Below are 53,541 nucleotides of genomic sequence, written 5' to 3'. Positions count from 1 at the left end.
GAACATGCCGGCATACAGCCGGTCCAGCGCATCGTCCAGCGGCGCCCGGCGCGCGATGGCGATCGCCAGCCCGATGGCGGCCGCGGGGGCGCCCAGGACGGCCAGGCCGGTGCGCAGGGGCCAGTGCGGAGCCGGCACCCTAGTACTCCATGCGCAGCGTCAGCGCCACGCTGCGGGGTTCGCCGTAGCGGTTGTTCCAACTGGTGCCGGACAGGCTCTGGTAGTAGCGCCGGTCGAACAGGTTGTTGACGTGCAGCGCCGCGCTCATGTGTTTGTTGATGCGGTAGCCGATCCGCAGGCTGGCCAGGGCATAGCCGCCCTGGCGCAGGGTCACGCCGCCGGACTGCACGGTGTAGGCGCTTTGCGCCTGGATGCCCACGCCCGCGCTGAGCCGGCCATCGTTTCCGGGCAGTACGGTATTCGTCCAGAGCCTGAAGATGTGCTTGGGCGTGAAGCGGGCGAAGGGCTGTCCCTGCGACTGAGCATCCTTCAGGTACTCCGTGGCGTTGTAGGTATAGCCCAGCGACAGGTCCAGCCCCGGCATGACCCGGCCGTTGACTTCCGCCTCGATCCCGCGGCTCTCGACTTCGCCGCCAGCGATGTAGTAGCAGACTGCGCCCGCGCAAGGATGCGCGGGGTCGGTCTGCGCGCGGTTGCGCTGCCGGATGTTGAAGAGGGCCAGGCTGGCATCCAGCCGCCCTTCCAGCAGGCCGCCCTTGATGCCGACTTCCCGGTTGCTTCCCTGGACCGGATCCAGCATGCCGCCCTCCCACGTGGTCTGTGTCTGGGGCTGGAAGACCTGTGCGTAGCTGGCGTAGAGCGCCCACTGCGGCGTGATGTCCAGGACCAGGCCGCCATAGGGCGTGAACTCGCTGCTGAGCCGGGAACTGGCGGAGGCGGTGTCCTGCTTCCATCGGCTCACCCGTCCCCCCAGGATCAGCTTGAGAGGATCGGCCAGCGAAAACCGGCCCATCGCATAGATGCCCGACTGGACCATGCGCGTCGGCCCGCGCGACGCGTAGGGACCGACCGCTGGTTCGGGCACGCTGCGCGGATCCCATTTCCATACGTCCACCGGCACGCCGATCGGCGCCAGGAAACTGGCGGAGAACTGCTCGGTGCTGGTGCGCAGGTGGTTGATCCCGACCAGCGCCTCGTGCCGCCGGCCGAACAGGGTGAAGGGGCCGTTCAGGTAACCGTCGGCGCTGGTCTGGCGGTTCTCGAATTCATAGGCGCCGCCGGTCAGGCGCGGACCGGTGCCCGTTGCGGGATCGACCGCGCCATTGGCGCCGGCATATTTCAGGTCGGCGTCGCCCGTCAGGTGGTTGACGTTGAGCCTGGCGGTCCAGCCGTTGTCGAACGCATGCTCCAGGCCGGCGAACAGCCGCGTGTTGTCCCAGTCGAAGCGGTCCCAGGCGACATCCAGGTAGGTCGAGCGCGGCAGGCCGATATCGCGGCCGTCGCGATAGAAGGGAACCCCGGCCATGTTGGTGATGGAACGGATGCGCTGGTGATGGACACCCACCGACAGCACGGTGGCGGGGCCCAGGTCGAGTTCAGCCGTGCCGTACAGATTGGTGGACTTCTGGCCTGCCACGTCGTAGAAGAAATCGCGGTCCTCATGGCTGGCCACCAGCCTTGCGCGCAGGCTGCCGCTTTCGTTCACCGGGCCGCCCACGTCCGCTTCGGCGCGGTAGCGGTTCCAGCTGCCGGCGGTCAGCGCGCCGCGCGCCTCGAACCGCCGCGGCGCCCGCCTGAGCACGAGGTTGACGGTGGCGGCCGGGTTGCCCGTGCCCTGGAGCAGGCCGTTGGCGCCGCGCAGGATTTCCACCCGTTCGTACATGCCCATGTCTTCCGGCGCACCGGCCGTCTGGCCCATGAGCACGGGCACGCCGTCCTGCTGGAAGGAGTCGATCTTGAAGCCACGGGCGTAGTAGCCCGTGGTGAGCTGCTGATAGGGCTGGACGGTGATCCCGGGCGCCTGCTGCAGCACTTCCTCCAGCGTCTGCAGGTTCTGCTGCTGCATGCGCTCGCGGTCGATGACGGTGATCGACTGCGGCGTTTCCTTGGCGGACTGCGACGTCTTGAGCAACGACGACGGCGTGTCCGCGCCGCCGGTGACGGTCACCGCGGGCAGCATGCTGGCCGGCGGCTCGGGGACGGCCTGGGCATGGACACCGGCGCCCAGCAGCATGATGGCCGAGGCCAGCGCGGTGCGGGCCGGGCCGGGTCGGAAGGCGCCAGGCCGGGAATGAAATGGCTTGCGGATATCCACGGAGACCCTCTCCCTTTCTTGAATTGAGAATCAATCTCAACAATTCTAGGGAGGGCGCCGGGGACGAATTGGCGGTTGCCGGTATCAATCTGGCGATCGGGCGTATCCGCGGGCTAGCGGCGCAGTCCGCGCGGCGCGATGCCGAAACGTTTCTGGAAAGCCTTGGAGAAATGCGAATCGCTGTAGCCGGCGGCAAACGCGGCCTGGGCCACGGTGCATCGGCCGGCGGCCAGCATGCGATAGGCGAGTTCGAGGCGCTGGTCGCGCACGAATTGATAGACGCTGCAGCCGAACACGGCCCGGAACCCCCGCGTCAGCGTCGTGACGTTCAGGCCGACCTGGCGACCCAGGGCCGCCAGGCCGGGCGGATCGGAAAGCTGTTCGAGCAGCCGCGCGCGGGCCTCGTGCAGCGCGTCGAGCTGGCGCGGCGACAGCATGAGCGCATCGGCCTGGGCCGGGCTGGCGGCGGGAGTCAGTTCCAGGCCGGCCAGCACGGTGGCGGTCAATTCCAGCGCCTTGCCGGCCAGGTAGAGATCACGCAGGTTCCCGCGCAGGGGGCAGGCCAGCAATTGCCGGCCCAGGGCCTGCAGGATCCGGTTGGCCTGCCGGTCGAGGAAAAACGGGGTGTCGGTGCCGTTGCGCTGGCGGGCATGCCGCCCGATGTCGAGGTCCAGGCCTTCCTGCAGCGCTTCCTCGGGCATGCGCACGGCCACGTAGCGCAGCGGTGAGGCGGCATGGAAGGCATGGCTGACCATGAACGGGCTGCGGCTCAGGCTGAGGTGGACCGCGGGGCCCTTGAGACCTATCTGGCGGTGTTTTTGCATCGAATAACGCAGTTCCCCGCCCAGCAGCAGGACCAGCTTCAAGCCGGCGTCGTTCTGCTCGGTAATGGCCTGGTCTTGATCCATGCGCAATATGCCACCGCTGATGGACAGCGAGGCGGTCATCGCGGGGACATGCCATTGTTCGGGCACGGGAGCAGGCATCATTTTTTTATGAATGAGAATCGTTAATGATTCTACATGTCCAGTTCCATGACCGTCATGTGTGCTGTCATGGTCATGTCATATTTGCTACGTAATCTGACGCCGTCGTGAGTTTTACCTCCCACAAAGCAGAGGACCTGCAAATGTTCAAACTCGTATTCAAGCAAGTGTCGGTGGGCGTCGTGCTGGGCGTTGCCGCGTTGTCCGCGCACGCTGCCGACATCACCGGTGCCGGCGCGTCGTTCCCCTATCCCATCTATGCCAAGTGGGCCTCGGACTACAAGGCTGCCACGGGCAACACGGTGAACTACCAGTCCATCGGTTCGGGCGGCGGCCAGAAGCAGATCATCGCCAAGACCGTGGATTTCGGCGCGTCGGATGATCCGATGAGCGGTGAAGACCTGGCCAAGAACGGCCTGGTCCAGTTCCCGGCCGTGATCGGCGGCATCGTCCCCGTGGTCAACCTGCAAGGCATCCAGCCCGGCCAACTGAAGTTCACCGGCGCGCTGCTGGCCGACATCTACCTGGGCAAGGTCAAGAAGTGGAACGACGAGGCCATCGCCAAGCTGAACCCCGGCGTGAACCTGCCTGCTGCCGACATCATCGTCGTCCACCGCTCGGACGGTTCGGGCACGACCTTCGGCTGGACCAACTACCTGTCCAAGGTTTCCGCCGACTGGAAGTCGTCCGTGGGTGAAGGCAAGGCCGTCAAGTGGCCCGCCGGCCAGGGCGGCAAGGGCAACGAAGGCGTCGCCAACTACGTCAAGCAGTTCCCCGGCGCCATCGGCTACGTCGAATACGCCTACGCCAAGCAGAACAAGCTGGCGCACGGCCAGGTCCAGAACAAGGACGGCAAGTTCGTCCAGCCGGAAGAGGCCGCCTTCGCCGCCGCCGCCGCGAATGCCGACTGGAAGAGCGCGCCGGGCATGGGCGTGATCCTGAACAACGAGCCGGGCGAGAAGAGCTGGCCCATCACCAGCGCCACCTTCATCCTGATGCACAAGGCTCAGGACAAGCCGACGCAAGGCGCCGAAGTCCTGAAGTTCTTCGACTGGGCCTTCAAGAACGGCAAGAAGTCCGCTTCGGAACTGGACTACGTGGCGCTGCCCGACGCGGTGACGACGCAGATCCGTTCGCTGTGGAAGTCCGACATCAAGGACGCCAGCGGCAAGTCGCTGTACTGATCCGCCGAGGTGCCATAGTGGCGTGAAACGGGGCCGGGCGGAGTCGTCCGCCCCGTTTTTCGCGTCTCCTGGCCCCCGGGGTCGACCTGTCTCCCTTTCCGGAAACTCCCATGAGCGCGGTCCTTGATAACATTTCGGGCGAGATTCGAGGAAATTCTTCCTCCGAGCCGACTACTACCGGGAATACGCCCCCGATGAAGAAAAACCGTAACGCGGCCATGGACGCGTTGTTCAAGAACCTGACCCGGTTCTTCGCCTTTGCCGTGCTGAGCCTGCTGGCCGCCATCCTGGTGTCGCTGGTCTTGGGCAGCCAGATCACGCTCGAGAAATACGGCGTCTCGTTCCTGTGGTCCTCCGAATGGGACCCGGTCAACAATGAATACGGCGCGCTGGTGCCCATCGTCGGCACGCTCATCACCTCGGCCATCGCGCTGCTGATCGCGGTGCCGGTGTCGTTCGGCATCGCGCTCTTCCTGACGGAGCTGTCGCCCACCTGGCTGCGCCGGCCGCTGGGCACCGCCGTCGAAATGCTGGCGGCGATTCCCTCCATCATCTACGGCATGTGGGGCCTGTTCATCTTCGCCCCGCTGTTCAAGCAGTACGTGCAGCCCTTCCTGATCGCCACGCTGGGCAACATTCCGGGGGCCGGCATCCTGTTCCAGGGGCCGGCCTTCGGCATAGGCGTCTTCACCGCCGGCATCATCCTGGCGGTGATGATCATTCCCTTCATCACCGCCGTGATGCGCGACGTGTTCGAACTCGTGCCGGCCATGCTGAAGGAGTCGGCCTACGGGCTGGGCGCGACCACCTGGGAAGTCGTTTCCCGCGTGGTGCTGCCGTTCACCAAGGTCGGCGTGGTCGGCGGCATCATGCTGGGGCTGGGCCGCGCGCTGGGCGAGACCATGGCCGTGACCTTCGTCATCGGCAACGCCTACCGGCTGTCCGGCTCGCTGTTCGCGCCGGGCAATTCGATCGCCTCGTCCCTGGCCAACGAATTCGCCGAAGCCTCCGACGACGTGCACCTGTCGGCGCTGATCGAGCTGGGCCTGATCCTCTTCCTCATCACCACCATCGTGCTCGCCTGCTCGAAGCTCCTGCTGCTGCGCCTGGCGAAGAGCGAAGGCGCCCGGTCCTAAGGAGCCGCGATGTCCGTCATCACCATGCAGAACTCCGTCTACCGCCGCCGCCGGCTGACCAACAAGGTCATGCTGACCCTGTCGGCGGTCGCCCTGGTGTTCGGTCTCTTCTGGCTGTTCTGGATCATCCTGACCTTGCTGTCCAAGGGCGCCGCGGCGATATCGCCCGCGCTGTTCACCGAGATCACGCCTCCTCCGGGGCAGAACGGCGGCCTGCTCAACGCGCTGCTGGGCAGCGTCATGATGGCCGGCATGGGCACGCTGATCGGCACGCCCATCGGCATCCTGGCCGGCACCTACCTGGCCGAGTACGGCCAGCGCGGCTGGCTGGCCCCGGCCACGCGCTTCATCAACGACGTGCTGCTGTCCGCGCCGTCGATCGTGATCGGCCTGTTCATCTATACCGTGTTCGTCGCGCGCATCCAGCACTTCTCGGGCTGGGCGGGCACGCTGGCCCTGGCCGTGATCGTGATCCCGGTCGTGGTCCGCACCACCGACGACATGCTCAAGCTGGTGCCCAACAGCCTGCGCGAGGCTTGCATCGCGCTGGGCTGCCCGCACTGGAAGATGATCACCATGGTGTGCTATCGCGCCGCGCGTTCGGGTATCGTCACCGGCATCCTGCTGGCCGTGGCCCGCATCGCCGGCGAGACCGCGCCGCTGCTGTTCACCGCGCTGAACAACCAGTTCCTGTCGTTCAACATGAACGCTCCCATGGCCAACCTGCCCGTCACGATCTTCCAGTTCGCGATGAGCCCCTTCGCCGACTGGCAGCGCCTGGCCTGGGCCGGCGCGACGCTGATCACGCTGCTGGTCCTGGCCATCAACATCATTGCTCGCATCATGTTCCGCAAACAGGCCGCCTGACGCCCGCGACAAACCGGACACGCCATGGAAAACATCGTCAACATTTCGAATCCCAAGCTGGAAGTCAAGAACCTGAACTTCTACTACGGGAAATTCCACGCCCTGCGCAACGTCAGCATGCAGATTCCCGAGAAGCAGGTCACGGCCTTCATCGGTCCGTCGGGCTGCGGCAAGTCGACGCTGCTGCGCACCTTCAACCGCATGTTCGAGCTCTATCCCGAGCAACGCGCGGAAGGCCAGATCAACATGGACGGCGAGAACCTGCTGACCTCGAAAATGGACATCTCGCTGATCCGCGCCAAGGTCGGCATGGTGTTCCAGAAGCCCACGCCGTTCCCGATGAGCATCTACGACAACATCGCCTTCGGCGTGCGCCTGTTCGAGAACCTGAGCAAGGGCGAGATGGACGAGCGGGTGGAATGGGCCCTGACCAAGGCCGCGCTGTGGGAAGAAGCCAAGAACAAGCTGCACCAGAGCGGCCACAGCCTGTCGGGCGGGCAGCAGCAGCGCCTGTGCATCGCGCGCGGCATCGCCATCAAGCCCGAGGTCCTGCTGCTGGACGAACCGTGCTCGGCCCTGGACCCGATCTCCACGGCCAAGATCGAGGAACTGATCGCCGAACTGAAGAACGACTACACGGTGGTCATCGTTACCCACAACATGCAGCAGGCGGCGCGCTGTTCCGACTACACCGCCTACATGTACCTGGGCGAGCTGGTCGAATTCGGCGTGACGGACCAGATCTTCATCAAGCCGACCAAGAAGGCGACGGAAGACTACATCACCGGCCGTTTCGGCTGAGCCTTCCGGCTCCGCGCGCCGGTATCCGCTCAAGGAACCGGTCGCGCCGCGCGGGCGGCCGGTGGCAGCCGCCTTCCCACCCGGGCGCCCCCCCGAGCGTCGCCGCGTTCAATAGATGAGCGGATTCAGGCTGATCCAGCCCCGCACGTCCACGATGCCCAGGCGAGCCTTGGCACCCGCGGGCAGCGGCTCGCGCGTTCCACGGGAGATCCGCTGGCCCGGGGTGATGGGCACGAACGGCACGTCGGCGGCGGCTGGCGGCGCGATCCAGTGGCCGAGGTCGTTCTCGTCCTGTGCCAGCCAGAGGGGTTGCGCGCGGGCATTCTCCGGCAGGCCTTGGGGGCGTGCCACCCCGGCGGAGTTGTTGTTCGCCAGTGCGCTCAGGAACCCGGTGATGCGCAGGACGCCTGGTTCGGCGGCGTCCGATACGATCAGGAGGCCCCGCTGCAGGTTGTCGTCATCATCGGCGTCGCTGGGCGGGGGAATGTGCAGCGTGACGGGAATCAGGAAGTTCTCGGGAGCGTCGACCGCAAAGCGCATGCCGTCGGGAAGCGCGGAAAAATAGATGGGCGTGCCGGCGTCGTCCAGGTTGAACCAGCCTTGCATGAAAGACGGGTCGACAAGCTTGTCGACGGTGCTGTCCGTCAGCGGCTTGATGGCGGTGATCCAGCCGGAAGCGTCCTGGACCGCGGCGAAATCGCGGGCCACGAGCGCCCGGTCCACGGCATTCAAGGGCGCGTCGACCGAGGTCGGGGCGGTCGGCGAGCCATCGTGCCAGTCGATGGCGCCGACGGTGGGCAGCGGCAGCTTGGTATTGTCGGTGCCGACGTCGGAATGCTGCCGGATGAAGCCGCGCTGCGCCTCGGGCAGGAAGGCCAGCGAGGCGTAGGTCTTCGTGTCGGCCGATGTCTCGGCGACGCGCTGCGGCAGGTAGAACGTCAGGCCGGCCAGGTTGGAGAAGGCCGCGGTGTGCTTCTGGTGGACCACGGCGCGCTCCAGGGCTTGCGTCAGTCTTTCCCGCTGTCCGTCGGCCAGCCTGATGCCGTTCCAGTCGAACATGCGCAGGTCGACCAGTTCCGCGGGGCCGGGGGACAGCAGGACCGAGCCGAAGATGAATGCCTTGGCGCGGGCCTCGGCGATGTCCAGCCAGGTCTGCACCGGGTCGGCGGCCAGTTGCCCGTTCAGCGTGGCGCCGATGTCGGCCAGCGCGGCGCCAACTTCGCCTATCCGGCTCAGGTCCACCAGCGACAGCGTGGCTTCGGCCGCGGGATCTTCCTTCAACTGCTTGGCGATGAAAGCGTCGACGATGGTGCGGCCGAAGGCTTCGGTGCTGTCCGTGGGGGACCGGGTCAGGTGCGACACCAGCGCGGCCCAGTCCTGGCCGGTGCCGGGCTCGAGCTCCTGCGACGCGATCATGTAGTCCGCATAGGGAGCCAGGGCCTGCCCGACTTCCACCGAGCCCATCAGGCAGGCATCGAAGCCTACCAGGGCGAGCTTGCGCCCGGAAGCCTGGGTGGCGGGGGCCAGCGCGCCGCGTATGTCGTCCAGCGACAGCGCGTTGTTGGTGAACGGGTCGGAACCTATGCCCCGGTTGGGGCCGCCGCCGTGGTCCCATAGCACGAGCATGGTTCGTTCGGCCGGGTAGGTCTTCATGCCCCAGGCGAGGAAGTCCCGCAAGGTCTGGGCGCTGCCCATGTCCACGGCGCCCAGGTCGTCCAGCAATTCGACCTGCTGGCCGCGTACGCGCTTGCGCTGTACGGTGCGCCAGCCATCCTTGTCGGCGGCGCCGGTGGTCAGCACGACGTTCACCCGGTCACTGGGCGCGACGCTCTGCATCTCGGCGATGTTGCCGGTGGCCGCGCCGTTTTCGCTTTCGAGGTTGGTGCCCATCATGTAGACGAGCAGGGTGATGTCCGCCTTGGCGGCCGGCTGGCTGCCGGACCCCCCGCAACTGACGACGAGCAAGGCCAGCGCCGCGACGGCGAATGCCGATCGCAGGCGAGCCGCGAAGATGCGGAAAGCCGGGAGATTGGGGGCGGGCATGCGACTGTCCTCTTGTTGATTATTTCGGAAGCATCTTGTAACACTTTCCGGTCCAGTCGGCGATACCGCCCCGCCGTCGCGATCAGCGTCGCGGACGCGGCGCCTGCGCCATCGACCCCCGCGCGTAGGCCACGAACGAAGCCAGGTAGTCGATGCCGGCGTCGGCCTCGCGCGTGCCCAGGAAGATCTGCTTGGCGATGCCGTCCTTGCCCAGCTTCACGCTCGCCACGGGCATGCGGTCGGCGTATTCCTCGGCCAGCCAGCGCGGCAAGGCCGCCACTCCGCGGTTGCTGGCCACCATCTGCAGCATGATGTCCGTCGTCTCGATGGTCTTGTGCCGGCGCGGCGCGACGCCGGCGGGGCGCAGGAACTGGTTGTAGATGTCGAGGCGGTCGGTCTCGACCGGGTAGGTGATCAGCGTCTCGTCCGCGAGCTGGTCGGGCTTGACGTAGCGCAGCGTGGCGAAGGGATGGTTCTCCGCCACGACCAGCACCTGCTCGTAATCGAACACCGGATCGAAGCGCAGGCCAGGGCGCCTGAGCGGGTCGGGCGTGACGAGGATGTCGATGTCGTAGCCGAACAGGGCGCCGATGCCGCCGAACTGGAAGCGTTGCTTGACGTCCACGTCCACGTCGGGCCAGCGCGCCAGATAGGGCGACACCACCTTGAGCAGCCACTGGTAGCACGGATGGCATTCCATGCCGATGCGCAGGGTGCCGCGCTCGCCCGCCGCGTACTGCTTCATGCGCGACTCGGCGTGCTCGAACTGCGGCAGCAGCCGCTCGGCCAGCGCGAGCAGATACTGGCCGGCCTGGGTCAGCCGCAGGCTGCGGCCTTCGCGGTCCCAGATCGGCGTGCCCAGTTGTTGCTCGATCTTCTTGACGGTGTGGCTGAGCGCGGATTGCGTCAGATGCAGCGTGCCGGCGGCGGCGGTCAGCGATCCCTGGCGGTCGACTTCCCGGATGATGACGAGGTGTATGCGTTCGAGCATGGGGGTACCCGGCAATTAATGAATAAATATAATGGATAGATGAAATAATGCCATTTTATTTCATCGATCGATGTCCCTATCATGACTGCCTTCCCGCGTCGTTTCGCGCACTCATTCATTGGATGGCAGTTCACATGGTCACCACTCACAACCTAGGTTTTCCGCGCATCGGCGCCAAGCGCGAACTCAAGTTCGGGCTCGAGCGCTACTGGAGGGGCGAGTCCTCGCGCGACGAGCTGAAGGCGCTCGGCGCGAGGCTGCGCCAGTTGAACTGGGCCAGCCAGAAGGGCCTGGACCTGGCGCCGGTAGGCGATTTCGCGTTCTACGACCAGGTGCTGGACATGAGCTTCACGCTGGGTAACCTGCCGGCGCGCGTGCAAGGCTTTCATGGCGATGCGCTGGACAATTACTTTCGCGTCGCGCGCGGCCGCTCGGCCGGGGCCGCGGAAGAACATGCCGCGTGCTGCGGCGGGGTTGCCGCCGGCGAAATGACGAAGTGGTTCGATACGAACTACCACTACATCGTCCCCGAGTTCACGGCCGACACGACGTTCAAGCTGGACGCCTCGCGCTACGTCGAACAACTGGCCGAGGCCCGCGCGCAAGGCGTCAAGGGTAAGCCGGTCGTCATCGGCCCGGTCACCTACCTGTGGCTGGGCAAGGCCAAGGACGACTCCGACAAGCTCGCGCTGTTGCCGCGCCTGTTGCCCGCGTACGTCGAACTGCTGGCCACGCTGGCCGCTCAGGGAGCCGAATGGGTGCAGATCGACGAGCCGGTGCTGGTCACCGAACTGGCTCCCGCCTGGCGCGAGGCCTTCCGCACCGCCTATGCCGCGTTCGCCGGCGGCCCGGTGAAGCTGCTGCTGGCCACGTATTTCGGCCAGCTCCAGGAGAACCTGCCGCTGGTGTGCGAACTGCCCGTGCAGGGCGTGCACCTGGACACGGTCAACGCGCGCGGGGAAGTCGAGCCGCTGATCGCCGGCCTGCCGGCCGATCGCGTGGTGTCGCTGGGCGTGATCAACGGCCGCAACATCTGGAAGACCGACCTGGATGGCGTGCTGGACTGGCTGGTGCCGGTGGCCGCGCAGCTGGGCGAGCGCCTGTGGATCGCGCCGTCCTGCTCGCTGCTGCACGTGCCGGTGGACCTGGACAGCGAACAGAAGCTGGATGCCGAGGTCAAGCAGTGGCTGGCTTTCGCGCTGCAGAAACTCGACGAACTCAACGTGCTGGCGATAGCGCTGCGCGAGGGGCGTGCCGCGGCGCAGGCGGCGTTATCCGCCAATCATGCCGCGATCGAGGCGCGGCGGGCATCGCCGCGCGTGAACAATCCGACCGTCAAGAAAGCCGTCGCGAGCCTGACGGCCGACATGGGACGGCGACAGCATGCCTACGCCGAACGGGCCGCGAAGCAGTCCGCCCTGCTGAAGCTGCCGGCCTTCCCGACCACCACCATCGGTTCATTCCCGCAGACCGCCGAGATCCGCCAGGCGCGCAGCCAGTACAAGGCCGGCGCGCTGGACGAGGCCGGCTACCTGGCCGCCATGCGGGCCGAGATCGGCCGCAGCGTGCGCGAGCAGGAAGCCCTGGGCCTGGACGTGCTGGTGCATGGCGAAGCCGAACGCAACGACATGGTCGAGTACTTCGGCGAACAGCTCGAAGGATATGTGTTCAGCCAGTTCGGCTGGGTGCAGTCCTACGGGTCCCGCTGCGTGAAGCCCCCCATCCTGTTCGGCGACATCAGCCGTCCCCGGGCGATGACCGTCGAATGGATCAGGTACGCGCAGTCGCTGACCGACAAGCCGATGAAGGGCATGCTGACCGGCCCGGTCACCATCCTGAACTGGTCCTTCGTGCGCGACGACCAGCCGCGCTCGGTGTCGTGCCGCCAGCTTGCGCTGGCCATCCGCGCCGAAGTGCAGGATCTGGAGCGTGCCGGCATCCGCGTGATCCAGGTCGACGAGGCCGCGCTGCGCGAGGGGCTGCCGCTGCGCCGCGCGCAATGGCGGGAATACCTGGACTGGGCGGTTGAATCGTTCCGCATCGCCGCCAACGGCGTGGGCGACGAGACCCAGATCCATACCCACATGTGCTATTCGGAGTTCAACGACATCATCCACGCCATCACCGACATGGACGCCGACGTGATCACCATCGAGACTTCGCGCTCGGACATGGAACTGCTGGATGCCTTCGACGACTTCAAGTACCCGAACGAGATCGGGCCCGGCGTCTACGACATCCATTCGCCCAACATCCCGACCGAGGCGCATATCGTGCAACTGATGCGCAAGGCGGCCGAGCGCGTGCCGGCCGAACGCCTGTGGGTCAACCCGGACTGCGGCCTGAAGACCCGCCAGTGGGCCGAGGTCATCCCCGCGCTGACCAACATGGTGGCCGCCGCCCGGACCCTGCGCCAGCAAGCGAGGTAAGAACATGAGCCTGCCCCTGAACCCCCCGTTCCGCGCCGACCACGTCGGCAGCTTTCTGCGCCCCGTTTACCTGATCCAGGCGCGCGACCGCCATGCCAAGGGCGAGATCACGGCCGAGGAACTGCGGCGCGTCGAAGACCGCGCCATCGCCGAAATCGTCAGGTTCCAGGAAGACGTCGGCCTGAAAAGCATCACCGACGGCGAGTTCCGCCGGACCTATTTCCACGTCGACTTCCTGCGCCGGCTGGGCGGCGTGTCCAGCGGCGAGCCGGTCGCGGTGCAGCGCGCCGACGGCAAGACCGAACTCGCGCCGCCCGTCATCAGCGTGGTCGACAAGGTGCGCCACGTGGCCGACATCCAGCGCGCCGACTTCGAATACCTGCAAGGCCAGTTGTCGCCCGGTAGCGTCGGCAAGGTGGCGATCCCATCGCCGACCATGCTGCACTTCCGCGGCGGCCGCGCCGGCATCAGCGCGAAGCACTATCCCGAACTCGATCCCGACTTCTACGACGACGTCGCCCGCGCCTACGGCGACGAACTGAAATCGCTCGCGGCCGCCGGATGCCGCTACGTGCAGCTCGACGACACCAACCTGGCCTATCTGTGCGACGCCCGCATGCGCGCCGCCGCCTCCGGCCGGGGCGACGATCCCGACGAACTGCCGCACCGCTACGCCCGGTTCATCAACAAGGTCGCGGCCTACAAGCCCGAAGGCATGGTCCTGGCCATCCACCTGTGCCGGGGCAATTTCAAGAGCACCTTCGCCGCCAGCGGCGGCTACGAGCCGGTGGCCGAGGCCCTGCTGGCCGAGATGAACGTCGACGCCTACTTCCTGGAATACGACGACGACCGCAGCGGCGACTTCCGGCCGTTGCGCTTCCTGCCCAAGGGCAAGATCGCCGTGCTTGGCCTGGTCAGCACGAAGTTCGGCGCACTGGAGTCCAAGGACGACTTGAAACGCCGCATCGACGAGGCCGCGCGCCATGCACCACTGGAACAGCTCGCGCTGTCGCCGCAGTGCGGCTTTGCCAGTACGGTGCACGGCAATGACATCGCCGTGGCGGCCCAGCGCGACAAGCTGAAGCTGGTGCTGGAGACGGCACGGGAGGTGTGGGGAGACCGTTGACGACTCAGTCTGCGAACCGGGCGTGCGCCTCTGGACTTCCTTTGCGGCGGTCCGCCAGCCAGCCCATGTTTTCGCGGCGATGTACCCATTGGTTTACCCACCAGCCGGACAAGACAAAGGCCTTAGACGGGTGAAAGCGTCTAAGGCCTTGATTTCATTGGTCGGGGCGGCGGGATTCGAACTCGCGACCCTCTGCTCCCAAAGCAGATGCGCTACCAGGCTGCGCTACGCCCCGACGGACCCGCATTGTACCCGATGCCAGGCCCCCTTACGGCCCGGCCGGCCATTTCTTGAACGCGGGCACCCAATGAATAGGTGGGCCAAAGGGATCGGCAGCAAGGCCCTCCACCCCGGAATGGCCGGTGCGCCGGGGTAATATCTTTCCATGCGGGCCGAGCCGCGTCCATCCGCCGGATGGGGCGCGGCGGCGGAATGGCCAAGGAGAGCTTCATGAACGAACAAGGGACCCTGGATCGCCTGGAACCGGGGATGGTGATTCCTTACGGCGGTAACCGGTATACCCGTGTGGATGCGGAGCTGGCGCGCGCCTTCCAGGCGGGTGACCGGCTGCTGGTGGTGCAGGAAAGCGGGGCGCTGCTGCGGATTCCCGGGCAGGTGGATGAGGTGGTCCGGGCACGGGTGGGCGAGGCGCGCGCGGCCTTCGAGGCGCTGGCGCAGGCACGGCCGGGCGCGGTGGACCGGTTCTACGAGACCTTCGCCGACGCGCTGGAGCGCGACGAGGTCTGGGCGCAGGTGGTGGCGGCCAACGAGGAGGACGTGCGGCGCGCGCAGCAGCGGGGCCGTTCGACGACGCGGTTGAAGGTGTCGGACAAGATGCGCGCCGCGATGATCGAGGGGCTGCGGGTCTGGCCGGGCCTGGCGGCGCAGGATGACCGGGTGCTGGGCCGGGTGGACCATGGCGACTGGCAGGTCGACGTGCTGCGGGTGCCGCTGGGCGTGGTGGCTTTCGTGTTCGAGGGCCGGCCGAACGTGCTGGTGGACGCCTGCGGGGTGTTGGCCAGCGGCAATACGGCGGTGCTGCGGATAGGCAGCGATGCGCTGGGCACGGCCAGCGCGCTCTTGCGCCATGCGCTGCGGCCGTCGCTGGAGGCGGCGGGGCTGCCGCAGGGGGCGGTCAGCCTGGTCGAGGTCGAGGACCGCGCGGCGGGCTGGGCGATGTTCAGCGACAACCGGCTGGCGCTGGCGGTGGCGCGGGGGTCGGGTACGGCGGTGATGCAGCTGAGCAGCGTGGCGCGGCAGGCGGGTGTGCCGGTCAGCGCGCATGGCACGGGCGGCGCCTGGCTGGTGGCGGATCCCAGCGCGGACGGCGAGCGTTTCGAGCGGGCGGTGCGGCATTCGCTGGACCGCAAGGTCTGCAATACGCTGAACGTGTGCTGCATCGTGCGCGAGCGGGTGGCGGACCTGATGCCGCGCTTCCTGCGCGCCATCGACGAGGCCGGGGCTGCCTTGAGCGGGGCACCGCGCCTGCATGTCACGCCTTCGGCGCAGCCTTTCGTGCCGGCGGAGCTGTTCGGGCGCCGCACCTTGGTGCGGCGTGCCGAGGGGGACGTGGACGAGCCCTATGCCAGCCCGTTGCCCGAGGCGCGGCTGGGGCAGGAGTGGGAATGGGAAGAGACGCCGGAACTGTCGCTGGTGGTGGTGGAGTCGGTGGACGAGGCGGTGGCGCTGTTCAATCGCTACAGCCCCCGTTTCGTGGCCAGCCTGATCGCCAGCGATCCGCAGGCGCACCAGCGTTTCCGGTTGCGTATCGATGCGCCGTTCGTGGGCGACGGTTTCACGCGATGGGTGGATGGCCAGTATGCGCTGGGCAAGCCGGAATTGGGGTTGTCCAACTGGGAGCATGGCCGCTTGCTGGGCCGCGGAGGCGTGCTGACGGGCGCCGATCTGGCCGCTGTGCGGCTGGTGGCCACCACGGCGCAGGAACAGCATCGCTAGATCGCCGTGTCCAAACGTTCCCTGGATATCGCCGCCATCGCGATGCTCGTGCTGCTTTGCGCGAGCTGGGGCGGGCAGCAGGTCGCGGTCAAGATCGCGCTGCCCGATTTCCCGCCTTTTCTGCAGATGGGCATACGCTCGGCCGGGGCCGGGCTGCTGGTGCTGTTCTATTGCCTGGCCACCGGGCGGGGCAGGCTGTTCGTGCGGGACGGCTCGCTGTGGCTGGGCCTGTTCTCGGGGCTGCTATTCTCCGGCGAGTTCGTGCTGATCTACCTGGGCCTGCAGTGGACCGACGCCAGCCGCACTTCGCTCTTTCTTTATACGGCGCCGTTTTTCGTGGCGCTGGGGGCGACCTGGCTGCTGCCGGCGGAGCGCCTGCGCTGGCCGCAGTGGGTGGGGCTGGGCCTGTCTTTCTGCGGGACCGCCATCGTGATGGGTGTCCCGCGCGGGGCCACGTCGCCGCATGCGTGGCTGGGCGATCTGATGATCATCGGGGCGGCGGTGTTCTGGGCGGCGACGACGCTAGGCATCAAGGCCACGCGCCTGGCCACGGCACCTCCCGAGAAGGTGCTGCTGTACCAGCTGGCGATGTCGGCCGTGATCGGACTGGGCGCCGGCATGGCCACCGGCGAATCGGTGCGCGGGGTCAGCCTGGCGCCCGTGCTGGCGCTGACCTACCAGACGGTGTGGATCGCCGCCACGACCTTCCTGCTCTGGCTGCGGCTGTTGACACTGTACCCGGCCAGCACGCTGCAGGCGGGCACGTCGATGTCGCCGCTGTTCGGCGTGGCCGCCGCGGCGCTGATCCTGCATGAACCGGTCGGGCCGATGTTCCTGCTGGCCGTGGCGCTGGTGGTGTCGGGGCTGGTGCTGGTGAACAGGCGCTAGCCGCCGGCGGCGCCCTGTGTGTTGACGTACAGCGCGTAGATGGACGTGCTGGCGGCCATGAACAGGCGGTTGCGGTGCCGGCCGCCGAAGCACAGGTTGGCGCAGCGCTCCGGCAGCGCGATGTGGCCGATGGCCTCGCCGTCCGGCGCGAACACGCGCACGCCGTCCAGTTCGTCGCTGCCCATGCCCCAGCCGCACCACAGGTTGCCGTCCACGTCCACGCGCAGGCCGTCCGGGGTGCCCGGTCCGGCATCGATGACGACGCGTCGGTTGGACAGTTTCTTGCCCGCCGCGACGTCGAAGGCCAGGATGCGGCGCGGCTTGGCGCGCGACTCCACCACGTACAGCACGGATTCGTCCGGCGAGAAGGCCAGGCCGTTGGGGCTGGCGATGTCGCCGGCGACGACCTCGGCCATGCCGGTGGCGGGATCGAGCCGGTAGAGGTTGGACGGCAGCTCCTGCCTGGCCGGAAGGCCCTGGTAGTAGCCGGCTATGCCGAAGGGCGGATCGGAGAACCAGACCGTGCCGTCGGACTTGACGACGACGTCGTTGGGCGAGTTCAGCGGCTTGCCGTCATGGCGGTCCATCAGCACGGTGACGGCGCCATCGTGCTCGGTGCGGGTCACCCGGCGGCCGCTGTGTTCGCAGGTGACGAGGCGCCCCTGCCGGTCGCGCGTCATGCCGTTGGCGTGACCGGACGGCGAACGGAAGACGCTGACCGCGCCGCTGATCTCGTCCCAGCGCATGACGCGGTCATTGGGGATGTCGCTCCAGAGCAGGTAGCGGCCGTCGCCGAACCAGACCGGCCCTTCGTTCCAGCGGCAGCCGGTGGCCAGGCGCTCGACCGCGGCCGACGGCAGCCGGTATTGCTCGAACCGGGCGTCGAACGCGCGGATGGCGGGGTCGGGATAGCGCTGCGATGCCTGCCACATGGTGCCTCCTGGAGCGGGGCGCTGGTGGGTGCGCCCGGAGCTTCGATTGTCGGCGATCGGCGCGCCTGCCGCCAGTCCGCGCGATGGCAGCTTCTGCGTCGTGGGCGAGTAGATTTTTCACTTCCACCAGGAATCGCGGCAGGGGAAAGCCCGTGCCGGCCGCCTGGCACGAAGCCTGCTCGACCCGTGCCATGGACTTCACCCATGCATCTTCCTCCGCCTTGACCGCGCTGGCCGGCGACGGGGCCGCCCCGGAACTGGTCTATGTGGACGACACCCGGCCCGGGTATGGCCGCAAGCTGTTCCGGGGCCGGTTCGTGTACGTGGACCAGCGGGGCGAGCGTATCCGCGACCCCAAGGAGATCGCCCGCATCAATGCCCTGGCCATCCCGCCGGCCTATGGTGAGGTGTGGATATGCCCCGACCCGGCAGGGCACATCCAGGCCACCGGCCGCGATGCGCGCGGACGCAAGCAGTATCGCTACCACCCGCAATGGCAGGCGGTGCGCGACGCCGACAAGTATGCGCAATTGTCGGAATTCGGCCGGGCCCTGCCGCGCATCCGGCGCCGGGTGCAGCGGGCGCTCGATGCGCCGGGGCTGGGGGAGGAAAAAGTGCTGGCCGCGGTGGTGCGCCTGCTGGAGGCGACGCTGGTGCGGGTGGGCAACCGCGCCTACGCCAGGCAGAACCGTTCGTTCGGCCTGACCACGCTGCGGCCGCGCCATGCGTCGCTGTCGGGCACGCGCCTGCGGCTGCGCTTCCGCGGCAAGAGCGGGATCGAACACGACGTCACCGTTGCCGATCGCCGGGTGGCGCGGGTGGTGCGCCGCTGCATGGAGATTCCCGGGCAGACGCTGTTCCACTACCTGGACGAGGCGGGGCAGCCGCGCGGCATCGATTCGTCGGCCGTGAACGCCTATCTGCGCGAGGCGGGGCAGGGGGATTTCACGGCCAAGCACTACCGGACCTGGGCCGGCTCGGTGCTGGCGCTGGAGTGGCTGCGGCGCATGCCGCGCGAGGAAGGCGCGGCCGCGCGCCAGGCCGTGGTCGAGGCGGTGAAGGCGGTGGCGCAGCGGCTGGCCAATACGCCGGCGGTGTGCCGGGCCTGCTACATCCATCCGGCCATCATCGATGCCTATCTGCGGGGGGAACTGCCGGCGACCTGGCCCGCTTCCGGTCCGCGCGGGCTGAGCGCGGCCGAGCGGCGGTTGCTGGCGTTCCTGGACGGCCTGGGCTGATCGCCCTACGAGCGCGCCGGCCGCGCCCGCCGCCGCTCCAGCCAGGCACCCAGTTCGCCCACGATGCCGCGCCGGAAGGCCAGCACGCAGACGACGAAGATCAGGCCCGTGACGATGGTGACGGCGTCGCCCAGGCTGCCGAACCACGCGATGCCGGTCGCATTCGCCAGCGCGTTGCCCCATTCGCCGATCTTGTTCTCGACCAGGACGATGATGAGCGCGCCCACCATGGGGCCGGTCAGGGTGCCCATGCCGCCCACCAGGGTCATGAGGATGACGAGGCCGGACATCTGCCAGACCACGTCGCTGAGCGTGGCCGAGATGAACACTACCGATTTCGTCGCCCCCGCCAGCCCGGTCAGCGCGGCGGACAGCACGAAGGCCAGCAGCTTGTAGCGGTTGACGTCGTAGCCCAGCGAAGTGGCGCGCGCCTCGTTCTCGCGTATGGCTTTCAGGACCTGCCCGAACGGCGACTGCACCGTGCGGTAGATCAGGAACACGCCGAACAGGAATATCGCCAGCACGACGTAGTACAGCGCCATGTCGTTGCCCAGGTCGATGTGGCCCAGCAGCGTGCCGCGCGGAATGGCCTGCAGGCCGTCCTCGCCGCCGGTAAAGGGTGCCTGCAGGTAGAAGAAGTAGAGCATCTGCGCGACGGCCAGCGTGATCATCGCGAAATAGATGCCGCTGCGCCGGATGGCGAGCCCGCCCATGACCAGCCCGATCGCCGCCGCGACGGCCACGCCGAACAGGATGCCCAGCTCGGTGGGCAGCCCCCAGGTCTTGAGCGCATAGCCGGTGGCGTAGGCCGCGCTGCCCAGGAAGGCGGCGTGCCCGAACGACAGCAGCCCGGTGTAGCCCAGCAGCAGGTTGAACGCGCAGGCGAACAGCGCATAGCACATCAGCTTCATCGCGAAGATGGGATAGACGCCGAGGTAGGGCAGTACGCCCAGCCCCAGCGCCAGGCAGCCGGCAAGGTGTCGGTTCATGTGGCCTTTCCAAACAGGCCGGCGGGCCGCGCGAGCAGCACCAGGGCCATCAGCACGAAGACGACGGTGTTCGATGCCTCGGGATAGAACACCTTGGTGAAGCCCTCGATCACGCCCAGGCCCAGGCCGGTCAGGATGGAGCCCATGATGGACCCCATGCCGCCGATGACCACCACGGCGAAGACGACGATGATCAGGTTCGACCCCATCAGCGGCGAGACCTGCTGCACGGGGGCCGCCAGCACCCCCGCGAAGGCCGCCAGCGCCACGCCGAAGGCGTAGGTCAGCGTCACCATGAGCGGGACGTTGACGCCGAAGGCCTCCACCAGCCGGGGATTCTCGGTACCGGCGCGCAGGTAGGCGCCCAGGCGCGTGCGCTCGATTACGTACCAGGTCGCCAGGCACACGGCCAGGGAGGCCAGCACGACCCAGGCCCGGTAGTTGGGCAGGACCATGAAACCCAGGTCGGTGGCGCCCTGGAGCAGTTCCGGCACGGGGTAGGACTGGCCCGAGACCCCGTAGAAGCTGCGGAACACTCCCTCGATCAGCAGCGTCAGGCCGAAGGTCAGCAGCAGGCCGTAGACATGGTCGAGCTTGTACAGCCAGCGCAGCATCGTGCGTTCGATCACGACACCCAGCAGGGCGACCGCCAGCGGCGCCAGCACCAGCATCCACCAATAGCCCAGCCCCAGGTACTGCAGGCCCAGCCAGGCCAGGAAGGCGCCGACCATGTACAAGGCGCCGTGTGCGAAGTTGATGACGTTGAGCAGGCCGAAGATGACGGCCAGCCCCAGCGACAGCACCGCATAGAAGGAGCCGTTGACGAGCCCGAGCAGCAATTGCCCGAGCATCGCCTGCAGCGGGACGCCGAAGATCGTCATGACTTCTTCAGCAGCGGGCACTTGGATTCGGCGGGCGTGGTGTAGACCTTGTCGCCGGGCAGCTTCTGCGCCACCTTGTAGTAGTCCCAGGGACCCTTGGATTCCTTGGGCGTCTTCACCTGGAACAGGTACATGTCGTAGATCATGCGGCCGTCCGCGCGCACGTAGCCGTCATGGGCGAACATGTCGTTGATCTTGTTCGACTTGAACCATTTCATGATGGTGTCGGGATCGTCGGTGCCCGTGGCCTTGACCGCCTTCAGGTAGAAGGACGCGGCCGAGTAGTCGGCCGCCTGCAGCGACGAGGGCTTGCGCTTGAGCTTCTGTTCGAACTTGGCGGCCCAGGCGCGCGACTCGTTGCTCTGGTCCCAGTACCAGCCATCGGTCAGATACAGGCCCTGCGTGGCGTTCAGCCCCAGCGTGTGGATGTCGTTGATGAACACCAGCAGGCCGGCGATCTTCATGGTCTTGGTGACGCCGAACTCCGCCGCCGCCTTGGTGGCGTTGATGAAGTCGCCGCCGGCGTTCGCCATGCCCAGGATCTGCGCCTTGGAGGCCTGGGCCTGCAGCAGGAAGGACGAGAAGTCGGAAGCCGCCAGGGGATGGCGGATGGACCCCACCACCGTGCCGCCCGCGGCCTTGACCACCGCGCTGGTGTCGGCTTCGAGCGAGTGGCCGAAGGCGTAGTCGGCGGTCAGGAAGAACCAGCTCTTGCCGCCCTGGGCCACCACGGCCGAGCCGGTGCCGCGCGCCAGCGCGACCGTGTCGTAGGCGTAGTGGACGATGTAGGGCGAGCAGTCCTCGTTGGTCAGGCGCGACGAGCCGGCGCCGATGACGATGTAGGGAATCTTTTTCTCGGTGGCCACCTTGGCCATGGCCAGGGCGGTGGAGGAGTTGGTGCCGCCTATCAGGAGGTCCAGCCCCTGCTGGTCTATCCATTCGCGGGCGCGGGCCGAGGCGATGTCGGGCTTGTTCTGGTGGTCGGCGTACAGGACTTCGATCTTCTTGCCGTTGACCTGGCCGCCGGCGTCGGCCACGGCCATGCGGATGGCATCGGCCCCGGCCGGGCCGTCGATATCGGCATAGACGCTCGAGCCGTCGGTGATGAAGCCTATCTTGATGACGTCGCCGGAAATCTTCGGCGCCTGCGCCAGCGTCGGCGCGGTGGATCCCAGGACCAAACCGGCCGTGATGGCCGCTGCAAGGGCTTGCTTCTTCATGCGCGTCTCCTAAGAGGTACTCCTCATACGCCAAGCAGTTCGTGCAGGGTGTCCTGCTTGGCGGCCAGGTCCGACGATGCGAAGGCTTCGATCACGCGGCCGTGTTCCATCACGTAGAAGCGGTCGGCCAGCGGCGCGGCGAAGCGGAAATTCTGTTCCACCATGACGATGGTGTAGTTGCGCGCTTTCAGGGCCCGGATCATGCGTGCCAGGGCCTGCACGATGACGGGCGCCAGCCCCTCCGAGATCTCGTCCAGCAGCAGGAGGTCGGCGCCCGTGCGCAGTATCCGGGCCACCGCCAGCATCTGCTGCTCGCCGCCGGACAGCCGTGTGCCGGGGGAATGCCGGCGCTCGCGCAGGTTGGGGAACATCTCGTAGATTTCCTCGACCGACATGGCCCGTTCGCCGGTGCCGCGCAGGGGAGGGGGCAGCATCAGGTTTTCCTCGCAGGACAGCGAGGCGAAGATGCCGCGCTCCTCGGGGCAGTAGCCCACGCCCAGGTGGGCGATGCGGTGGGTGGGCATGCCTATGGATTCCACGCCGCCTATGCGCACCGATCCGCGGCGCGCGCCGGTCAGGCCCAGGATGGCGCGCAGCGTGGTGGTGCGGCCCGCGCCGTTGCGGCCCAGCAGCGTGACGACTTCGCCGCGCGCCACGTCCAGGTCCACGCCGTGCAGGATGTGCGATTCTCCGTACCAGGCATGCAGGTTCCGGATTTCCAGCGCCGGACCGTTCATGCGTGGGCTCCCTGCAGTTCGCCGTCCACCGTGCCCATGTAGGCCTGCATCACTTCGGGGTTGCGGGACACGGCGTCGTAGGGGCCCTCGGCCAGCACCATGCCGCGCGCCAGGACCGTGATGGTGCTGGCGATGGAAGACACGACCTTCATGTTGTGTTCCACCATCAGGATGGTGCGGCCCGCCCCGACCTTCCTGATCAGCTGGGTGACGCGGTCCACGTCCTCGTGGCCCATGCCCTGCGTGGGTTCGTCCAGCAGCATCAGTTCGGGCTCCATGGCCAGGGTGGTGGCGATTTCCAGGGCGCGCTTGCGCCCGTAGGGCAGTTCCACCGCCGGCGTGCCGGCGAATTCGGCCAGCCCCACCTCGTCCAGCAGTTCCATGGCGCGGGGATTCAGGCGGTCCAGCAGCGAGACGCTGCGCCAGAACCGGAAGGTGCCGCCTTCGCGCCGCTGCAGCCCGATGCGGACGTTCTCCAGGGCGGTCAGGTGCGGGAAGATGGCGGAGATCTGGAACGACCGGATGATGCCGCGCCGCGCGACCTGGGCCGGCGCCTCGCCGGTGATGTCGGTGCCGTTGAAAAAAATACGCCCGGAGGTGGGCGTCAGGAACTTCGTGAGCAGGTTGAAGCAGGTGGTCTTGCCGGCGCCGTTGGGGCCGATGAGGGCATGGATGCTGCCCCGCGCCACGCGCAGGTTCACATCCTTGACCGCGACGAATCCCTTGAAGGCCTTGCTGAGGTCCCGGGTTTCGAGGATGAGGTCGCTCATGGTTTCCTGTGTCAGGCTATGCCGCATGCGCCTGCTGCATTGTGTCGCAAATCCTTCTCTTGGGGGCCTAGGTGTTTGCCCGGAACCGCCGGACGGGGGAGGGGCGGCCTGGTGGTAAACTTGCGCGCTCCGGGGCGGCGGTAGCTCAATTGGATAGAGCACAGGCCTTCTAAGCCTGGGGTTACGGGTTCGATTCCTGTCCGCCGCGCCAATCCACGCATCTTTCCTTTCCCTCCGTCAGGCCCGCTTCTTGCGAACCGCTTCCCGTCACGACTACGGGAGACGCGCCTTGGACTGGCCTGGAATCTTCGCCTTTTCCATTCCGCCGCTCGAGACCCTGGTCCGCGGCACGGTCATGTATTGGCTGTTGTTCCTGTTGTTCCGGTTCGTCGTCCGCCGCGACGTCGGTTCGATGGGCATCGCGGACATCCTGCTGATCGTGATCGTGGCCGACGCGGCGCAGAACGGCATGGCCGGCGACGGCAAGAGCGTGACCGACGCGGCGCTGCTCGTGATCACGCTGGTCGCCTGGAACATGGCCCTGGACCGCCTGGCGTTCCATTTTCCGCCGGTGCGCCGGTTCGTCGATCCGGAGAAGGTCATGCTGATACGCAACGGCAGGAAGCTGCGCGACAACATGCGGCGGCAGTCGATCACCGACGAGGAGCTCGAGGCGAAGTACCGGCAGCAGGGCATCGAATCGATCGACGACGTGAAGGCCCTGTATCTGGAGGCCGACGGCAACGTCAGTGTCATCAAGCGGAAATGACGGGCGTCAGTCCGCGCCGTAGGCCATCGTCGTCATCAGGGCGAGGGCGGCCTGGCGGGAATCCAGGCGGGTGTGCTGCACCACGATGGGCACGTCCGATTCGATGACGCTGGCGTAGTCGGTGTCCAGCGGTATCGGTTCGGGGTCGCGCAGGTCGTTGAACCGAAGATGCAGCGTGCGCCGCGCAGGCACGAGGACGCGGTAGGGGCCGGCAGGCTCGCGGTCCGAAAAATACACCGTCAGGCGCACCTGGGCGGGAGCGTCGCCCGTGTTCAGGATGCAGGCGGTTTCATGGCTGGCGGTCTGGCGAGTGCGGTCGTCCCCGGAAGGCGGCAGATAGCCTTCGGCGATGATCCAGCGGCGTTTGCCCAGGGCTTGCATGTGCAGGTCTCCGAAACGGGGATTACAGCGAAACGCGCGGCCGCAGCCAGCGATATCCGTAGCCTCGCAGCCGCAGCCGGACCGGGTGGCCCGATGGGGCGTCGTAGGGGCCGTCGGCCATGACGTCCGTCATGTGCTGGCAGTCGGTGTCGTGCAGAGTGAACTGCACCTCCTCCGGCCCGAGGTTGGCCAGCGTCAGGACCGCCACGCCGTCGAGTTCGTGCCGCAGCGCCAGCACCTGGGGACATTCGATGGAGGCAGGGCGGCAGTGGCCGGCGCCTATTTCCCGCATGCCCAGGCGGGCGCGGATCATCTTGCCGGTACGGGTCAGCAGCGAGTCCTCGTCCAGCGATTGCGCGTAGACATTGACGTGCCGGTAGCCGTAGGGGTCCGAGTCGATCAGCGGCACCGCCAGCCGCTCGGGGCGCGCGGCGGAAAAGCCGGCACCGGGTTCGTCCGACCATTGCATGGCGGTGCGCACCGCCAGCCGCTCGGGCAGCGACAGGTCGTCGCCCATGCCGATCTCCTCGCCATAGCGCAGGATGGGCGTGCCCGGCAGCGAGAACAGCAGCGCGTGCACCAGCGCCAGCCGCCGCTTGTCGCCGCCCAGCATGGGGGGAAGCCGCCGCCGGATGCCGCGATGATAGATGCGCATGTCGGGATCGGGGGCGAAGCAGTCCATGACTTCCCGCCGTTCGTCCTCGCTCAGGCGTTCCAGGTCCAGTTCATCGTGATTGCGCAGCCAGAGCGCGTATTGCGCGCCTTCGGGCGGGACGGGCTGTCCGGCCAGGGCTCGCACCAGCGGCTCGGCCTTCCCGCGCGCCAGTGCCAGGTAGAGGTAATTGTTGAGCCAGAAATTGAGCACCAGCGTCAGCCGGTCGCCCCGGCCGAAGTAGTCGACGTACTGCCGGGGAGGCACGTCCACTTCTCCCAGCAGCACGGCATCGGCCCGCCGCCGGGAGACGAAGCGGCGCATGTCGTCCAGCAGCCAGAAGCCGTCGTCGGCGGGATCGGGCGAGCGGGCGCTGTCTATCATGTGCGAGGCGGCGTCCACGCGGAAGCCCGAGACGCCAAGCCGCAGCCAGAAATCCATGATCCGCTCGACTTCGTGCCGCACGTCGGGATTGCCGAGGTCGAGGTCCGGTTCGTGCGAATAGAAGATGTGCTTGTAGTACTGGCCCGCCTGTTCGTCCCAGGTCCAGACGCTGTCCTCGACGGTGGGGAAGATGGGTTTCTCTTCGGTGGGCTCGGGGGTATCGGCCCAGACGTAGTAGCCGCGATAGCGCGACGTCCGGTCCCGGCGGGCAGCCTGGAACCAGGGGTGGCGGTCGGACGTATGGTGCACCACCAGGTCGATGATCACGCGCAGCCCCAGCTCCTCGGCCTTGGCCATCAGGGCGACGAAGTCGGGTAGCGCGCCGAAGCGCGGGTCGACCGCCAGATGGTCGATGACGTCGTAGCCGCCGTCGCGGAACGGCGAGGCATAGAAGGGGGTCAGCCACAGGCAGGTCACGCCCAGGCCGCGCAGGTACTCCAGCCGCTCCGAGATGCCTTCGAGGTCGCCACGGCCATCGCCGTTGGCGTCGCGGAACAGGCTGGGATCGACCTGGTAGATGATGGCGTTTCGATACCAGAGCGGCATCATGTCTCAGCTCCCGGTTCCAGCACCACGGCGTGTTCGCCCGCCAACTCCCCGCGAAAGCGCGAGCCCGGCGCCTGGCCGTCGCTGCACAGCGCGATGCGCCAGTCCCCCGGGGGATGGAAGCGCCTCGGCTGTGCGGCGAAGTTCACGCAGACCAGGCGGACGTCGTCGCCCCGGCGGCGCCGGAATGCCAGGACCTCCGGCGGGGAGTCGATTTCTTCCCAGTCGCCCAGCCGCAGTGCGGGGCTGGCCTTACGCACCGCCAGCGCCTGCCGGTAAAGATGGAGAATGGAGCCGGGGTCGGCCCATTGCCGTTGCGCCGAGTGCGACGCGGGGTCGGGCGGGAAGGGCAGCCACGGGGGAGCGCCTTCCCAGCCATGGGGCGGCGCCGCCGTCCAGGGGATGGGCGCGCGGCAGCCATCCCTGCCGCCCGGGTCGACCTGCCGCTGCGGATCGACGAGGGCGTCTTCCAGGCCAAGTTCCTCGCCCTGGAACAGGAATGGAGTGCCGCGCAGCGACAGCAGCAGGATCGCCGCCGCGCGCGCCCGGCGCAGCGAGCCGCCGTAGCGGCTGCGATGGCGGACGTTGTCATGGTTGGACAGCACCCAGGTCGGCCAGGCATCGGCCGGCCGCAGCAGGGCATCGACCTCGCGGATGCAGGTACGGAAGACGACCGGATCCCAGGGCGCATCCAGCGGCGGGAAGTTGAACGACATGTGCAGTTCGTCCCCGGCACCGTAGTACTGGACGACGCTGGCGGTCGAGCGGATGTTCACCTCGCCGACCAGGATGCGCTCGCCGGGATAGCTGTCCACCAGCCGCCGTATGCCGCGCAGCACCTCGTGGCTGTAGGGCTGGTCGTTGAAATCTGCCAGCGGCTCGCCGGCCAGGCAGCGTGGATGGTCGGCGAAGGTCGGATCCTTGCCGGTGCAATGGGCCACGTCTATGCGAAAGCCATCGACGCCGCGGTCCAGCCAGAAGCGCAGCACACCGTGCATGGCTTCCACCACCTCGGGATTGCGCCAATTCAGGTCGGGCTGCTGGGGCAGGAAGAAATGCAGGTAGTACTGGCCGCTTTTCTCGTCCCAGGTCCAGGCGCTGCCCGCGCCCAGCGCCGCCCGCCAGTCGTTCGGTTCGTCGCGCCAGATGTACCAGTCGCGCCGCGGGCTGGCCCGTGACGAGCGGGAGTCCAGAAACCAGGGATGCTGGTCGGAGGTATGGTTGGGCACGAAATCGAGCAGCAGGCGCAGGCCCCGCGCGTGGGCTTCGTCGATCAGCCGCTGCGCATCGCCCAGCGTGCCGAACAAGGGATCGATGTCGCAGTAGTCGCTGATGTCGTAGCCGGCATCCGCCATGGGCGAGCGGAATATCGGCGACACCCATACCGCGTCTGCGCCCAGGTCGCGGACGTGGTCCAGGTGGGCGAGCATGCCGGGAATGTCTCCCACGCCGTCGCCGTTGGCATCGGCGAACGAACGGGGATATATCTGGTACACGACTGCATTTTTCCACCAGGCTTCATCGGAGCGCGTGCCATTCATGCGGTTTGCCGGCCTTGTCCTTGTCGGGGCGAGTGGTCCAGCAAGTGATATTCCCAAGGGAAATCCGGAAGGCAGGTGGGTACCCTAGGCGGGCGGCGGTTGAACTTTCTCCGCCGTGGCATTGCCTCATGGGTGTACCGTCTGCAGGAGACTTCTATGTCAGAAGGCGCAGGAGAGCACTACAAGGGTTATTACATCCGTACCGTTGCGCGCGCGGTCAATCATCCCCGGGAAGGCATGACGTCGCTGTTCGAGGGTGTCGCCACGATATCGCTGGACCCGGGATCGCAATACCACCCCGTTCCTCCCGACCAGCACCTGGGCGACGACCAGGTGTTCGGCACCGAATTCGAAGCCCATCGATATGCCGAAAAGGCCGCCAGGCGCTACATCGACAAGCTCGAAAAAGGAAAGTAGCGCCACGGCCGCTGCCTGCGGCTTCTTCCGGCTCGTTCCATGGACGCGCCGGCCAGGGCTGGGCCCTGGCCGGCCACGACGCCTCGTCTGATCGTATTGCCTCTCATTGGCCGGATTTCTGTTGCTGACCGGGCTTTTGCTGCTGGCCGGTCTGCGACCGCTGCTGTTGTTGCTGTTGCTGCTGCTGGCCCTGTCCGCGCTGCTGGCCCTGCTGCATGTCGGGGTGTGGCGAGGACGTCCCCTTCTGTCCTTGCTGGTTGCCCGTCTGCTGCTGGCTTTGCTGCGGATTCTGGCTACGCTGGCCGGCCTGTGTCTGTTGGCCGGAGGACGGTTGCTTCTGCTGATTCATGGGCCTACTCCTTGATTATGGATGCGGGGTGGCGGAATGCCCGCCGGCGGTGGGTTCGATACACCGCCCCGGTTTAACCGCAATTCCTGTTCCGCGTTGGGAAGGTCCGCGGCAAGGATTATGGGAGAGGCGCTTGCATGTAATTATTGGGTGCTGCGCTTGTAATTTTTTCTCGTGCGCAAATGCGCGCCGCCATTTTTGTTGTAGGTATTTACCTCATTCGGGAAAACGATAGGTTTGGGGGATTGATTTCGTGAAATCTAAGCGTTAACCCTGGCAAATTTAGTTGATTTTGTCCACTTTGTTGCCGATGTGCCGCGCTATTCCTAGGAATCCGCCACGAGAGGGGTATATCCCCGCATTTAAGCAGGGATATATGGGCAAAGAAAAAATTCATATAAACGCCACATGCCCGGCAATATGCTTGTATCCGAAGGAAACGAAAACGAGTTGACTAAGCCGACGATGCCCCGCATAGTCATTTTCCAGGTGTCAGGCTAGGGTTCTACTCGGTTGGGTCGGCAAGTCGGCTTTCCATTTGGGCACGCCCCCGTTCTTGATTCCGGTTAAGTGATTATCGCGGTACGCACATATTCAAAGAAGGAAATGCATCATGGCGACAGGCATCGTTAAATGGTTCAACGACGACAAGGGGTACGGGTTCATCATGCCGGATGATGGGGGGAAGGACTTGTTCGCCCACTTTTCGGAAATCCAGGCCGAAGGCCGCAAGACGCTGTACGAAAACCAGAAGGTGAGCTTCGAGGCCGTGCAGGGTCCGAAGGGCCCCCAGGCTTCCAAGATCCGGGTCCTGTAAGCCGTCTTCCCTGGCCAGCCAGACGAAACGCCCCTGCCATGCAGGGGCGTTTTGTTTATGCTGCCGAAGCCGCGGCGGTTGACGGACCATGCGCGCGGGCAATAAAAAATCCCCGAAGGCGCTGGCCTGGGGATCGATGCCGCGCCTTGGCGCGCGGGGTACCTGCTGGTACTGAATGCGGGTGGGGTGGCTGATGGGACTCGAACCCACGACAACCGGAATCACAATCCGGGACTCTACCAACTGAGCTACAGCCACCACTTGAAACGCTGCGCTGATCGAGGCCGATCAAGCGAGACCGCTATTCTAGCGAATTTCTGGCGATTACGCGAATCGCCCAGGCCGCTAGCGTTCCAGCCGGACTTCGAAGTAGGCGGAGTCGGTTTCGCCCAAGGCCGAGAAGCCTTCCTGGGCCGCCTTGACGGCCGCGCGCTGCCAGCGCAGCGCCAGCGAGCGTTCCTCTTCCGAGATGTCGTCCGCGGATTCCTCGGCCCAGCTCCAGGCCTTGTAGGCGGCGGCGAGGCCTTCGATGCCGCCCAGTGCCTTTTCCAGCGTGCGGGCGTAGCGGCGTTCGGCCTGGAGCCGGAGTTCCTCGGGCAGTTGGGGGTAGTCTTGCAAGGTGACGGTATACATGGTTCTCGCACACGTTACTGTATGTATGTACAGTATCCGCTGAAAATCGTGGCGAAATCAAGAGGTCCGCGCAGGGGCCGTCGTGGCCGTCATGGGAACGGGGGTTGCTCGCCCAGGGTACGCCGCATCCGCGGCATTTTTTTCAGGAGAGCAACCATGCAGATCGCAGAAATCATGACCCGCGACGTCGCCTTTTTGTCCGCCGATGAACCCATCCAGCGCGCAGCGCAATTGATGGCCGACCTGGACATCGGCTCGGTGCCCGTATGCGACGGCCGCCGCCTGGTGGGCGTCGTGACCGACCGGGACATCGCGGTGCGTTGCATCGCGGCCGGCGCGCCGGTATCGACACGGGTCAGGGAGGCCATGACGCCGCACGTGAGCTGGTGCTATGCGGACGAGGACGCCGAGACGGTCAAGGCCAAGATGCGGGATGAACAGATACGCCGCCTGCCTATCCTGGGATCGAACAACGAACTGGTGGGCGTGGTCTCGCTGGGGGACCTGGCCACGCGGGCGGGAGGGACGGACGATACGCTGGCGGGAATCTCCGAGCCCGCGCGTGCGACGGGGGAGTTGTTTCGCTAGGAACGAGCAGGGGAAGCCCCGGCCGGACGGCCGGGGCGGGGAGTCACGAGCTTCCGGGGCTCGTCTGTACCGCATCCTCCTTTGAAGGGCTTTGAGCCTGGGCCTGCGCTTCCGCCGCGCGGCGCCGCCTGTGAGCGTGGCTCAAGGCTCCCGCGGCTCGGGCTTCTTCCGAATTGAATTCGTGCGCATTGCCAGACTGGTGGGCGGCGCGTCCCCCTTCGGCGGAAATGGCCCGCTGTTTCTGTGGGTCCATGGCGGCAAAGCCTCGAGGGCGCTTGGGGCTCGTAAGCGTAGGCATGAGGTTCTCCAAGATTAGGGAATGGTTCGGCTGACGAGACCGCGAGGTCGCAAGCCTCGTGCCAGCTTGGCGGGGCAGCGCAGGAGGCCCGTGGCGGGCCGGGGCGGGGGAGGCACGGCGCAGGTTCGCAGGATTTACATGTGGCGCTGGAGTTTTATGCATGCGGCCATCGGGGCCGGCGTGACGGGCGCGCCCGGGTACGCCACGTGCTGGAGCGTGGCATCGGAATGCCGGAGAGCCGCATGCGGACCATCGAAGACATCGCGCGCGAGATGCGTGAGCGCAAGCTGCTGCTTGCCACGGCCGAATCCTGCACGGCGGGGCTGATCGCCGCGATGCTGGCCGACGTGGAGGGGGCCGGTGCGCTGCTCGATTGCGCCTTCGTGGTGTATTCGCCCGATGCCAAGCGGCATGCCCTGGGGGTGCCCGAACGTATCCTGCGGACGTACAACCTGACCAGCGAGCACGTGGCGCGGGCCATGGGCAGGGGCGCGCTGGCGCGCAGCCGGGCCAACGTGGCGATCGCCAACACGGGCGTGGCCGATGGCGGGGGCGATGGGGTGGCCGCCGGTACCCAGTGCTACGCGTGGGTGTTCCGGGGAGGGGAAGGGAAGATCGCGGTGTACAGCGAAACGCGCCGTTTTCCGGGGGGGCGCAACGCCGTCCGGGAACGGGCGGCCCGCCACGCGCTGGAGCGCCTGCCCTACTATGCGGACCTCGCGGCGCGCACCTGAGGTGGCGCGGCCGCCGTGGCGCCGGTCAGTGCTGTCCGGTCGTATCGGATCCGGTTTCCTCGGTCTGGCAAAGCGTGGCGATGACGTTCTGCCAGCCTTTCTTGAACGAGGGGTGCGCTTCGTTCAGTGTGGGTTCCACCTGTTGCGCGATGGCCTGCATCACTTGGCGCAACTGCTCGGCATTCGGATGGGCCGAAATCAGCATGCTTACGACGTTCTGCAAGGCGGTGAGTTGTCCCTTCATGAATTCAGGGTCGGTCACGATGGCTCCTTTTGCGGCATGTTCTGGGGAATTTGCAAGGCTCGGGTCGAGTCCAACCGGCATGTTAACGGTTCCCCGATCCGGGTGTTTCAACAAGGGTTTTCGCCAACCTCGGGATAGGTAGATATCCCAGTATGGTGGCGCTGACATCGAGGCCCGGTTGGTCTACGATGGGCGCACGCTGGAGGGCCGTATTCATGGCAACAATGGTGATTGATCGTAAGAAGCTGGTGTGTTTTGTCGTAGCGGCCACTGACCCGGCCGGCGAACCGCGTTGGTGTGCGCTCAACGAAGACCGCGAGTGGCTGACCAACCTGGGCGCCGAACCCGCGGCCGCGGCCGAAAAGGCCGGCGTCTATTGCTGCAACCCCAGCCCCGAAGTGCGGCGTGCCGCCGCCGAAGCCCTAGGGGTCGACCCCGGTGCCGAGTTTGTCGTCCATCGACTGTTCCAATCGTCGGACAGCGACGAGTGCGCCGAGGTCATCTCCCGCAAGGTGGTGCGACTGCACTGACCCGCTCAGGCATGCCGGTTGGCCGCCCGGGTGCGGGCGGCCTTCTTGGCGGCCGCCGAGCGTCCGGCCGCGCCCTTGGTGCGTGCCGCTTTCTTGGCAGCGGCCGACCTGTCCGCCGCGCTGCGGCGCTTGGCTGCCGTCTTGGCGTGAGCGGCCAGGGCGCTCTTCGACGCCCCCGACTTGCCTTCCCGTTTCAGCGCGGTCTTGGTCGCCCGTGAGCGCGTGGCCGACTTCTTGTGCGGCGTTTCGTCGCCCTTGCGCACGTCCTGTTCGGCCTTGGCGCGGGTCTTTGCGCTGGCGCGGCCGGGCTTGGGCGCGGGCAGGTCCACGCCGGAGCGGCGGGCTTCCGACAGGCCGATGGCGATGGCCTGCTTGGTCGACCGCACGCCGTGCCGACCTTCGCGCACGTGATGGATCTGTTCCTTGACGAATTCGCCGGCCTGGGTCGATGCGGATTTGCCCTGGCGCTTGTCCTGCTTCGCTTTCTCGATCGTCTTGCGTTCAGGCATGATGGCTCTCCTTGCGGAAAGCCTTCGGGCAGCAACCCCCGTGCCTACGGAGCCCGCCTGGGGGCCATGCCCGGCCTGTGCGAGCCTCCTTTTAGCGGGAACAGGCCCTAGCCCATGCGGCCCGGCGCTCCCGTCAACACGCATCCGGCCACGGTGGGCGTGCCGTTTTCCAGCGTGGCCCGCTCGCATTCCAGGTAGACCTTGAAACCGCGCGGCAGCGTGTCCAGCGCCACCTGCTCCGGACAGTCGCGCCCGCCGTCGCAGGCGGGGTCGGACTTCAGCAGGACCCGCACCGGATGGGCCGGGTCGGCCGCCTTCAGATCGAGTTGCAGTTCGCCGGTGCCGACGATGTGGACCTTCTGCAGCCGTCCCGTCACGATGAAGGGGCCCTTGCTGTATTTTTCCAGGGCGCGCGGATCCCGGGCGGCGAAGTCGACGTAGACCAGTTCGGCGTCGTAGCGAGGCGGTCCGTCGGCCGTGGCCGACGGCACGGCGGAGGGCAGGGGGTCCGGAGGGGACTTGGAGCAGGCGTGCAGGGTGACCAGCGCAAGGACGAGAAGCGACAAGCGGCGATACATGAAATGTCCTGTGGACGGGAAATGAGGCGTTTCCCGGAAGGCGCTCGTCCGCGTCGGGACGGCCTTAGGGCGTAGTGTAAACGGTCGCGCGTGCCGCCGGCTTGCCGGGCGGGCTGGCCATGGGAGTGCCCGCCGGTGCCGCGTCGGCCCTGGCGCGGCCGGCGGGCAGCACCGGCGCGACCTCGGGGCGGACTTCCGTCAGACTGTTCTGCAGCATGTAGTCGTTCATTTCCTTCCAGCCGGTGAAGATCGCGGCCTTGGACATGTGCGGATTGAACGTGTAGCAGTCTTCCAGCGCGCGGCCGGCCTGGCGGCAGGCCCCGCCGATGGCGCGCCCCTCGGAGTCCTTCCTGGCCTCGATCTGCGAGACGGGCTGCAGGCCCAGGTAGTCGCAGCCGGCCGCCGCCAGCAGGACCCACGCGGCCAGCAGCCGGCATCCTGCGCGCAGCGCGCGGCGGGTCGGCGGGGGGGCGAAAGGACGGGAAAGGAAGGTTCGCGGGCTCATGGAATCTCTTATCGGACGCAGGCCGGCGGAACTGTAGGGCGAACTCAATTTGCCCGCCTCGATGCCGATAAACGGGGGATGACCGGCCATATTCCCTCCCATCTTCCTCCAGACGGCTCGCCCGGCGACCTGACCGCCGAGGACCTGGATGCCCTGGCCCGCTCGCCGCTGTTCGCCGGCTGCACGCCGGACCAGCGCGACCGGGTCCGGGAGTTCGCCTTCGCCACCCACCTCGCCCACGGCGCGATCCTGTTGCAGCCGGGCGAGCCCAATCACCATGTCTATGTGCTGGTGGAAGGGCAACTGGCCGCCTTCCTGGACGCCGACCTGCAGAAGCGGGTGGCGCGCTTCGTTCCCGGCGACGGCCTGGGCGAGCATGCGCTGGTCGGTCCCGAAGGCGGTACCGTGTACGTGGCCGCGCAGTGGCCCGCCCGGCTGGTGGCGCTGGAGGCAACGCGGCTGCGCGCGGTGATGGAAACGGTGCCGCGCATCGCGCTGAACGCGCTGGACATGCTGAGCGCGCGGCTGCGGGCGGCCAATCTGCGCCACGATCCGCGCGAGGCTTCTGCCGGCATCGACTTCATGGCCAGTCACGATGCCGTCACCGGGCTCTACAACCGTCGATGGATGGCCACGGCCTACCCCGCCGAGATGGCACGCGCCGAGCGCGATGGCGAACCCCTGTGCCTGGCGCTGATCGACATCGACCGTTTCGACCGCCTGAACCAGGCGTTGGGCCGCGCCGCGGGCGATGCTATCCTGCGCCAGTTGGCCGATCTGACAAGGAATCTGCTGCCCTCGCTCGACATGCTGGCGCGGGTGGCCGGCGACCGCTTCGCCGTGCTGGTTCCGGCTTCGCTGGCGGAAACGCTCGCCATGTGCGAACGCCTGCGCCTGCACGTCGGCGGACGCCAGTTCGCGCTGCGGGGCAGCCTGGGCACGCAGATCACCCTGTCGGCCGGCGTGGTCCGGGCACAGGGGGATTTCGAGGCGACGTTTTCCAGGGCGCAGGCGGCACTGGAGCGCGCCAAGGAACGGGGCCGAAACACGGTCGAACCTCCGCCGGGCTGAATCGTTTCTTCGTCAACCGCCGTGTCCCCAAGGAGGGTTCCATGGACAGCCCGGGTACCGAATTCGACAGTCTCCTGCCGCCGCTCAGCCTGAACCGGCGCGGCTTCCTCACCACCACGCTGGCCGGCGGTTTCACGTTGGCCGCGGGGCCGGTCATGGCGCAGACGGCAATCCGCACCGGCACGGACGGACTGGTCGCGGGCGAGGTCAGGATTCCCGTGCGCGGCGGCGAGATCCCCGCCTACCGGGCGGCGCCGGCCGGCAAGAAGAACGCGCCGGTGGTGCTCGTGGTGCAGGAAATCTTCGGTGTGCATGAATACATCCGCGACGTCTGCCGCCGCTGGGCCAAGGCCGGCTACCTGGCGGTCGCGCCCGAGCTGTACGCGCGCCAGGGCGATCCGTCCAAGTACACCGAGATCGCCAGGTTGTCCGCCGAAGTGGTCAGCAAGGTGCCCGACGACCAGGTCCTGGCCGATCTCGACGCCACCGCGCGCTGGGCCGCCACGCATGGCGGCAGCCGTACGCGGCTGGGCGTGACCGGTTTCTGCTGGGGCGGCCGCATCGTCTGGCTGTATGCCGCCCACAATCCGGCGGTGAAGGCCGGCGTGGCCTGGTACGGAAAGCTCGTCGGCGATCCCACGGCCTTGCAGCCGCTCAATCCCGTCGACATCGCCGCGCAGGTGAAGGCACCGGTGCTGGGCCTGTATGGAGGCCAGGATGCGGGCATTCCGCCGACTTCCATCAATGCCATGAAGGATGCCCTGGCCAAGGGCGGTCCGGCCGCTCGCGAGTCGAGTTTCGTGCTGTTCCGCGACGCGCCCCACGGATTCCACGCCGATTACCGGCCAAGTTACCGCGAGGCCGATGCCAAGGAAGGATGGCGGCTGGCCCAGGACTGGTTCGCGCGGCATCTGTGAACGCGTTTCCCCCGATACCCGGGCCGGCCGCGGACCACCCGCCGCTGTGGCTGGTCCTGGATGCCTGCGTGCTGATGTCCAGCATCCTGCGGCCGTTGTTGCTGGACCTGGCCCAGATCGGCTGGTTCCGGCCGGTCTGGAGCGAGCGCATCGGGCAGGAGTGGCGGCGCAACGCGGCCCGGATCTGGGAGGTCGAGCCGGCGGTGCTGGAAGAAGAATGGGCGTCCATGGGGCGCCGCTTTCCCGAGGCGAACGCCGGCGATGTCTCGGCCTACGAGGTGGGCCTGCACTACAGCGATCCGAAAGACCGGCACGTGGTCGCGGCGGGGCTGGCGAGCCGTGCCCGGAGCGCCCGGCTCGTGCGCCCCGAGGTGTGCGTGCTGACCTGGAACCTGAAGGATTTCAATCGCTCGGAACTGCGCCGCCTGGATGTGTCCGTCAGGGATCCGGACCGGCAATTGGCGGCCTGGGTGGACCAGGACAGGGTTTCCTTGGCGGCCGCGCTGCGGCGCCTGCCGGAGTATGCCCGGACCTTGGGCCGGGACGAGTCTCCGGCCGCCATCCTGAGGCGCGAACGCCTGTTCCGCACCGCGCGGCTGCTGGCTGACGACATCGATTCGTAAAACTCCGGAAGTTACGTATACTTCTGTTTCTGCAACTGAGTTTCACGAGCATCCCGTGACCCTAACCTTCATCCTGCTCGCCACCCTGGCGAGCGGAGTCCTGTCGGTGGTCGTCGCCGGCTGGCTGGCCTTCCGGTATTTCGCCCGCTTTCTTCACCAGATGATCAGCTTTTCGGTCGGCGTCATGCTGTCGGTGGCGCTGCTCCACACGCTGCCCGAGGCTTTCGATTCCGAGGCCGACACGCGCGTGCTGTTCGCGCTGCTGCTGGCGGGGTTGCTGGGTTTCTTCATGCTCGAGAAGCTGGCGGTGCTGCGCCACAACCACCACCACGAGCACGACGGGCACGGGCATCCTCCCGGGCACGATGCCCACGAGGCCGGACGCGGCGGGATGGCCGTGCTGGTGGGCGACGGGCTGCACAATTTCTGCGACGGCATCGTCATCGCCGCCGCCTTCCTGGCCGATCCCATGCTGGGGGTGCTGACCACGCTGACCATCGCCGCGCACGAGATTCCGCAGGAGCTGGGCGATTTCATCGTGCTGGTCAACGCCGGTTTCACGCGCAAGAAAGCCTTGCTGTTCAACGTGCTGTCGAGCATGACCGCCATCGCCGGCGGATTGGTCGGCTACTACCTGCTGGCCGATTCCCGGCAATGGGTCCCCTACGTGCTGACGCTTGCGGCCAGCAGTTTCCTATATATCGCGGTGGCGGACCTGATGCCGCAGATGCAGCGCCGCACCACAGTGCGCGAGAGCCTGCCGCAATTCGTGCTGATCGCGGCCGGCGTACTGGCGATCTATGCCGTCAACTCGGTGTTCCACCGCCATGCCCACGGGCCGGAGCACGGGCAGGCCGCTCCGGCGGTCACCGCGGCCGATCCCGTTTCTCCGCCCCCGCCGTCCGCCCACTGAGGTTCATTCCGGCGTGCCGGCGGTCTCGGGGGTGCCGGTTGCAATGGGGCCGGTGCCTGACGCGCTCAGGACCTCGGGCGCGGCATAGGCGGCCGATGCCACGAGATGGCTGTTGATGCGGCGCAGGTCGCGCAGCACGTCCAGGTGCAGGGCGCTGGTTTCCGTGGTGTCGATCCGGCCGCTGCGCAGGCGTTCGAAATGGGTTTGCGTTGCCTGGCCTTCCATGCCGCGGAAGGTCTCCTTCTCGGCGGCCAGCAGCCGCGCGGCGCGGGCGTCGGCCGTCACGAACAGCGAGGCGGCCAGGCGCAGGTTCGCCTCCAATCGTCCATGCATGTCGTCGAGCTCGCGCCGCCCCTCGGGCGAGAAGGCAAGTCCCCGCTTGGTCAGCTTGCTGATGTCGTTGAGCAGGTTCTTGTCCACGACGTCGCCGGCATGTTCCAGGTTGATGATGAAGGTCAGGATCTCGTCGGCCCGGCGCCGGTCTTCGCGCGTCAGTTCGTCGGGGTCCAGGCCCGCGACGTAGGTCTTGATCGCGCCGTTCAGGCGATCGAGCACGTCGTCCAGGCGCCGCGCCTCGGCGATGCGCTTGCGATCGCCCGTGGCAAGCGCCTGGCGCGAGTGGTGCAGCATGGTCTGCAGGGTGTCCGCCATGCGCAGCGCTTCCCGCGCCGCGTTGCCCAGCGCGACCACGGGCAGGTCGCGCGCGGCGGCGTCCAGGTACCGGGGCTGCCCCGGGTCGGCGGCGGGGTTGGACGGCAGCCACCGGCGCAGCAGCGCGGCGTAAGGGGTGAGCAGCGGCAGGAATAGGACTGCCAGCGCCAGGTTGAAGACCGTGTGGAAGTTGGCCACGGCGCGCGCGTTGTCGCCCGCCAGCTGGGTCATCCAGGGATGGATGTGGTGCAGCATGGCCAGGCCGATCAGCACCCCCACCACGCGGTTCAGCAGGTTGCCCAGCGGCAGCCGGCGGGCCTGGGGGTCGTCCTTGGCGGAGCCTTCCAGCAGCGGGTTGATGGCCGTGCCCAGGTTGGCGCCCAGCACCAGCGCGAAGGCGACGTCCACCGGCAGGAGCCGCTGGGCCGAGAAGGACATGACCAGCACCACGATGGCCACGCTGGAGTGCGCGGCCCAGGCCAGCACGGCGGCCAGCAGGATCGCCATCCCGGGCTGGCCCGACAGCGCCTTCAAGGCCGAGCGCAAGGCGGGCAGGTCGCGATAGGGTTCGAGCTGCGCAAGCAGCAGGTGCAGGGACAGCAGCAGCAGGCCCAGGCCGATGAAGACCCGTCCCAGGTCGCGCACGTGCGTGGCGTTGCCGCGGCGGAACATGGCCACGCCTATCAGCACCAGGATGGGAGCGATGCGGGAGATGTCGAACGACAGCACCTGCACGATGAGGGTGGTGCCGACGTTGGCGCCCAGCATGGCGGCCAGCGCGGGCACCAGGCCCACCAGGCCGTTGGCGGCGAAACCCGCCACGATCAGGCCGGTGGCCGTGCTGCTTTGCAGGATGGCCGTCACGCCAAGTCCGGCGAAGAAGGCGTATATGCGATTGCCCAGCGCCACGCCCAGCGTGGTGCGCAGGCGCGGACCGAAGGCCCGCTGGATGCCGGTCTGCACCATGTGCACGCCCCACAGCAGCAGGGCGACGAAACCGGCGATGTCGAAGAGCGTGAGATAGGCGTTCATGACGTTCAACGGCCGTCCGCGGGCCGGTGCACGTCGTGCGTGACGAACGGATGTTCGGCGCTGGGTACCTCGAGCCAGGACGGATGTTCAAGTGTACGGCGTATGTCGGCCAGGCCTCCGGTCCATCGTTCTTCCATGCCCAGCCGGCCGAACTGGTAGTCCTTGTACGGCGCTTCGCATTTCTCGCCGCGGTAGATCAGGTGCAGCACGTTGATGCGTCGGTCGCTGGCCAGTTCGCGCGCCCGCTTCATCCAGGGCTCGCGGCCGTGCCCGGCCGGCACGTGCTTGAGCAGTTCGCGCAGCAGGCCGCGGTATTCCTGCACTTCGCGCATGTAGTCGGTCACCAGGCGCGTGCGGCTGGAATACTGGATGTCCTTCTGGCGGATGGGCACTTCGCTCAGGTTGCCGGGTACCTGGCCGTGCGCGCTCCAGAGGTCGACCTGGAAGACCAGCGAATAGCGGCGCGGACTCGATTGCAGGATCTGGTAGAGCGGCGTGTTCGAGACGACGCCGCCGTCCCAGTAGTATTCGCCGTCGATCTCGACCGGCGCGAATCCGGGGGGCAGGGCGGCCGAAGCCATGATGTGGTCGGCCGTCAGCACCCGGGTGGTGTTGTCGAAATAGGCGAAGTTGCCGGTCCGCACGTTGACGGCGCCCACCGATATGCGGGTGCCGCCATGATTGAGCCGGTCGAAATCGACGAATTCTTCCAGCGTGCGCTTGAGCGGCGTGCTGTCGTAGACGCTGGCGGTGCCCGGGTCGTGCTGCGCGGGCCATGACGGCACCGGCCGCGGCACGAAGAAGCCGTTCTGTCCTTCCAGGACGGCGCGCCAGGCTTCCCAGGCGCTGAGCGCCGCGCCGGCCGGACCGGGAAGATGGGCGAGCGCATCGCGCAACGCGTCCACCGGCGTGGGCGGCAGCAGCGGCGGACGGCAGATGTGGTCCCAGAACCGCTGCAATTGTTCGACCCGCCGCTCGGGCGCGTTGCCGGCAATGATGGCGGCGTTGATCGCGCCGATCGAAATGCCGGCTATCCAGTCCGGATGCAGGCCGGCCTCGGCCAGGCCTTCATAGACGCCGCCCTGGTAGGAGCCCAGCGCGCCGCCGCCCTGCAGGACGAGCGCGACGGTGTCGTAGCCGAGTTCGCCGCGCCGCGATTGGATGGAACGAGTCATTTCAGTCACCCATGGCGCACGTAGCGGATGTCTCCGGACCCAGGGCACCGCGGATCCGGCTCCGCCGGTCCGCCAGTGCCGCCCGACGGGGGCCGGCGCCGGGCCGTCCCAAGGCGGGCCCCGGCTCCCTCGGGGGGCTGCCACGCAGCGGCTGGGGGCTCACCATGCTGGGCGCGCGTAAGCGCGTAGGGGGGGCTCCCATCTCTAGTGCATATACCAGCCGTGGCTGACGACGAACGATTGTCCGGTGAAGGCGGCCGTGGGGAAGGTCGCCAGGAACAGGACGGTTTGCGCGACGTCCTGCAGGGTGGTGAACTCGCCGTCCACGGTGTTGCCCAGCATGACCTTCTTGACCACTTCCTCTTCCGGGATGCCGAGCTCGCGGGCTTGCTCGGGAATCTGCTTTTCCACCAGCGGCGTGCGCACGAAGCCGGGGCAGACCACGTGCGAGCGCACGTTGTGCTTGGCGCCTTCCTTGGCCAGCACGCGGGCGAGGCCGAGCAGGCCGTGCTTGGCGGTGACGTAGGCCGACTTCAGCGGCGAGGCTTCGTGCGAATGCACCGATCCCGTGTAGATGACGATGCCGCCGCGATCGTCGCGGTACATGTGCTTGAGGGCCGCCTTGGTGGTCAGGAAGGCGCCGTCGACGTGGATGGCCATGACCTTCTTCCAGTCGGCGTACGCGAACTGGTCGATGGGGTTGACGACCTGGATGCCGGCGTTGGACACGAGGATGTCCACGCTGCCGAAGGTGTCGACCACCTGTTGGGTGCCGCGTTCGACAGCCGCCTCGTCGGTCACGTCGAAGTCCACCGCCATCGCCTGGCAGCCCTTGAGCCTGAGTTCGTCGGCCACCGCCTGGGCGGCCGTCAGGTTGATGTCCGCGATGGCGACGGCGGCGCCCGCGGCGGCCAGCGTGTCGGCGATTTCCTTGCCGATGCCGCTGGCGGCGCCGGTGACGAGAGCGACTTTTCCTTGGAGCTGCATGTTGATCCCTTGGTATGCGCGTGGGTGGGAAGCGGTCAGGCCATCAGCGCCGAGGCCAGCAACTGGTAGCTGCGGACCCGGTATTCGTGGCTGTGGATCTGGGAGTTGATCATGACCTCGTCGGCCTGCGTGGCACGGGCCAGCGCGCCGATCGAGCCGGCCAGCGCCTCGGGCGTGCCGATGTGGATGCGGGTGCGGTTGTACTGGCGCAGCGCCTCTTCGTCGGGCTGATAGACGTAGGCCAGCGCTTCCTCGACGCTGGGCAGCGGGGTGCGGGTGCGGCCGCTGCGCGTGCGCATCATGCTGAGGTCGGCGGTGGAGGCCAGGCGCTCGGCTTCGTCGGCGGTGGGCGCGCAGACGGCCGACACCGCCAGGATGGCGCGCGGCTCGTGGCCGAACGGCGAGGCGCGGAATTCCTCGCGATAAAGCCGCATCGCCGCATGGGCGTTCTCGGGGACGATATGGTGCGCGTAGGCGAAGCCGAAGCCGTTGGCGGCGGCCACGCGCGCGCCGAACAGGCTCGAGCCCAGTATCCAGATGGGCGGGCACGGCACCCCCACCGGCGTGGCGCGCACCCGCGCATGGGGATGGTCGGACGGCATGACGTCCTTCAGGTAGCCGACCAGGTCGGCCAGTTGCTGCGGGAATTCATCGGCATCGGCGTGGCCCCGGCGCAGCGCGCTGGCGGTTACCGGATCGGTGCCCGGCGCGCGCCCCAGGCCCAGGTCGATCCGGCCCGGGAACATCGCCTCCAGCACGCGGAACGTCTCGGCCACCTTCAGCGGACTGTGATTGGGCAGCATGATGCCGCCCGATCCCACGCGCAGCCGGGTGGTGGCGCCGGCGATCCGGCAGATCAGCAGTTCCGGCGCGGAGCACGCCAGCATGCCCGTGTTGTGGTGTTCCGCCAGCCAGTAGCGGTGGTAGCCCGCGGCCTCGGCCTGGCGCGCGAGGTCCACGCTGTTGGACAGGGCGTCGGTGGGCGTGTAGCCGGCGGGAATGGGGCTCAGGTCGAGGACGGACAGCTTCAGGGACATGGGAAGGGAGGACGGCCGTTAACGCATCAAGTGTGAACCCGACGGCGTTTTGCTGCAACCCAGCATGGCCGGCGGGGCGAGGGCGGCGCGGCCGGCGACGGACTCAGGCCCGCCGCGCCAGCACCAGCGTGCGCCAGGTCGAGACCAGGCCCGCCGCCGCGATCAGCATCATGCCGGCCCAGCCCAGCATGTCGGGATGGTCGTCCCAGAACACGTAGCCGAGCAGGACCGAGAACGGGATGGTGCTGTACTGGAGCACCGACGACAGGGCGGCCGACCCGCGGCTGAAGGCGCGCGTCATCGCGAACTGGCCCAGCAGCCCGCTGATGCCGACGCCCAGCAGCGTGAACCAGCCATAGAGCGAGGGCGGCTGCCAGCCGGTGACGGAGGTGGCGATGCCGCCGGTCAGGCAGGACGACAACGCGAAGAACAGCACGATGCGCCATTCGGGTTCGCCGGACTGGCCCAGCGAGCGCACCTGCATCACGGCGATCGCCGTCAGGCTGCCGGCGGCCAGGCCCAGCAGCGCCGCCAGCCATTGCGAATGGTCCAGAGTGGGGCGCAGGATCGCGATCACGCCGATGAAGCCGATGACGACCGCCAGGGTGCGCAGCCGGTCGGTCAGGTCGTGCTGGCGCCAGATCATCCAGCCGGCGATGAACAGCGGCGAGGTGTAGTTCAAGGTGATCGCGGTGGCCAGCGGCAGCCGGCCCATGGCGAAGAACGACAGCCAGATCGACCCGACCCCGGCGACGTTGCGCATGATGTGCAGCCGCCAGGTCGGCGGGATCACGATGCGCCGGGTGGCCCAGGCCCAGGCCAGGATGCCCGCCGCCGTGGGCAGTCCCCGGAACAGGATGATCTGCCCCAGGCTGGCCTGTTCGGAGGCGAATTTCACGAACATGGCCATGATCGCGAACATCAGCGAAGCGAAGAGCATCCAGAGGGCTTGCATGGAGGGCGGGCGGCGATGAGGTGGCCTCGATTGTAGCTTCTGGGGTAAACCCCAGTATTCGCCTTGAAATCATCGTCCCGGCTACCATATAGCCCCAACCGGGAAACGGGTATCGCCCCTCTTGCCGTTCTGCGGCGGCCGGAGGGAACTTCCGATGCCTGTTGCCGTCACATTCGGCGCCGCGCGGGGCGGTTCCCGGTGGCCGAGGGGAAAAACCACCCCCGGACAAGACATCAAAAGGTTTTCGGAGCTTCCTGCCCTCATGAAACGCATCGTGTTATTTCTGGCGACCAACATCGCGGTCATGCTGGTCCTGACGGCGACGCTGAGCATCCTCGGCGTCAACCGTTTCCTGACCGCGAACGGCCTGGACATCCAGGCGCTGGCCATCTTCTCGCTCGTCGTCGGTTTCACCGGCTCCATCATCTCGCTCCTCATGAGCAAGCCGATGGCCAAGTGGAGCACCGGCGCACGGGTCATCGATCCCAACGCGCCCAACGGCGCCGAGGAACAGTGGCTGGTGGACACCGTGCATCAACTGGCCGACCGCGCCGGCATCGGCCGCCCCGAGGTCGCCATCTACGAGGGCGAGCCCAATGCCTTTGCCACCGGCGCCTTCAAGAACGACGCGCTGGTCGCGGTATCCACCGGCCTCTTGCGGGGGATGACCGAGGAAGAAGTCAGCGCGGTGCTGGGGCACGAAGTGGCCCACATCGCCAACGGCGACATGGTGACTCTGACCCTGATCCAGGGCGTGGTCAACACCTTCGTGGTGTTCCTGGCGCGGGTCGTGGGCTACGTGGTCGACCAGATGGTGCTCAAGAACGAACGCAGCGGCGGCATCGGCTACTTCGCCACCGTCATCGTCTGTGAACTCGTGTTCGGCATCCTGGCCTCCATCATCGTCGCCTGGTTCTCGCGCCTGCGCGAATACCGTGCCGACGCCGGCTCGGCCTACCTGCTGGGCTCGCGCGAACCCATGATCCGCGCGCTGGCCCGCCTGGGCGGCATGGAGCCGGGCGACTTGCCCAAGAGCTTCGAGGCGTCCGGCATCGCTGGCGCCGCCAAGGGCTTCGGCGCCCTGTTCGCCTCCCACCCGCCCATCGAGCAGCGCATCCGCGCCCTGATGAACGCAAAAGGGTAGAGGTTAGCCCCCCCTACGCGCTGACGCGCGCCCCCCAGGGGGCGATGCGGGTGGACCGGCGGAGCCGGATCCACCGCATCCTGGGGTACCAAGCGGCTGGCGGGGTCTGGGGTTTTGGCTGGTTGCTGGTTGGAATGAGAAAACGGCTTCGCTTTTTTGGGCGAAGCCGTTTTTTGTCGCGTGCGCGTCAGCGCATGGGGACTTTACCGAGGGTTGTTCTTCACCCGCAGGTCGTTGCGGACGCTTTGGACGCCCTCGACGCCGCGGGCCACTTCCACGGCGCGGGAGGCTTCGGCCTGGGAGTTGACGAAGCCGGAGAGCTGGACGGTGCGGCGGAAGGTTTCGACGTTGACGTCGGCGGCGCTGACGTCCTTGGCCGAGACCAGGGCCGCCTTGACCTTGGCGGTAATGGCGGCGTCGCTGGCATATTCGCCCGCGGATTGATGGGTGCGGGTCGACGTGCAACCGCCCATGACCGTGGCGGTACCGATGATGCCGGCGACGAGCAGGGTACGAACGTTCATGATTTTTCTCCTTGGACGTGAATCATTTTCGGAACAGGCCGCTCAGCAGCGACAGGACCGCAAGCACGATGAAAATGAAGAACAATATCTTCGCGATCGACGCGGCACCGGCGGCAATGCCGCCGAAACCCAGAACCGCCGCGATGATGGCGATGACGAAAAATACGACTGCATAATGCAGCATGCTTTTCTCCCGTCTTTTTTTGCCTATGGCGAAAATCCGGCCGTATATGCATCCAAGCCTGAATTTCGATTTGAAAGTTACGCGCCGCCTCTATGGTTGACAAGGCGGCAGTGTGTGTATTTGTAATGGTGCGCATGCCGCCGGGGTACCGTGTATTTATTACAGATCAGTGGGCATTGCCTTCAAAATCGTCATGACCGGCCTGGGCCCGCCGCGATTGAAAAAAAGAAAAGCGCCCGTGAAGGGCGCTTTGATGGGCAGTCAGACAAAAGTTACGTCTTTACATATCTTCCGGCTCGTCCATGGCCTTCCGATACCATTCATGGAAGTGCTGCATGCCGTCTTCCATGGGGGATTGGTAGGGGCCGGCTTCGTTGGCACCGCGTTCCATTAATGCCTTGCGGCCGGCATCCATGCGTTCGGCAATCTCGTCGTCCTCGACCGCGGTTTCCATATAGGCCGCCTGCTGGGCCTCGACAAAATCGCGTTCGAAATGGACGATTTCCTCGGGATAATAAAACTCGACGATATTGACCGTTTCCTGCGGGCTCTTGGGATAGAGCGTCGACAATACCAGCGTGTGCGGATACAGCTCGATCATGTGGGTCGGGAAATGCGTGACCCAGATCGCCCCGAATTCGGGCGCGCTGCCGTTGCGGTAGGCCAAGAGGGCGTCGTGCCAGCGCTGGTAGACGCCCGAGCCGGGATGCGCCAGCGCATTGTGCACGCCCACCCGCTGCAGGCTGTAGTAGTCGCCGAATTCCCAGCTCAGGTCGTCGCATGTGACGAAGCGGCCCAGGCCGGGGTGGAACGGGCCGACGTGGTAGTCCTCGAGATAGACCTCGATGAACGTCTTCCAGTTGTAGTTGCACTGGTGCACCTGCACCCGGTCCAGGACGTAGTCGCTGAAGTCGAATTCGGGCCTGCCGTCCAGCGCGGCAAGCTCGGCGGCGATCTGGCGGCCGCCGGCGCGGGGCGACTCGAACAGCGAGCCGTTCCATTCCTGCAGCGGGAAACGCTGCAGGTCCAGGCCCGGCGTTTCGCTGAACAGCGGGGCGCCGATCAGCTTGCCGCGGGCATCGTAGGTCCAGCGGTGCAGCGGGCAGACGATGTTGCCCGGGCGCCCCAGGTTGCCGCTGCAATGCGCGGCCTGCCGTTCGCCGCCGGCCGGGTGCTTGCCCAGCATCAGCGCCTGCCGGTGACGGCATACGTTGGACAGCAGTTCGACGCCGGTCTGGTTGCGCACCAGCACCCGGCCGTCGTTTTCCTGTATCAGGGTACGGTAGTCCCCGACTTCGGGGACGCCTTTCTGGTGCCCCACATAAATCGGGGCCTGGCCAAAGATGTTCTGCATTTCGCGCGCGAAGCGCGCTTCATCGAAATAGGCACTGACTGGGAGCTGCGCTCGGCTCGCCGCCACGTGTGCCACGCGACCGATATCGGTCATGACTTCCCTCCGCGAGAGTTGTGAAGCCAGTCCCCCTCGCTGCGAAACCACCCCTTACGCGACCTGGAGCGGTGTTTGGACTTCGCAGATGGTGCTGGCGCGAAGAAAATGATCTGCCCGATCAAGCCCGCTATTGTACCCCGGACGGCCGTAGAAGTCCCCGCCGCCGCGCCGGCCCGACCCGGCCGGTGGCGGGGGCGGTATCCCGTCATCCCGTACAATTCCGGGTTCGATGCCGTGACGAGATCCAGGAGGCTTGATTGGCCGACAAATTCGTGAATGTCCACCCTGCGCAGGGCGACGCCCCCGAGCAGGCCCTGCCTCAGGACTTCGAGGCCGCGCTGGGCGAGCTCGAGGCGCTGGTGGCGATGATGGAGGATGGTTCCATGCCGCTGGAGTCCTCGCTGGCCGCCTATCGCCGCGGCGTCGACCTCGTGCGGGTCTGCCAGGACAGGCTGGCGCGCGCCGAGCAGCAGGTCAAGGTCCTCGAGGGAGAATTGCTGCGCCCGTTCGAAGAGGCCGGGGACTGACTTGATGGCTGGCAGTCGCGAAGATTTTTCCGTCTGGATGGCGGCGTGCGGGGTGCGCGCCGAACAGGCGCTTGCGCGTTTGTTGCCTGCCCAGGATACCGATCCGCGCGCGTTGCACGACGCCATGCGCTATGCGGTGCTGGGCGGCGGCAAGCGCGTACGCCCCATGTTGACCTATGCCGCGGGCGAGGCCTGCGCGGCATCCGGCGCCGGGAGCGACGCGGCGCTGGACGCCGCCGCTGCCGCGGTCGAGCTGATCCATGCCTATTCGCTGGTGCATGACGACATGCCGTGCATGGACGACGATGTCCTGCGCCGCGGCCGCCCGACCGTGCACGTGGAATTCGGCCAGGCCACGGCGCTGCTGGTGGGGGACGCCCTGCAGGCCCTGGCCTTCGAGGCCCTGGCGGGCATGCCGATTGCCCCCGGCCTGACCGTGCAGGCGGTGCAGGTGCTCGCGGCGGCGGCCGGCAGCCTGGGAATGGCTGGCGGCCAGGCCATCGACCTGGCCAGCGTCGGCAAGCCTCTCGACCGGAACGAACTGGAGGCCATGCATCGGCTCAAGACCGGTGCGCTGCTGCGTGCCAGCGCCGCGCTGGGCGGCATCGTGGCGGGGGCGAGTTCGGTCCAGCGCGCGGCGCTCGACGGCTACGCGCAAGCCGTGGGACTGGCGTTCCAGGTGGTCGACGACATCCTCGACGTCACCGCCGACTCGGCCAGCCTGGGCAAGACCGCCGGCAAGGACGCGGCCGCCGACAAGCCCACCTATGTATCCATACTGGGCCTGGACGAGGCCCGGACCCTGGCGGAGCAACTGCGCCAAGCCGCGCACGAGGCCATCGCTCCGCTGGGCGCGGGCGGTGCGCGCCTGGCCGCGCTGGCCGATTTCATCGTGCTGCGCGATCGCTGAACGGAGACTCCGAAACATGCCCACCGATATGCTCGACCGCATCGAATCTCCGGCCGACCTGAAAAAACTGGACCGCTGCCAACTCTCGGCGCTGGCCGACGAGTTGCGTGCCTTCGTGCTGGAGTCGGTATCCCGCACCGGCGGCCACCTGTCTTCCAACCTGGGCACGGTCGAACTGACCCTGGCGCTGCACTACGTCTTCGATACGCCCGACGATCGCATCGTCTGGGACGTGGGGCACCAGACCTATCCGCACAAGATCCTGACGGGTCGGCGCGCCGGCATGGCGACCCTGCGGCAGCAGGGCGGCATCTCCGGCTTTCCCCGGCGCAGCGAGTCCGAGTACGACGCCTTCGGCACCGCCCATTCTTCCACCTCCATCTCGGCCGCGCTGGGCATGGCCGTGGCGGCGCGCAACGCCGGCATCGAGCGCAAGCACATCGCCGTGATCGGCGACGGCGCGATGTCGGCCGGCATGGCCTTCGAGGCCTTGAACAACGGCGGCGTCCTGCCCGACGTCGACCTGCTGGTGATCCTGAACGACAACGACATGTCGATCTCGCCGCCGGTCGGCGCGCTGAACCGCTATCTCGCGCGCCTGATGTCGGGCAGGTTCTACGCCGCCGCGCGCAACGTGGGCAAGGCCGTGCTGTCGCACGTGCCGCCCGTGTTCGAACTGGCCCGGCGCATCGAGGAGCACGCCAAGGGCATGGTCACGCCCGCCACGATGTTCGAGGAACTGGGCTTCAACTATGTCGGCCCCATCGACGGACACGATCTGGATTCGCTGATTCCCACGCTGCAGAACATGCGCAAGCTCTCCGGGCCGCGCTTCCTGCACGTCGTCACTCGCAAGGGGCAGGGGTACAAGCTGGCCGAGGCCGATCCCGTCCTGTACCACGGACCGGGCAAGTTCGACCCCGCCGTGGGCATCAGCAAGCCGTCCACGCCGCCCAGGAAGACGTTCACCCAGGTGTTCGGCGACTGGCTGTGCGACATGGCGGCCGAGGACACGCGCCTGATCGGCATCACGCCGGCCATGCGCGAGGGCAGCGGTCTCGTCGAGTTCGAGCGGCGCTTTCCGGAGCGCTATTTCGACGTCGGCATCGCCGAACAGCATGCCGTGACCTTCGCCGGCGGCCTGGCCTGCGAGGGGCTCAAGCCGGTGGTGGCCATCTACTCCACCTTCCTGCAGCGAGGCTATGACCAGTTGATCCACGACGTCGCGCTCCAGGACCTGGACGTGACCTTCGCGCTCGATCGAGCCGGCCTCGTGGGCGCGGATGGCGCGACGCACGCCGGCAACTACGACATCGCCTTCGTGCGCTGCATTCCCAACATGGTGGTGGCAACCCCTTCGGACGAGGCCGAATGCAGGCTGTTGCTATCGACCTGTTATCGGCATCCGGGGCCCGCCACGGTCCGATATCCGCGCGGCGCGGGGGCCGGCGCGACGCCGGCGGCCAGCCTGGACACCGTGCCCCTGGGCAAGGGCGTCGTGCGGCGCCAGAGCGGCCGCGCGCAGCCCGGCGACAAGGCCGGCATTGCGATACTCGCGTTCGGCACGCTGGCCATCCCCGCGTTGCGGGCGGGGCAGGCGCTGGATGCGACGGTGGTGGACATGCGCTTCGTCAAGCCCATCGACCGCGAACTCATACTCGACCTGGCGTCGCGGCATGCCGCGCTGGTCACGGTGGAAGAGGGCAGCATCATGGGAGGCGCGGGCAGCGCCGTTTGCGAGGTGCTGAACGAGGCCGGCACGACCGTGCCCGTGATGCAGCTCGGCCTGCCCGATCGTTTCATCGACCATGGCGAGCAGGGCGCGCTGCTGGCGGGGCTGGGGCTCGACGCGGCGGGCATCGAGCGTTCGGTGCGCGAGCGTTTTCCCGATCAGGTGAGTTGATCCCCCGAACGCGGGAAGCGCGCGCTTCCCGCGTCGGGCGCGGCCCGCATGACCGAGGGTTAGCCCCGTATGTGTGTCGCCCTCCGACAGGCGCAGAATTACTTTTGCTGAAGCGCTTTGCGAAGCGTTGCAATCGCGTCCAGTAAAAGTGATGTAAAAGCGGTAGATATAACGCGCTGTCGTGGGGAGTATGCGTCAATGCCCGCACCTCTGAGATCCCCCAATCCGTCGGCGTCCTTGACGACGCTGCGCGAGATCCTCGGCTACAACGTACGAGCGTTCCGGGTCGCGCAGAAGATGTCGCAGGAGCAGCTCGGGTTTGCCGCCCATCTCGACCGGACCTTTGTCAGTCAGGTCGAGCGGGCGCGCGTCAACATCTCGGTCGACAACATCGAGAAACTGGCCAAGGCGCTCGAACTCGACCCCGCCATGCTGTTCAAACGCCCCGTGCTCTGAGTCCCGGCGGGGCATTCATGATCGTTCCGCGAGCCGGACCGTTCAGTCCCTGAAGTTCTCGAAGCCCAGAGGCAGGTCGGTCACGTCCTTCTTCAGCAGCGCGATGGCGCTTTGCAGGTCGTCGCGCTTGGCGCCCTGCACGCGCACGGTGTCTCCCTGGATGCTGGACTGGACCTTCATCTTGCTGTTCTTGATCAGGGCCACGATCTTCTTGGCCGCGTCCTGGGGCACGCCGTTGCGCACGGTCAGGACCTGCTTGACCTTGTCGCCGCCTATCTTCTCGACCTTGCCCTGGTCGAGGAAACGCACGTCCACGCTGCGCTTGGTCATCTTGTTCAACAGCACGTCCCGCACCTGGTTCAGCTGGAAATCGCTGTCGGCATAGGCCGTGAGTTCCTTGTCGGTCTGTTCGACGCGGGCATCCGAGCCCTTGAAGTCGAAGCGGGTGGAGATTTCCTTGTTGGCCTGTTCGACGGCATTGCGCAGTTCGACCAGGTTGGGCTTGCAGACGACATCGAATGTAGGCATGAGTGAGCTCCTTGCGTGCGGCTTGCGGCCTGTCTTGGAATAGGGGAATTGTAGTCAAGTAAGATGGCGGGGCCGCGGGAAATCCCTCCCGCCGCATTCGTTCGTCCTGCCTGGTGTCCAGATTGGCTGTCGCTCCCGATTCCAGCGCTCGCGCGGGCCTCGTGCCCGGTGCCTGCGATCTTTCGTCTCTCAACACCCTGGGGCTGGCCAGTTCGGCGCCGGCCTGCGTCACGCTGCGCAGCCGCGACGAGCTGCCGGCGCTGGCCTGCCTGGCGCGTTCCGACGGTGCGGGGCTCCTGGTGCTGGGCGGCGGCAGCAACCTGGTTCTGCCGCCCCGGGTGCGCGGCCTGGTGGCGCGGATGGCGCTGCGCGGCATCCGGCTGTTGGCCCAGGACGACGAGTCCCGCGTGGTCGAAGCCGCGGCGGGCGAAATCTGGCACGACTTCGTTACCCATTGTGTCGAACAGGGCTGGGGCGGGCTGGAAAACCTCGCGCTCATTCCCGGCACGGTCGGCGCGGCGCCGGTGCAGAACATAGGTGCCTATGGTGTCGAACTGCGCGACCGCTTCGCGGGCCTGACGGCTTACGACCTGCTGCGCGACGCCTGGACGGAGATGGACGCGGCGCAATGCGCCTTCGCCTATCGGGACAGCGTCTTCAAGCGCGAACCCGGACGTTGGGTCATCACCGCCGTGCGGTTGCGACTGCCCCGGCAATGGACGCCCGTGCTGGACTATCCCGATCTGCGGCGGCACGAGAGCCTGGCGGGTTCGCCTACGGCACGCGACGTATTCGAGGCGGTCTGCGCGATCCGGCGCGCGAAGCTGCCGGACCCGGCCGTGCTGGGCAATGCTGGCAGTTTTTTCAAGAATCCGGTGGTGCCGGCCGCGCAATACGAGCGGCTGCATGCCCGTTTTCCCGGCCTGGTGGCGTATCCGCAAGAGGACGGCGGCTACAAGCTGGCCGCGGGGTGGCTGATCGACCAATGCGGCTGGAAGGGGCGTCGCATGGGGCCGGTGGGGGTGCACGAGCGCCAGGCGCTGGTGCTGGTCAATCATGGGGGCGCGCAATCGGGCGACGTGCTTGCGCTGGCGCGGGTCGTGCAGCACGACGTGCGCGAACGCTACGGCCTGGAACTGGAGATCGAGCCGGTCGTGGTGCCGGGTATCGACCCCTAGGCCGCTTCCTGCAGTGCCGCGTGCTGCCGCACGAAGCGCAGCAGCAGCTCGCGGGCCTCGGGGGCGGGGCGCAGCCGGGCGTTCAGCGCCTGGACGTCGAAGCCTTCCTCGCCCAGCCTGGGGCCGAAGTGCGCGAGGTAGGTCCCCATGATGCGGGGGCAGAACTCGGGATGGTACTGGCTGGAAATCACGCGATCGCCGTATTGCACGATCTGGTGCGCGTCGTGTTCCGAGCGTGCCAGCACGGTGGCGCCGGCCGGCAGCTCCATCACGCTTTGCTGGTGGATCAGGTGCGCGGGAAAGCGCGAGGGCAGTCCCGCGAGCAGGGGAACGTCGCTGGCGGCAGGCAGCAGTTCGACCGTCTGCGTGCCCACCTCGCGGCCGCGGGGATGAAAGTCGACCCTGCCGCCCAGCGCATGGGCCAGCAACTGGTGTCCGTAGCAGATGCCCAGGATGGGCAGGCCCTGGTCCGCCGCGCGCCGTATCCAGGCGGCCGTGCGTTCGCTCCAGTCGGCCAGGTCGGTGACCATGGCGGGCGAGCCGGTGATGATGGCGGCGCGGTAGCTGGAGGGCGGCCGCAGCTCGGCCCCCTGGTGCACGGCCACGACTTCCACGTCGTCGGCGCGCAGCCCGGCCGCTTCGCGGATCATGCAACTGAAGGTGCCGTGCCGGTTGGACACCGGTTCGGGCGGGAGCCCGGTCTGGATGATGACTAGAGGCGGATGGGCGTTCTCGTTCATGGCGCTCGAAAAACAAATCGGCGGCCCGAGGGCCGCCGACGGCGGGTCAACGCCAGCCCGTCTCCGGGCTGGTGGTAGGCACAGGTTCGGACGGTTGGCTCATCCGCGCTTGCGACGGGCGTTTTCCGCGATGCGCATGCGCAGGGCGTTCAGTTTGATGAAGCCGCCGGCATCGGCCTGGTCATAGGCGCCGCCGTCGTCGTCGAAGGTCGCGATGGTCTGGTCGAACAGCGTGTTCTTCGAATCGCGGGCGACGGTGTAGACGTTGCCCTTGTACAGCTTCAGGCGCACCCATCCGTTCACGGCCTGCTGGGTGTGGTCGATCAGCACCTGCAGCGCCTTGCGCTCGGGGCTCCACCAGTAGCCGTTGTAGATCAGGCTGGCGTAGCGCGGCATCAGGTCGTCCTTGAGGTGGGCGACTTCGCGGTCCAGCGTGATGGATTCCATCGCGCGGTGGGCGCGCAGCATGATCGTGCCCCCCGGGGTCTCGTAGCAGCCGCGCGACTTCATGCCGACGTAGCGGTTTTCCACCAGGTCCAGGCGTCCGATGCCGTGCTTGCCGCCCAGCTTGTTCAGCTCGGTCAGCACTTCGGCGGGCGTCATGCGCTTGCCGTTCAGGGCGACGATGTCGCCGTGCTCGAACTCGACGTCG

General features: G+C 67.2%; 57 protein-coding genes and 3 tRNA genes (2 of these 60 only partly in view). 26 read left to right on the top strand and 34 right to left on the bottom strand.

The genetic code is table 11. The annotated features are described in order from the left end of the window. The 3 genes from CDO46_RS17200 to CDO46_RS17190 form a co-directional block, all read right to left on the bottom strand. Nucleotides 1–138, bottom strand: partial view of a PepSY domain-containing protein gene (locus tag CDO46_RS17200; protein WP_087839702.1) — the beginning only. The gene continues 1,542 nt to the left of window position 1, outside the view; 138 of the gene's 1,680 nt are visible here — the first part of the coding sequence; the start codon lies at nt 136–138; the stop codon falls past the left edge of the window. A gap of 1 nt (nt 139) precedes the next feature. Beyond that, a complete protein-coding gene (locus CDO46_RS17195; protein ID WP_369597222.1) occupies nt 140–2,275 on the bottom strand; it encodes a TonB-dependent siderophore receptor in 2,136 nt (711 codons plus the stop codon). Between the two features lie 113 nt (nt 2,276–2,388). After that, nucleotides 2,389–3,264: an AraC family transcriptional regulator gene (locus CDO46_RS17190; protein ID WP_087839701.1), complete on the bottom strand. Its 876-nt coding sequence runs from the start codon at nt 3,262–3,264 to the stop codon at nt 2,389–2,391. A 140-nt stretch (nt 3,265–3,404) separates the two neighbouring features. Between CDO46_RS17190 and pstS the strand changes: the two genes are divergently transcribed. The 4 genes from pstS to pstB all read left to right on the top strand — a co-directional run bounded on the left by pstS (nt 3,405) and on the right by pstB (nt 7,249). Further along, the gene (gene pstS / locus CDO46_RS17185; protein WP_087839700.1) at nt 3,405–4,445 is read left to right on the top strand and encodes a phosphate ABC transporter substrate-binding protein PstS; all 1,041 of its coding nucleotides are present in this window, start codon (nt 3,405–3,407) and stop codon (nt 4,443–4,445) included. 110 nt (nt 4,446–4,555) lie between these two features. Then, nucleotides 4,556–5,581: a phosphate ABC transporter permease subunit PstC gene (pstC, locus tag CDO46_RS17180; RefSeq protein WP_087839699.1), complete on the top strand. Its 1,026-nt coding sequence runs from the start codon at nt 4,556–4,558 to the stop codon at nt 5,579–5,581. A 9-nt stretch (nt 5,582–5,590) separates the two neighbouring features. After that, nucleotides 5,591–6,448, top strand: coding sequence for a phosphate ABC transporter permease PstA (gene pstA, locus CDO46_RS17175; RefSeq protein ID WP_243724434.1), 858 nt, complete (start codon nt 5,591–5,593; stop codon nt 6,446–6,448). Nucleotides 6,449–6,472: 24 nt separating this feature from the next. Then, nucleotides 6,473–7,249 carry a phosphate ABC transporter ATP-binding protein PstB gene (gene pstB, locus CDO46_RS17170; RefSeq protein ID WP_087839698.1) on the top strand — a complete coding sequence of 259 codons (777 nt, stop codon included), beginning with the start codon at nt 6,473–6,475 and terminating at the stop codon, nt 7,247–7,249. Between the two features lie 108 nt (nt 7,250–7,357). On the opposite strand, the gene CDO46_RS17165 is transcribed toward pstB, so the two are convergent. Together CDO46_RS17165 and CDO46_RS17160 are read right to left on the bottom strand one after the other, a co-directional pair. After that, nucleotides 7,358–9,292 (bottom strand): clostripain-related cysteine peptidase, encoded by a 1,935-nt coding sequence (locus tag CDO46_RS17165; protein WP_087839697.1) that lies wholly within the window; start codon nt 9,290–9,292, stop codon nt 7,358–7,360. Between the two features lie 82 nt (nt 9,293–9,374). Beyond that, the gene (locus tag CDO46_RS17160) at nt 9,375–10,283 is read right to left on the bottom strand and encodes a LysR family transcriptional regulator (RefSeq protein ID WP_087839696.1); all 909 of its coding nucleotides are present in this window, start codon (nt 10,281–10,283) and stop codon (nt 9,375–9,377) included. 134 nt (nt 10,284–10,417) lie between these two features. Here CDO46_RS17160 and metE point away from each other — a divergent pair, with 134 nt between their 5' ends. Beyond that, entirely contained in the window at nt 10,418–12,712 is a 2,295-nt protein-coding gene (gene metE / locus CDO46_RS17155) for a 5-methyltetrahydropteroyltriglutamate--homocysteine S-methyltransferase (protein ID WP_087839695.1), read from the top strand. A gap of 4 nt (nt 12,713–12,716) precedes the next feature. Next, nucleotides 12,717–13,838, top strand: a complete 1,122-nt coding sequence (locus tag CDO46_RS17150) for a 5-methyltetrahydropteroyltriglutamate--homocysteine S-methyltransferase (RefSeq protein WP_087839694.1) — start codon at nt 12,717–12,719, stop codon at nt 13,836–13,838. A gap of 158 nt (nt 13,839–13,996) precedes the next feature. On the opposite strand, the gene CDO46_RS17145 is transcribed toward CDO46_RS17150, so the two are convergent. Continuing rightward, nucleotides 13,997–14,073 (bottom strand) — tRNA-Pro (locus tag CDO46_RS17145). A 215-nt stretch (nt 14,074–14,288) separates the two neighbouring features. On the opposite strand from CDO46_RS17145, the gene CDO46_RS17140 reads away from it, so the two are divergent. Continuing rightward, entirely contained in the window at nt 14,289–15,794 is a 1,506-nt protein-coding gene (locus CDO46_RS17140) for an aldehyde dehydrogenase family protein (RefSeq protein WP_087839693.1), read from the top strand. Between the two features lie 6 nt (nt 15,795–15,800). After that, nucleotides 15,801–16,682, top strand: a complete 882-nt coding sequence (locus tag CDO46_RS17135; protein ID WP_207958606.1) for a DMT family transporter — start codon at nt 15,801–15,803, stop codon at nt 16,680–16,682. Here CDO46_RS17135 and CDO46_RS17130 read toward each other — a convergent pair. Further along, the gene (locus tag CDO46_RS17130) at nt 16,679–17,614 is read right to left on the bottom strand and encodes an SMP-30/gluconolactonase/LRE family protein (RefSeq protein ID WP_087839692.1); all 936 of its coding nucleotides are present in this window, start codon (nt 17,612–17,614) and stop codon (nt 16,679–16,681) included. The two genes, CDO46_RS17135 and CDO46_RS17130, sit on opposite strands and share 4 nt — an antisense overlap. 191 nt (nt 17,615–17,805) lie before the next feature. Between CDO46_RS17130 and CDO46_RS17125 the strand changes: the two genes are divergently transcribed. After that, nucleotides 17,806–18,852, top strand: a complete 1,047-nt coding sequence (locus tag CDO46_RS17125; protein WP_087839746.1) for a DNA topoisomerase IB — start codon at nt 17,806–17,808, stop codon at nt 18,850–18,852. 5 nt (nt 18,853–18,857) lie between these two features. Here the strand turns inward: CDO46_RS17125 and CDO46_RS17120 are convergent, their stop codons facing one another. Genes CDO46_RS17120 through CDO46_RS17100 form a run of 5 tightly spaced genes read right to left on the bottom strand, consistent with a single transcriptional unit; the run spans nt 18,858 to nt 23,449 of the window. Then, entirely contained in the window at nt 18,858–19,841 is a 984-nt protein-coding gene (locus tag CDO46_RS17120; protein WP_087839691.1) for a branched-chain amino acid ABC transporter permease, read from the bottom strand. Next, nucleotides 19,838–20,722, bottom strand: coding sequence for a branched-chain amino acid ABC transporter permease (locus tag CDO46_RS17115; protein ID WP_087839690.1), 885 nt, complete (start codon nt 20,720–20,722; stop codon nt 19,838–19,840). Before CDO46_RS17115 ends, CDO46_RS17120 begins: the two co-directional genes overlap by 4 nt. Next, nucleotides 20,719–21,942, bottom strand: coding sequence for an ABC transporter substrate-binding protein (locus CDO46_RS17110; protein ID WP_087839689.1), 1,224 nt, complete (start codon nt 21,940–21,942; stop codon nt 20,719–20,721). Before CDO46_RS17110 ends, CDO46_RS17115 begins: the two co-directional genes overlap by 4 nt. A gap of 23 nt (nt 21,943–21,965) precedes the next feature. Next, entirely contained in the window at nt 21,966–22,679 is a 714-nt protein-coding gene (locus CDO46_RS17105; protein WP_087839688.1) for an ABC transporter ATP-binding protein, read from the bottom strand. Beyond that, on the bottom strand, nt 22,676–23,449 hold the full coding sequence (locus CDO46_RS17100) for an ABC transporter ATP-binding protein (RefSeq protein WP_165963081.1): 774 nt from the start codon (nt 23,447–23,449) through the stop codon (nt 22,676–22,678). The genes CDO46_RS17105 and CDO46_RS17100 overlap by 4 nt, the downstream gene beginning before the upstream one ends. A gap of 134 nt (nt 23,450–23,583) precedes the next feature. On the opposite strand from CDO46_RS17100, the gene CDO46_RS17095 reads away from it, so the two are divergent. Continuing rightward, nucleotides 23,584–23,660, top strand: a tRNA-Arg gene (locus CDO46_RS17095). 78 nt (nt 23,661–23,738) lie between these two features. Continuing rightward, complete coding sequence (locus tag CDO46_RS17090) at nt 23,739–24,218, top strand: DUF421 domain-containing protein (protein WP_243724433.1); 480 nt, start codon at nt 23,739–23,741, stop codon at nt 24,216–24,218. Between the two features lie 6 nt (nt 24,219–24,224). Here CDO46_RS17090 and CDO46_RS17085 read toward each other — a convergent pair whose 3' ends face one another. From CDO46_RS17085 to CDO46_RS17075, 3 genes are read right to left on the bottom strand one after another with little or no spacing between them, the layout of a single operon-like run. Further along, the gene (locus CDO46_RS17085; RefSeq protein WP_087839686.1) at nt 24,225–24,599 is read right to left on the bottom strand and encodes a sensory rhodopsin transducer; all 375 of its coding nucleotides are present in this window, start codon (nt 24,597–24,599) and stop codon (nt 24,225–24,227) included. 22 nt (nt 24,600–24,621) lie between these two features. Continuing rightward, nucleotides 24,622–26,244, bottom strand: a complete 1,623-nt coding sequence (locus CDO46_RS17080; RefSeq protein WP_087839685.1) for an alpha-amylase family protein — start codon at nt 26,242–26,244, stop codon at nt 24,622–24,624. Continuing rightward, complete coding sequence (locus tag CDO46_RS17075; RefSeq protein ID WP_087839684.1) at nt 26,241–27,782, bottom strand: alpha-amylase family glycosyl hydrolase; 1,542 nt, start codon at nt 27,780–27,782, stop codon at nt 26,241–26,243. Before CDO46_RS17075 ends, CDO46_RS17080 begins: the two co-directional genes overlap by 4 nt. Nucleotides 27,783–27,938: 156 nt before the next feature. On the opposite strand from CDO46_RS17075, the gene CDO46_RS17070 reads away from it, so the two are divergent. Beyond that, a complete protein-coding gene (locus CDO46_RS17070) occupies nt 27,939–28,199 on the top strand; it encodes a hypothetical protein (RefSeq protein ID WP_087839683.1) in 261 nt (86 codons plus the stop codon). A 103-nt stretch (nt 28,200–28,302) separates the two neighbouring features. Here CDO46_RS17070 and CDO46_RS17065 read toward each other — a convergent pair whose 3' ends face one another. After that, a complete protein-coding gene (locus CDO46_RS17065) occupies nt 28,303–28,548 on the bottom strand; it encodes a hypothetical protein (protein ID WP_087839682.1) in 246 nt (81 codons plus the stop codon). 613 nt (nt 28,549–29,161) lie between these two features. On the opposite strand from CDO46_RS17065, the gene CDO46_RS17060 reads away from it, so the two are divergent. Continuing rightward, a complete protein-coding gene (locus CDO46_RS17060) occupies nt 29,162–29,365 on the top strand; it encodes a cold-shock protein (protein ID WP_087780849.1) in 204 nt (67 codons plus the stop codon). A gap of 182 nt (nt 29,366–29,547) precedes the next feature. Here the strand turns inward: CDO46_RS17060 and CDO46_RS17055 are convergent. Together CDO46_RS17055 and CDO46_RS17050 are read right to left on the bottom strand one after the other, a co-directional pair. Beyond that, nucleotides 29,548–29,623: transfer RNA gene (locus CDO46_RS17055), tRNA-His, on the bottom strand. Nucleotides 29,624–29,710: 87 nt separating this feature from the next. After that, the gene (locus tag CDO46_RS17050) at nt 29,711–29,998 is read right to left on the bottom strand and encodes a hypothetical protein (protein WP_087839681.1); all 288 of its coding nucleotides are present in this window, start codon (nt 29,996–29,998) and stop codon (nt 29,711–29,713) included. A 156-nt stretch (nt 29,999–30,154) separates the two neighbouring features. Here CDO46_RS17050 and CDO46_RS17045 point away from each other — a divergent pair, with 156 nt between their 5' ends. Then, nucleotides 30,155–30,586, top strand: coding sequence for a CBS domain-containing protein (locus CDO46_RS17045; RefSeq protein ID WP_165963080.1), 432 nt, complete (start codon nt 30,155–30,157; stop codon nt 30,584–30,586). 43 nt (nt 30,587–30,629) lie between these two features. Here the strand turns inward: CDO46_RS17045 and CDO46_RS17040 are convergent, their stop codons facing one another. Next, the gene (locus CDO46_RS17040) at nt 30,630–30,884 is read right to left on the bottom strand and encodes a KGG domain-containing protein (RefSeq protein ID WP_087839679.1); all 255 of its coding nucleotides are present in this window, start codon (nt 30,882–30,884) and stop codon (nt 30,630–30,632) included. Nucleotides 30,885–31,126: 242 nt separating this feature from the next. Here CDO46_RS17040 and CDO46_RS17035 point away from each other — a divergent pair, with 242 nt between their 5' ends. Beyond that, entirely contained in the window at nt 31,127–31,618 is a 492-nt protein-coding gene (locus tag CDO46_RS17035; protein WP_087839678.1) for a CinA family protein, read from the top strand. A gap of 25 nt (nt 31,619–31,643) precedes the next feature. Here the strand turns inward: CDO46_RS17035 and CDO46_RS17030 are convergent, their stop codons facing one another. Beyond that, entirely contained in the window at nt 31,644–31,880 is a 237-nt protein-coding gene (locus tag CDO46_RS17030; RefSeq protein WP_087839677.1) for a hypothetical protein, read from the bottom strand. A gap of 197 nt (nt 31,881–32,077) precedes the next feature. Here CDO46_RS17030 and CDO46_RS17025 point away from each other — a divergent pair, with 197 nt between their 5' ends. Beyond that, the gene (locus tag CDO46_RS17025) at nt 32,078–32,392 is read left to right on the top strand and encodes a hypothetical protein (RefSeq protein ID WP_132979339.1); all 315 of its coding nucleotides are present in this window, start codon (nt 32,078–32,080) and stop codon (nt 32,390–32,392) included. Nucleotides 32,393–32,397: 5 nt separating this feature from the next. Here the strand turns inward: CDO46_RS17025 and CDO46_RS17020 are convergent, their stop codons facing one another. From CDO46_RS17020 to CDO46_RS17010, 3 genes are all read right to left on the bottom strand, one after another. Then, on the bottom strand, nt 32,398–32,901 hold the full coding sequence (locus CDO46_RS17020; protein WP_087839675.1) for a DUF6496 domain-containing protein: 504 nt from the start codon (nt 32,899–32,901) through the stop codon (nt 32,398–32,400). Nucleotides 32,902–33,008: 107 nt separating this feature from the next. Then, nucleotides 33,009–33,479 carry a hypothetical protein gene (locus CDO46_RS17015; protein WP_087839674.1) on the bottom strand — a complete coding sequence of 157 codons (471 nt, stop codon included), beginning with the start codon at nt 33,477–33,479 and terminating at the stop codon, nt 33,009–33,011. A gap of 64 nt (nt 33,480–33,543) precedes the next feature. Continuing rightward, on the bottom strand, nt 33,544–33,984 hold the full coding sequence (locus CDO46_RS17010; RefSeq protein WP_087839673.1) for a hypothetical protein: 441 nt from the start codon (nt 33,982–33,984) through the stop codon (nt 33,544–33,546). A 78-nt stretch (nt 33,985–34,062) separates the two neighbouring features. On the opposite strand from CDO46_RS17010, the gene CDO46_RS17005 reads away from it, so the two are divergent. From CDO46_RS17005 to CDO46_RS16990, 4 genes are read left to right on the top strand one after another with little or no spacing between them, the layout of a single operon-like run. Further along, complete coding sequence (locus CDO46_RS17005; RefSeq protein WP_087839672.1) at nt 34,063–35,055, top strand: GGDEF domain-containing protein; 993 nt, start codon at nt 34,063–34,065, stop codon at nt 35,053–35,055. A 41-nt stretch (nt 35,056–35,096) separates the two neighbouring features. Beyond that, complete coding sequence (locus CDO46_RS17000) at nt 35,097–35,972, top strand: dienelactone hydrolase family protein (RefSeq protein ID WP_087839671.1); 876 nt, start codon at nt 35,097–35,099, stop codon at nt 35,970–35,972. Further along, on the top strand, nt 35,969–36,595 hold the full coding sequence (locus CDO46_RS16995; protein ID WP_254914622.1) for a PIN domain-containing protein: 627 nt from the start codon (nt 35,969–35,971) through the stop codon (nt 36,593–36,595). Before CDO46_RS17000 ends, CDO46_RS16995 begins: the two co-directional genes overlap by 4 nt. Nucleotides 36,596–36,650: 55 nt before the next feature. After that, entirely contained in the window at nt 36,651–37,508 is an 858-nt protein-coding gene (locus tag CDO46_RS16990; protein WP_087839669.1) for a ZIP family metal transporter, read from the top strand. Nucleotides 37,509–37,511: 3 nt separating this feature from the next. On the opposite strand, the gene CDO46_RS16985 is transcribed toward CDO46_RS16990, so the two are convergent. The 5 genes from CDO46_RS16985 to CDO46_RS16965 form a co-directional block, all read right to left on the bottom strand. Further along, entirely contained in the window at nt 37,512–39,191 is a 1,680-nt protein-coding gene (locus tag CDO46_RS16985; RefSeq protein ID WP_087839668.1) for a Na/Pi cotransporter family protein, read from the bottom strand. 5 nt (nt 39,192–39,196) lie between these two features. Further along, entirely contained in the window at nt 39,197–40,366 is a 1,170-nt protein-coding gene (locus CDO46_RS16980) for a DUF3734 domain-containing protein (protein ID WP_087839667.1), read from the bottom strand. A 204-nt stretch (nt 40,367–40,570) separates the two neighbouring features. Next, entirely contained in the window at nt 40,571–41,353 is a 783-nt protein-coding gene (locus CDO46_RS16975) for a 3-hydroxybutyrate dehydrogenase (RefSeq protein ID WP_087839666.1), read from the bottom strand. 35 nt (nt 41,354–41,388) lie between these two features. Further along, nucleotides 41,389–42,390: an LLM class flavin-dependent oxidoreductase gene (locus CDO46_RS16970; protein ID WP_087839665.1), complete on the bottom strand. Its 1,002-nt coding sequence runs from the start codon at nt 42,388–42,390 to the stop codon at nt 41,389–41,391. 103 nt (nt 42,391–42,493) lie between these two features. Then, nucleotides 42,494–43,345, bottom strand: coding sequence for a DMT family transporter (locus CDO46_RS16965; protein ID WP_087839664.1), 852 nt, complete (start codon nt 43,343–43,345; stop codon nt 42,494–42,496). Nucleotides 43,346–43,607: 262 nt separating this feature from the next. Here CDO46_RS16965 and htpX point away from each other — a divergent pair, with 262 nt between their 5' ends. Next, complete coding sequence (htpX, locus tag CDO46_RS16960) at nt 43,608–44,489, top strand: protease HtpX (protein WP_087839663.1); 882 nt, start codon at nt 43,608–43,610, stop codon at nt 44,487–44,489. 203 nt (nt 44,490–44,692) lie between these two features. Here htpX and CDO46_RS16955 read toward each other — a convergent pair whose 3' ends face one another. The 3 genes from CDO46_RS16955 to CDO46_RS16945 all read right to left on the bottom strand — a co-directional run bounded on the left by CDO46_RS16955 (nt 44,693) and on the right by CDO46_RS16945 (nt 46,644). Further along, on the bottom strand, nt 44,693–44,962 hold the full coding sequence (locus CDO46_RS16955) for a BON domain-containing protein (RefSeq protein WP_243724461.1): 270 nt from the start codon (nt 44,960–44,962) through the stop codon (nt 44,693–44,695). Between the two features lie 73 nt (nt 44,963–45,035). Further along, nucleotides 45,036–45,197, bottom strand: a complete 162-nt coding sequence (locus CDO46_RS16950) for a DUF1328 domain-containing protein (protein WP_087780828.1) — start codon at nt 45,195–45,197, stop codon at nt 45,036–45,038. Nucleotides 45,198–45,477: 280 nt separating this feature from the next. Beyond that, nucleotides 45,478–46,644: an aromatic ring-hydroxylating dioxygenase subunit alpha gene (locus tag CDO46_RS16945; protein WP_087839661.1), complete on the bottom strand. Its 1,167-nt coding sequence runs from the start codon at nt 46,642–46,644 to the stop codon at nt 45,478–45,480. A 275-nt stretch (nt 46,645–46,919) separates the two neighbouring features. Between CDO46_RS16945 and CDO46_RS16940 the strand changes: the two genes are divergently transcribed. The 4 genes from CDO46_RS16940 to CDO46_RS16925 all read left to right on the top strand — a co-directional run bounded on the left by CDO46_RS16940 (nt 46,920) and on the right by CDO46_RS16925 (nt 50,443). Next, nucleotides 46,920–47,174, top strand: a complete 255-nt coding sequence (locus CDO46_RS16940) for an exodeoxyribonuclease VII small subunit (protein WP_087839744.1) — start codon at nt 46,920–46,922, stop codon at nt 47,172–47,174. A gap of 4 nt (nt 47,175–47,178) precedes the next feature. Beyond that, on the top strand, nt 47,179–48,084 hold the full coding sequence (locus CDO46_RS16935) for a polyprenyl synthetase family protein (protein WP_087839743.1): 906 nt from the start codon (nt 47,179–47,181) through the stop codon (nt 48,082–48,084). Between the two features lie 16 nt (nt 48,085–48,100). Beyond that, the gene (dxs, locus tag CDO46_RS16930; RefSeq protein WP_087839660.1) at nt 48,101–49,987 is read left to right on the top strand and encodes a 1-deoxy-D-xylulose-5-phosphate synthase; all 1,887 of its coding nucleotides are present in this window, start codon (nt 48,101–48,103) and stop codon (nt 49,985–49,987) included. 237 nt (nt 49,988–50,224) lie between these two features. Then, the gene (locus CDO46_RS16925; protein ID WP_233146180.1) at nt 50,225–50,443 is read left to right on the top strand and encodes a helix-turn-helix domain-containing protein; all 219 of its coding nucleotides are present in this window, start codon (nt 50,225–50,227) and stop codon (nt 50,441–50,443) included. A gap of 42 nt (nt 50,444–50,485) precedes the next feature. Here CDO46_RS16925 and CDO46_RS16920 read toward each other — a convergent pair whose 3' ends face one another. After that, entirely contained in the window at nt 50,486–50,971 is a 486-nt protein-coding gene (locus CDO46_RS16920; protein WP_087839659.1) for a YajQ family cyclic di-GMP-binding protein, read from the bottom strand. Nucleotides 50,972–51,132: 161 nt separating this feature from the next. On the opposite strand from CDO46_RS16920, the gene murB reads away from it, so the two are divergent. Further along, on the top strand, nt 51,133–52,149 hold the full coding sequence (murB, locus tag CDO46_RS16915) for a UDP-N-acetylmuramate dehydrogenase (protein ID WP_254914624.1): 1,017 nt from the start codon (nt 51,133–51,135) through the stop codon (nt 52,147–52,149). Here murB and CDO46_RS16910 read toward each other — a convergent pair. Continuing rightward, nucleotides 52,146–52,889 (bottom strand): glutamine amidotransferase, encoded by a 744-nt coding sequence (locus CDO46_RS16910; RefSeq protein ID WP_087839658.1) that lies wholly within the window; start codon nt 52,887–52,889, stop codon nt 52,146–52,148. The two genes, murB and CDO46_RS16910, sit on opposite strands and share 4 nt — an antisense overlap. A gap of 99 nt (nt 52,890–52,988) precedes the next feature. Beyond that, nucleotides 52,989–53,541, bottom strand: the 3' portion of a protein-coding gene (locus CDO46_RS16905) for an argininosuccinate synthase (protein ID WP_087839657.1). It continues 674 nt past the right edge of the window; 553 of the gene's 1,227 nt are visible here — the last part of the coding sequence; the start codon falls outside the window, past its right edge — the gene reads right to left on this strand; it ends in the stop codon at nt 52,989–52,991.

It is taken from the genome of Pigmentiphaga sp. NML030171, from assembly GCF_002188635.1.
Classification (GTDB): Bacteria; Pseudomonadota; Gammaproteobacteria; order Burkholderiales; family Burkholderiaceae_B; genus Pigmentiphaga; species Pigmentiphaga daeguensis.
Note: the sequence above shows the minus strand (reverse complement) of the source record. Positions and strands in the feature narration are given on the sequence as shown.

Excerpts from the sequence above, each read along its gene's own strand:
- dxs (WP_087839660.1), top strand. The coding sequence starts at position 48,101 with ATGCCCACCGATATGCTCGACCGCATCGAATCTCCGGCCGACCTGAAA.
- CDO46_RS17105 (WP_087839688.1), bottom strand. The coding sequence starts at position 22,679 with ATGAACGGTCCGGCGCTGGAAATCCGGAACCTGCATGCCTGGTACGGA.
- pstC (WP_087839699.1), top strand. The coding sequence starts at position 4,556 with ATGAGCGCGGTCCTTGATAACATTTCGGGCGAGATTCGAGGAAATTCT.
- CDO46_RS17150 (WP_087839694.1), top strand. The coding sequence starts at position 12,717 with ATGAGCCTGCCCCTGAACCCCCCGTTCCGCGCCGACCACGTCGGCAGC.
- CDO46_RS17035 (WP_087839678.1), top strand. The coding sequence starts at position 31,127 with ATGCGGACCATCGAAGACATCGCGCGCGAGATGCGTGAGCGCAAGCTG.
- CDO46_RS17065 (WP_087839682.1), bottom strand. The coding sequence starts at position 28,548 with ATGAATCAGCAGAAGCAACCGTCCTCCGGCCAACAGACACAGGCCGGC.
- CDO46_RS16950 (WP_087780828.1), bottom strand. The coding sequence starts at position 45,197 with ATGCTGCATTATGCAGTCGTATTTTTCGTCATCGCCATCATCGCGGCG.
- CDO46_RS17050 (WP_087839681.1), bottom strand. The coding sequence starts at position 29,998 with ATGTATACCGTCACCTTGCAAGACTACCCCCAACTGCCCGAGGAACTC.
- CDO46_RS17110 (WP_087839689.1), bottom strand. The coding sequence starts at position 21,942 with ATGAAGAAGCAAGCCCTTGCAGCGGCCATCACGGCCGGTTTGGTCCTG.
- CDO46_RS16935 (WP_087839743.1), top strand. The coding sequence starts at position 47,179 with ATGGCTGGCAGTCGCGAAGATTTTTCCGTCTGGATGGCGGCGTGCGGG.
- CDO46_RS17060 (WP_087780849.1), top strand. The coding sequence starts at position 29,162 with ATGGCGACAGGCATCGTTAAATGGTTCAACGACGACAAGGGGTACGGG.
- CDO46_RS17115 (WP_087839690.1), bottom strand. The coding sequence starts at position 20,722 with ATGACGATCTTCGGCGTCCCGCTGCAGGCGATGCTCGGGCAATTGCTG.
- CDO46_RS16945 (WP_087839661.1), bottom strand. The coding sequence starts at position 46,644 with ATGACCGATATCGGTCGCGTGGCACACGTGGCGGCGAGCCGAGCGCAG.
- CDO46_RS17165 (WP_087839697.1), bottom strand. The coding sequence starts at position 9,292 with ATGCCCGCCCCCAATCTCCCGGCTTTCCGCATCTTCGCGGCTCGCCTG.
- CDO46_RS16920 (WP_087839659.1), bottom strand. The coding sequence starts at position 50,971 with ATGCCTACATTCGATGTCGTCTGCAAGCCCAACCTGGTCGAACTGCGC.
- CDO46_RS17125 (WP_087839746.1), top strand. The coding sequence starts at position 17,806 with ATGGACTTCACCCATGCATCTTCCTCCGCCTTGACCGCGCTGGCCGGC.
- CDO46_RS17160 (WP_087839696.1), bottom strand. The coding sequence starts at position 10,283 with ATGCTCGAACGCATACACCTCGTCATCATCCGGGAAGTCGACCGCCAG.
- pstS (WP_087839700.1), top strand. The coding sequence starts at position 3,405 with ATGTTCAAACTCGTATTCAAGCAAGTGTCGGTGGGCGTCGTGCTGGGC.
- CDO46_RS17140 (WP_087839693.1), top strand. The coding sequence starts at position 14,289 with ATGAACGAACAAGGGACCCTGGATCGCCTGGAACCGGGGATGGTGATT.
- CDO46_RS16970 (WP_087839665.1), bottom strand. The coding sequence starts at position 42,390 with ATGTCCCTGAAGCTGTCCGTCCTCGACCTGAGCCCCATTCCCGCCGGC.
- CDO46_RS17010 (WP_087839673.1), bottom strand. The coding sequence starts at position 33,984 with ATGAGCCCGCGAACCTTCCTTTCCCGTCCTTTCGCCCCCCCGCCGACC.
- CDO46_RS17020 (WP_087839675.1), bottom strand. The coding sequence starts at position 32,901 with ATGCCTGAACGCAAGACGATCGAGAAAGCGAAGCAGGACAAGCGCCAG.
- pstA (WP_243724434.1), top strand. The coding sequence starts at position 5,591 with ATGTCCGTCATCACCATGCAGAACTCCGTCTACCGCCGCCGCCGGCTG.
- CDO46_RS17000 (WP_087839671.1), top strand. The coding sequence starts at position 35,097 with ATGGACAGCCCGGGTACCGAATTCGACAGTCTCCTGCCGCCGCTCAGC.
- CDO46_RS17130 (WP_087839692.1), bottom strand. The coding sequence starts at position 17,614 with ATGTGGCAGGCATCGCAGCGCTATCCCGACCCCGCCATCCGCGCGTTC.
- htpX (WP_087839663.1), top strand. The coding sequence starts at position 43,608 with ATGAAACGCATCGTGTTATTTCTGGCGACCAACATCGCGGTCATGCTG.
- CDO46_RS16975 (WP_087839666.1), bottom strand. The coding sequence starts at position 41,353 with ATGCAGCTCCAAGGAAAAGTCGCTCTCGTCACCGGCGCCGCCAGCGGC.
- CDO46_RS16985 (WP_087839668.1), bottom strand. The coding sequence starts at position 39,191 with ATGAACGCCTATCTCACGCTCTTCGACATCGCCGGTTTCGTCGCCCTG.
- CDO46_RS16955 (WP_243724461.1), bottom strand. The coding sequence starts at position 44,962 with ATGGGCGGTTGCACGTCGACCCGCACCCATCAATCCGCGGGCGAATAT.
- pstB (WP_087839698.1), top strand. The coding sequence starts at position 6,473 with ATGGAAAACATCGTCAACATTTCGAATCCCAAGCTGGAAGTCAAGAAC.
- CDO46_RS16965 (WP_087839664.1), bottom strand. The coding sequence starts at position 43,345 with ATGCAAGCCCTCTGGATGCTCTTCGCTTCGCTGATGTTCGCGATCATG.
- CDO46_RS17045 (WP_165963080.1), top strand. The coding sequence starts at position 30,155 with ATGCAGATCGCAGAAATCATGACCCGCGACGTCGCCTTTTTGTCCGCC.
- CDO46_RS17040 (WP_087839679.1), bottom strand. The coding sequence starts at position 30,884 with ATGCCTACGCTTACGAGCCCCAAGCGCCCTCGAGGCTTTGCCGCCATG.
- CDO46_RS16910 (WP_087839658.1), bottom strand. The coding sequence starts at position 52,889 with ATGAACGAGAACGCCCATCCGCCTCTAGTCATCATCCAGACCGGGCTC.
- CDO46_RS16980 (WP_087839667.1), bottom strand. The coding sequence starts at position 40,366 with ATGACTCGTTCCATCCAATCGCGGCGCGGCGAACTCGGCTACGACACC.
- CDO46_RS17075 (WP_087839684.1), bottom strand. The coding sequence starts at position 27,782 with ATGAATGGCACGCGCTCCGATGAAGCCTGGTGGAAAAATGCAGTCGTG.
- CDO46_RS17080 (WP_087839685.1), bottom strand. The coding sequence starts at position 26,244 with ATGATGCCGCTCTGGTATCGAAACGCCATCATCTACCAGGTCGATCCC.
- CDO46_RS17070 (WP_087839683.1), top strand. The coding sequence starts at position 27,939 with ATGTCAGAAGGCGCAGGAGAGCACTACAAGGGTTATTACATCCGTACC.
- metE (WP_087839695.1), top strand. The coding sequence starts at position 10,418 with ATGGTCACCACTCACAACCTAGGTTTTCCGCGCATCGGCGCCAAGCGC.
- CDO46_RS17100 (WP_165963081.1), bottom strand. The coding sequence starts at position 23,449 with ATGAGCGACCTCATCCTCGAAACCCGGGACCTCAGCAAGGCCTTCAAG.
- CDO46_RS17015 (WP_087839674.1), bottom strand. The coding sequence starts at position 33,479 with ATGTATCGCCGCTTGTCGCTTCTCGTCCTTGCGCTGGTCACCCTGCAC.
- CDO46_RS17005 (WP_087839672.1), top strand. The coding sequence starts at position 34,063 with ATGACCGGCCATATTCCCTCCCATCTTCCTCCAGACGGCTCGCCCGGC.
- CDO46_RS17190 (WP_087839701.1), bottom strand. The coding sequence starts at position 3,264 with ATGATGCCTGCTCCCGTGCCCGAACAATGGCATGTCCCCGCGATGACC.
- CDO46_RS17120 (WP_087839691.1), bottom strand. The coding sequence starts at position 19,841 with ATGAACCGACACCTTGCCGGCTGCCTGGCGCTGGGGCTGGGCGTACTG.
- CDO46_RS17085 (WP_087839686.1), bottom strand. The coding sequence starts at position 24,599 with ATGCAAGCCCTGGGCAAACGCCGCTGGATCATCGCCGAAGGCTATCTG.
- CDO46_RS17025 (WP_132979339.1), top strand. The coding sequence starts at position 32,078 with ATGGCAACAATGGTGATTGATCGTAAGAAGCTGGTGTGTTTTGTCGTA.